This window comes from Pseudomonas sp. LBUM1641, assembly GCF_059716235.1.
In genome coordinates, this window is the sequence record NZ_CP166815.1 from 5,938,456 (window position 1) to 5,994,839 (window position 56,384).

The 56,384-nt window shown below is 60.6% G+C and carries 53 protein-coding genes, 1 other RNA gene, 1 pseudogene and 1 riboswitch (1 of these 56 running past the window's edge); of the genes and pseudogenes, 23 read left to right on the top strand and 32 right to left on the bottom strand.

What is annotated here, in order from left to right; all coding sequences use genetic code 11:
- From ACA046_RS27290 to ACA046_RS27300, 3 genes are all read left to right on the top strand, one after another.
- Positions 1-842, top strand: partial view of an OprD family porin gene (locus ACA046_RS27290; protein WP_459023709.1) — the 3' portion only. Its footprint begins 481 nt before the window's first position; only the last 842 of its 1,323 coding nucleotides appear in the window; the start codon falls outside the window, past its left edge; its stop codon occupies positions 840-842.
- Positions 843-928: 86 nt separating this feature from the next.
- Complete coding sequence (locus ACA046_RS27295; protein ID WP_497675335.1) at positions 929-2,422, top strand: sensor domain-containing diguanylate cyclase; 1,494 nt, start codon at positions 929-931, stop codon at positions 2,420-2,422.
- Positions 2,423-2,473: 51 nt separating this feature from the next.
- Positions 2,474-3,976 (top strand): GGDEF domain-containing protein, encoded by a 1,503-nt coding sequence (locus tag ACA046_RS27300; RefSeq protein ID WP_497675336.1) that lies wholly within the window; start codon positions 2,474-2,476, stop codon positions 3,974-3,976.
- Between the two features lie 53 nt (positions 3,977-4,029).
- Here ACA046_RS27300 and lpxC read toward each other — a convergent pair whose 3' ends face one another.
- The 18 genes from lpxC to rsmI form a co-directional block, all read right to left on the bottom strand.
- Positions 4,030-4,941, bottom strand: a complete 912-nt coding sequence (gene lpxC, locus ACA046_RS27305) for a UDP-3-O-acyl-N-acetylglucosamine deacetylase (RefSeq protein WP_003171886.1) — start codon at positions 4,939-4,941, stop codon at positions 4,030-4,032.
- A gap of 112 nt (positions 4,942-5,053) precedes the next feature.
- Positions 5,054-6,250 (bottom strand): cell division protein FtsZ, encoded by a 1,197-nt coding sequence (gene ftsZ, locus ACA046_RS27310; RefSeq protein ID WP_003216225.1) that lies wholly within the window; start codon positions 6,248-6,250, stop codon positions 5,054-5,056.
- Positions 6,251-6,329: 79 nt separating this feature from the next.
- Complete coding sequence (gene ftsA / locus ACA046_RS27315) at positions 6,330-7,592, bottom strand: cell division protein FtsA (RefSeq protein WP_003216224.1); 1,263 nt, start codon at positions 7,590-7,592, stop codon at positions 6,330-6,332.
- 15 nt (positions 7,593-7,607) lie between these two features.
- A complete protein-coding gene (locus ACA046_RS27320) occupies positions 7,608-8,474 on the bottom strand; it encodes a cell division protein FtsQ/DivIB (protein WP_029615882.1) in 867 nt (288 codons plus the stop codon).
- Positions 8,475-8,478: 4 nt separating this feature from the next.
- Positions 8,479-9,435 (bottom strand): D-alanine--D-alanine ligase, encoded by a 957-nt coding sequence (locus ACA046_RS27325; protein WP_076014383.1) that lies wholly within the window; start codon positions 9,433-9,435, stop codon positions 8,479-8,481.
- Entirely contained in the window at positions 9,432-10,877 is a 1,446-nt protein-coding gene (gene murC, locus ACA046_RS27330; protein ID WP_003216219.1) for a UDP-N-acetylmuramate--L-alanine ligase, read from the bottom strand. Before murC ends, ACA046_RS27325 begins: the two co-directional genes overlap by 4 nt.
- Positions 10,870-11,940 (bottom strand): undecaprenyldiphospho-muramoylpentapeptide beta-N-acetylglucosaminyltransferase, encoded by a 1,071-nt coding sequence (murG, locus tag ACA046_RS27335; protein WP_497675337.1) that lies wholly within the window; start codon positions 11,938-11,940, stop codon positions 10,870-10,872. The genes murC and murG overlap by 8 nt, the downstream gene beginning before the upstream one ends.
- Entirely contained in the window at positions 11,930-13,153 is a 1,224-nt protein-coding gene (ftsW, locus tag ACA046_RS27340) for a putative lipid II flippase FtsW (RefSeq protein ID WP_459023719.1), read from the bottom strand. The genes murG and ftsW overlap by 11 nt, the downstream gene beginning before the upstream one ends.
- Positions 13,150-14,496 (bottom strand): UDP-N-acetylmuramoyl-L-alanine--D-glutamate ligase, encoded by a 1,347-nt coding sequence (gene murD, locus ACA046_RS27345; protein WP_497675338.1) that lies wholly within the window; start codon positions 14,494-14,496, stop codon positions 13,150-13,152. The genes ftsW and murD overlap by 4 nt, the downstream gene beginning before the upstream one ends.
- Before the next feature lie 6 nt (positions 14,497-14,502).
- Positions 14,503-15,585 carry a phospho-N-acetylmuramoyl-pentapeptide-transferase gene (gene mraY / locus ACA046_RS27350; RefSeq protein WP_017477688.1) on the bottom strand — a complete coding sequence of 361 codons (1,083 nt, stop codon included), beginning with the start codon at positions 15,583-15,585 and terminating at the stop codon, positions 14,503-14,505.
- Entirely contained in the window at positions 15,585-16,955 is a 1,371-nt protein-coding gene (locus ACA046_RS27355; protein ID WP_497675339.1) for a UDP-N-acetylmuramoyl-tripeptide--D-alanyl-D-alanine ligase, read from the bottom strand. The genes mraY and ACA046_RS27355 overlap by 1 nt, the downstream gene beginning before the upstream one ends.
- On the bottom strand, positions 16,948-18,411 hold the full coding sequence (locus ACA046_RS27360) for a UDP-N-acetylmuramoyl-L-alanyl-D-glutamate--2,6-diaminopimelate ligase (protein WP_258347888.1): 1,464 nt from the start codon (positions 18,409-18,411) through the stop codon (positions 16,948-16,950). Before ACA046_RS27360 ends, ACA046_RS27355 begins: the two co-directional genes overlap by 8 nt.
- Positions 18,411-20,153 (bottom strand): peptidoglycan D,D-transpeptidase FtsI family protein, encoded by a 1,743-nt coding sequence (locus tag ACA046_RS27365; RefSeq protein ID WP_459029425.1) that lies wholly within the window; start codon positions 20,151-20,153, stop codon positions 18,411-18,413. The genes ACA046_RS27360 and ACA046_RS27365 overlap by 1 nt, the downstream gene beginning before the upstream one ends.
- Positions 20,153-20,446, bottom strand: coding sequence for a cell division protein FtsL (gene ftsL, locus ACA046_RS27370; RefSeq protein ID WP_003216203.1), 294 nt, complete (start codon positions 20,444-20,446; stop codon positions 20,153-20,155). The genes ACA046_RS27365 and ftsL overlap by 1 nt, the downstream gene beginning before the upstream one ends.
- Entirely contained in the window at positions 20,443-21,390 is a 948-nt protein-coding gene (gene rsmH, locus ACA046_RS27375; protein ID WP_167662882.1) for a 16S rRNA (cytosine(1402)-N(4))-methyltransferase RsmH, read from the bottom strand. The genes ftsL and rsmH overlap by 4 nt, the downstream gene beginning before the upstream one ends.
- Positions 21,387-21,842 carry a division/cell wall cluster transcriptional repressor MraZ gene (mraZ, locus tag ACA046_RS27380; protein ID WP_003171868.1) on the bottom strand — a complete coding sequence of 152 codons (456 nt, stop codon included), beginning with the start codon at positions 21,840-21,842 and terminating at the stop codon, positions 21,387-21,389. The genes rsmH and mraZ overlap by 4 nt, the downstream gene beginning before the upstream one ends.
- Positions 21,843-22,197: 355 nt before the next feature.
- An RNA gene (gene rnpB / locus ACA046_RS27385) (RNase P RNA component class A) lies at positions 22,198-22,551 on the bottom strand.
- Positions 22,552-22,646: 95 nt separating this feature from the next.
- Positions 22,647-23,552, bottom strand: coding sequence for a 16S rRNA (cytidine(1402)-2'-O)-methyltransferase (gene rsmI / locus ACA046_RS27390; RefSeq protein WP_459023728.1), 906 nt, complete (start codon positions 23,550-23,552; stop codon positions 22,647-22,649).
- A gap of 176 nt (positions 23,553-23,728) precedes the next feature.
- On the opposite strand from rsmI, the gene ACA046_RS27395 reads away from it, so the two are divergent.
- The 4 genes from ACA046_RS27395 (at position 23,729) to ACA046_RS27410 (ending at position 27,175) form a co-directional block, all read left to right on the top strand.
- Positions 23,729-25,540: a penicillin-binding protein activator gene (locus ACA046_RS27395; RefSeq protein WP_497675340.1), complete on the top strand. Its 1,812-nt coding sequence runs from the start codon at positions 23,729-23,731 to the stop codon at positions 25,538-25,540.
- On the top strand, positions 25,540-25,911 hold the full coding sequence (locus ACA046_RS27400; protein ID WP_076014393.1) for a YraN family protein: 372 nt from the start codon (positions 25,540-25,542) through the stop codon (positions 25,909-25,911). Before ACA046_RS27395 ends, ACA046_RS27400 begins: the two co-directional genes overlap by 1 nt.
- A 92-nt stretch (positions 25,912-26,003) precedes the next feature.
- Complete coding sequence (locus ACA046_RS27405) at positions 26,004-26,597, top strand: phosphoheptose isomerase (protein WP_003216190.1); 594 nt, start codon at positions 26,004-26,006, stop codon at positions 26,595-26,597.
- On the top strand, positions 26,594-27,175 hold the full coding sequence (locus ACA046_RS27410; RefSeq protein ID WP_076014394.1) for a BON domain-containing protein: 582 nt from the start codon (positions 26,594-26,596) through the stop codon (positions 27,173-27,175). Before ACA046_RS27405 ends, ACA046_RS27410 begins: the two co-directional genes overlap by 4 nt.
- 68 nt (positions 27,176-27,243) lie before the next feature.
- Here the strand turns inward: ACA046_RS27410 and ACA046_RS27415 are convergent, their stop codons facing one another.
- Entirely contained in the window at positions 27,244-28,020 is a 777-nt protein-coding gene (locus tag ACA046_RS27415; RefSeq protein ID WP_497675341.1) for a YiaD family glycine zipper/OmpA-like lipoprotein, read from the bottom strand.
- A gap of 218 nt (positions 28,021-28,238) precedes the next feature.
- Complete coding sequence (locus ACA046_RS27420; RefSeq protein WP_076014396.1) at positions 28,239-28,883, bottom strand: MBL fold metallo-hydrolase; 645 nt, start codon at positions 28,881-28,883, stop codon at positions 28,239-28,241.
- A gap of 164 nt (positions 28,884-29,047) precedes the next feature.
- Here ACA046_RS27420 and ACA046_RS27425 point away from each other — a divergent pair, with 164 nt between their 5' ends.
- Genes ACA046_RS27425 through ACA046_RS27445 form a run of 5 tightly spaced genes read left to right on the top strand, consistent with a single transcriptional unit; the run spans position 29,048 to position 32,860 of the window.
- Entirely contained in the window at positions 29,048-29,644 is a 597-nt protein-coding gene (locus tag ACA046_RS27425; RefSeq protein WP_459023736.1) for a paraquat-inducible protein A, read from the top strand.
- The gene (locus tag ACA046_RS27430; protein WP_497675342.1) at positions 29,641-30,285 is read left to right on the top strand and encodes a paraquat-inducible protein A; all 645 of its coding nucleotides are present in this window, start codon (positions 29,641-29,643) and stop codon (positions 30,283-30,285) included. Before ACA046_RS27425 ends, ACA046_RS27430 begins: the two co-directional genes overlap by 4 nt.
- A complete protein-coding gene (locus ACA046_RS27435) occupies positions 30,266-31,921 on the top strand; it encodes a PqiB family protein (protein ID WP_497675343.1) in 1,656 nt (551 codons plus the stop codon). Before ACA046_RS27430 ends, ACA046_RS27435 begins: the two co-directional genes overlap by 20 nt.
- Before the next feature lie 17 nt (positions 31,922-31,938).
- On the top strand, positions 31,939-32,493 hold the full coding sequence (locus tag ACA046_RS27440; protein ID WP_459023742.1) for a PqiC family protein: 555 nt from the start codon (positions 31,939-31,941) through the stop codon (positions 32,491-32,493).
- A gap of 22 nt (positions 32,494-32,515) precedes the next feature.
- The gene (locus ACA046_RS27445) at positions 32,516-32,860 is read left to right on the top strand and encodes a hypothetical protein (protein ID WP_076014401.1); all 345 of its coding nucleotides are present in this window, start codon (positions 32,516-32,518) and stop codon (positions 32,858-32,860) included.
- Positions 32,861-32,869: 9 nt separating this feature from the next.
- On the opposite strand, the gene ACA046_RS27450 is transcribed toward ACA046_RS27445, so the two are convergent.
- The 4 genes from ACA046_RS27450 to ACA046_RS27465 form a co-directional block, all read right to left on the bottom strand.
- Positions 32,870-35,599, bottom strand: coding sequence for a winged helix-turn-helix domain-containing protein (locus ACA046_RS27450; RefSeq protein WP_459029427.1), 2,730 nt, complete (start codon positions 35,597-35,599; stop codon positions 32,870-32,872).
- A 249-nt stretch (positions 35,600-35,848) separates the two neighbouring features.
- Complete coding sequence (locus ACA046_RS27455; protein WP_008434250.1) at positions 35,849-37,213, bottom strand: DUF1329 domain-containing protein; 1,365 nt, start codon at positions 37,211-37,213, stop codon at positions 35,849-35,851.
- A gap of 43 nt (positions 37,214-37,256) precedes the next feature.
- The gene (locus tag ACA046_RS27460) at positions 37,257-39,116 is read right to left on the bottom strand and encodes a DUF1302 domain-containing protein (protein WP_497675344.1); all 1,860 of its coding nucleotides are present in this window, start codon (positions 39,114-39,116) and stop codon (positions 37,257-37,259) included.
- Positions 39,117-39,447: 331 nt separating this feature from the next.
- Complete coding sequence (locus ACA046_RS27465) at positions 39,448-41,130, bottom strand: fatty acid--CoA ligase (RefSeq protein WP_459023745.1); 1,683 nt, start codon at positions 41,128-41,130, stop codon at positions 39,448-39,450.
- 370 nt (positions 41,131-41,500) lie between these two features.
- Between ACA046_RS27465 and tli1a (ACA046_RS27470) the strand changes: the two genes are divergently transcribed.
- The 3 genes from tli1a (ACA046_RS27470) (at position 41,501) to tli1a (ACA046_RS27480) (ending at position 44,839) form a co-directional block, all read left to right on the top strand.
- On the top strand, positions 41,501-41,986 hold the full coding sequence (gene tli1a, locus ACA046_RS27470) for a Tli1a family immunity protein (protein ID WP_459029429.1): 486 nt from the start codon (positions 41,501-41,503) through the stop codon (positions 41,984-41,986).
- Positions 41,974-44,280: a T6SS phospholipase effector Tle1-like catalytic domain-containing protein gene (locus tag ACA046_RS27475; RefSeq protein ID WP_497675345.1), complete on the top strand. Its 2,307-nt coding sequence runs from the start codon at positions 41,974-41,976 to the stop codon at positions 44,278-44,280. Before tli1a (ACA046_RS27470) ends, ACA046_RS27475 begins: the two co-directional genes overlap by 13 nt.
- Before the next feature lie 73 nt (positions 44,281-44,353).
- Positions 44,354-44,839 (top strand): Tli1a family immunity protein, encoded by a 486-nt coding sequence (tli1a, locus tag ACA046_RS27480; RefSeq protein ID WP_497677144.1) that lies wholly within the window; start codon positions 44,354-44,356, stop codon positions 44,837-44,839.
- Positions 44,840-44,853: 14 nt separating this feature from the next.
- Here tli1a (ACA046_RS27480) and ACA046_RS27485 read toward each other — a convergent pair whose 3' ends face one another.
- A complete protein-coding gene (locus tag ACA046_RS27485) occupies positions 44,854-45,486 on the bottom strand; it encodes a LysE family translocator (RefSeq protein ID WP_459023748.1) in 633 nt (210 codons plus the stop codon).
- 84 nt (positions 45,487-45,570) lie between these two features.
- Here ACA046_RS27485 and ACA046_RS27490 point away from each other — a divergent pair, with 84 nt between their 5' ends.
- From ACA046_RS27490 to ACA046_RS27500, 3 genes are all read left to right on the top strand, one after another.
- Positions 45,571-46,536 (top strand): 2-hydroxyacid dehydrogenase, encoded by a 966-nt coding sequence (locus tag ACA046_RS27490; RefSeq protein ID WP_497677145.1) that lies wholly within the window; start codon positions 45,571-45,573, stop codon positions 46,534-46,536.
- Between the two features lie 30 nt (positions 46,537-46,566).
- Positions 46,567-47,565 carry a methyltransferase gene (locus tag ACA046_RS27495; RefSeq protein WP_497675346.1) on the top strand — a complete coding sequence of 333 codons (999 nt, stop codon included), beginning with the start codon at positions 46,567-46,569 and terminating at the stop codon, positions 47,563-47,565.
- A gap of 50 nt (positions 47,566-47,615) precedes the next feature.
- A riboswitch (yybP-ykoY riboswitch) is annotated at positions 47,616-47,737 on the top strand.
- 87 nt (positions 47,738-47,824) lie between these two features.
- Complete coding sequence (locus ACA046_RS27500; RefSeq protein ID WP_003216166.1) at positions 47,825-48,409, top strand: TMEM165/GDT1 family protein; 585 nt, start codon at positions 47,825-47,827, stop codon at positions 48,407-48,409.
- A 43-nt stretch (positions 48,410-48,452) separates the two neighbouring features.
- On the opposite strand, the gene ACA046_RS27505 is transcribed toward ACA046_RS27500, so the two are convergent.
- Entirely contained in the window at positions 48,453-49,271 is an 819-nt protein-coding gene (locus ACA046_RS27505) for a M48 family metallopeptidase (RefSeq protein ID WP_076014407.1), read from the bottom strand.
- Positions 49,272-50,586: 1,315 nt separating this feature from the next.
- On the opposite strand from ACA046_RS27505, the pseudogene ACA046_RS27510 reads away from it, so the two are divergent.
- Positions 50,587-50,781, top strand: a pseudogene (locus ACA046_RS27510) (HAMP domain-containing protein); the annotation flags it as partial.
- A 114-nt stretch (positions 50,782-50,895) separates the two neighbouring features.
- Positions 50,896-51,639, top strand: a complete 744-nt coding sequence (locus tag ACA046_RS27515) for a methyl-accepting chemotaxis protein (RefSeq protein WP_375378945.1) — start codon at positions 50,896-50,898, stop codon at positions 51,637-51,639.
- Between the two features lie 131 nt (positions 51,640-51,770).
- Here ACA046_RS27515 and ACA046_RS27520 read toward each other — a convergent pair whose 3' ends face one another.
- Genes ACA046_RS27520 through ACA046_RS27530 form a run of 3 tightly spaced genes read right to left on the bottom strand, consistent with a single transcriptional unit; the run spans position 51,771 to position 52,883 of the window.
- Positions 51,771-52,391 (bottom strand): SOS response-associated peptidase, encoded by a 621-nt coding sequence (locus ACA046_RS27520; protein ID WP_076014408.1) that lies wholly within the window; start codon positions 52,389-52,391, stop codon positions 51,771-51,773.
- A 36-nt stretch (positions 52,392-52,427) separates the two neighbouring features.
- On the bottom strand, positions 52,428-52,688 hold the full coding sequence (locus ACA046_RS27525; RefSeq protein ID WP_076014409.1) for a putative signal transducing protein: 261 nt from the start codon (positions 52,686-52,688) through the stop codon (positions 52,428-52,430).
- A 15-nt stretch (positions 52,689-52,703) separates the two neighbouring features.
- On the bottom strand, positions 52,704-52,883 hold the full coding sequence (locus ACA046_RS27530) for a CPXCG motif-containing cysteine-rich protein (protein WP_003216161.1): 180 nt from the start codon (positions 52,881-52,883) through the stop codon (positions 52,704-52,706).
- 144 nt (positions 52,884-53,027) lie between these two features.
- Between ACA046_RS27530 and ACA046_RS27535 the strand changes: the two genes are divergently transcribed.
- Positions 53,028-54,191: a 1-acyl-sn-glycerol-3-phosphate acyltransferase gene (locus ACA046_RS27535; RefSeq protein WP_459023756.1), complete on the top strand. Its 1,164-nt coding sequence runs from the start codon at positions 53,028-53,030 to the stop codon at positions 54,189-54,191.
- A gap of 135 nt (positions 54,192-54,326) precedes the next feature.
- Here the strand turns inward: ACA046_RS27535 and ACA046_RS27540 are convergent, their stop codons facing one another.
- On the bottom strand, positions 54,327-54,584 hold the full coding sequence (locus ACA046_RS27540) for a hypothetical protein (RefSeq protein ID WP_076014411.1): 258 nt from the start codon (positions 54,582-54,584) through the stop codon (positions 54,327-54,329).
- 181 nt (positions 54,585-54,765) lie between these two features.
- Here ACA046_RS27540 and ACA046_RS27545 point away from each other — a divergent pair, with 181 nt between their 5' ends.
- Positions 54,766-54,975, top strand: a complete 210-nt coding sequence (locus ACA046_RS27545) for a hypothetical protein (protein WP_076014412.1) — start codon at positions 54,766-54,768, stop codon at positions 54,973-54,975.
- 57 nt (positions 54,976-55,032) lie between these two features.
- On the opposite strand, the gene ACA046_RS27550 is transcribed toward ACA046_RS27545, so the two are convergent.
- Complete coding sequence (locus ACA046_RS27550; protein ID WP_003216157.1) at positions 55,033-55,617, bottom strand: YajG family lipoprotein; 585 nt, start codon at positions 55,615-55,617, stop codon at positions 55,033-55,035.
- 183 nt (positions 55,618-55,800) lie between these two features.
- On the opposite strand from ACA046_RS27550, the gene ACA046_RS27555 reads away from it, so the two are divergent.
- A complete protein-coding gene (locus ACA046_RS27555) occupies positions 55,801-56,034 on the top strand; it encodes a hypothetical protein (protein WP_076014413.1) in 234 nt (77 codons plus the stop codon).
- Between the two features lie 8 nt (positions 56,035-56,042).
- Here the strand turns inward: ACA046_RS27555 and ACA046_RS27560 are convergent, their stop codons facing one another.
- The gene (locus ACA046_RS27560) at positions 56,043-56,363 is read right to left on the bottom strand and encodes a hypothetical protein (protein ID WP_143503552.1); all 321 of its coding nucleotides are present in this window, start codon (positions 56,361-56,363) and stop codon (positions 56,043-56,045) included.
- Positions 56,364-56,384 lie beyond the last annotated feature (21 nt).

Consider the following 56,384-nt stretch of genomic DNA (forward strand, 5'->3'; position numbering starts at 1 on the left):
GCGTGAGCCTGACCAACCACAGCCTGGACGGCTGGATGTTCGAAGGCGGCCAGGCCAGCTTCACCAAGCTCTACAACCAGAGTGGCCACCGGCGCATCGGCACCAGCTACGGCGCCTTGCCCAACGGTGAAGACAGCCAGCACATGGACTGGGCCGGCGTGTCCTTCAGTGGCCTGCCGGGGCTGACCAGCAACCTGTACGCGTCCGAACTCAAGGACATCTGGAACCAGTACTACTACGACCTGGACTACACCTGGCAACTGAACGAGCTGGTCAGCCTCAACCCAGGCCTGCACTACTACCACACCCAGGACACCGGCAAAGCCCTGCTGGGTACCATCGACAACAACACCTACAGCCTGCATTTCACAGTCGGCGTCGGCAATCACACCGTGACCGCCGCCTACCAGCGGGTCAACGGCAACACCCCGTTCGACTACATCAGCCAGGGCGACAGTGTTTACCTGGACAACTCCCAGCAATACTCCGACTTCAACGGCCCCAACGAACGCTCGTGGAAGCTCAAGTACGCCTATGACTTCGTCGGGCTGGGCTTGCCGGGCCTGACCTCGGCGGTGTCGTACATCAGCGGCAAGACCGACCTGACCACCGTCGACCCGGACAGCCGTGGTTACTCATCCTGGTACAGCGCCGACGGCAAGAACGCCAAGCATTGGGAACGGGACATCGACCTCAAGTACGTGGTGCAAGGCGGCAAGGCCAAGGACCTGGCCGTACGCCTGCAGTGGGCAACCAATCGCGGCGGCAATGGCTACGCGGCAGTGGACCGGGACGTGGATGAATACCGCGTGATCGTCGACTACCCGATTGACGTTTTTTAACCTTCAAGTTTTCTTTTAGCGGCGACGACTTATTTTTCACAGCATGGAACTAAACTGCCAGCATCTTGAGTGCCGAAGCCAGTCCCATGAGTGAACGCCACGCCTTTACCCAGCCTGCACGCCCGGAGCTTTTGCTGATTCTGGGCAGTGGCCTTACCGTCATCCTGATCGTGATCATCGTTGCCGTATTGCTGACTCGCGAACACGCCAGCGCCCTGCAGGCGGCCAAGCGCTCCACCAGCAACATCACCCAACTGATCAACGCCGATGTACTGCGTAACGTCGAGCTCTACGACCTGGCCCTGAACGGCCTGATCACTGCAACCACCCGCCATGACTTGCCGCAGGTTTCCGCCGAAGTGCTGCATATGGTGCAGTTCGACCAGTCCACCGCTGCGCCTTTCAAAGGTGAAGTCCTGCTGCTGGACAAGGCCGGCGCGGTCACCGCCGACTCCTCGACGCTGACCCCCACGTCGCGCAACTTCGCCAACCGCGACTATTTCCAGGTCCACCAGCAGAACCCCGATGCGGGTCTGTTCATCAGCCGGCCCTTCAAGATCCATTGCGACTGCGATCAAGTCTGGCGCATCGCATTCAGCCGCCGGGTGCCCGGGCCCAACGGCGAATTCGCCGGTGTGGCCGTGGCTACCATGCGCCTGGCGTATTTCGACCAGTTGTTCAATAGCCTCACCATCGGCAGCGGCAGCAGCATCAACCTGGTGAACAACGACGGCATTCTGCTTGCCCAGCAACCCCTGCTCGAAAGAGACATGATCAACAAGGACCTGAGCGCGCGGCCTAACTTCAAAAGAATGCTGCGTGAAGGCAGCGGCAGTTTCAGCGCCATCTCCACCGTCAGTGGCACGCAACGGCTGTACACCTTCACCAGCGTCGGCGCGCTGCCGCTGATTGTGGTGGTGGCGCTGTCCAGCGATGACGTGTTTGCCGCCTGGAGACGTGCCGCCGTACTGATCAGTGGCGCCACCGGTGTGCTCTGCATTGGTCTGCTGTGGCTGACCTGGATGCTGCGCCGGGAACTGCGCCGCCGTTATCGCGCCGAGAAGGTGTTGTCGGAACTGGCGGCCACCGACGCCCTCACCGGCTTGGCCAACCGCCGCACCCTCGACCAGCGCCTGCGCCTGGAATGGGAGCGCGCGCAACGCTCGGGCGAACCACTGGCGTTGCTGATGATCGACGTCGACCACTTCAAGGCCTTCAACGACCGCCACGGCCATCAAGGCGGTGACGAGGCGTTGCGCAACGTCGCCCGGGTCATCGGCAGCAATATTCGTCGCCCCGCCGACCTTGCGGCCCGTTACGGCGGCGAAGAGTTCGCGGTGATCCTGCCGGATACCGACGACGAAGGCGCGAGCATCATCGCCGAGCATATCCGCAGCGCGGTGGAGCACATGCCACCGGCGGACGGGGACGCGCTGTCCGTCACCGTCAGCATCGGCCTCAGTACCTGGGACAAACGCAGCCGTGGCTCACTCGAAGAGCTGATGCTGAGCGCCGACCGGGCGCTGTATGACGCCAAGCACTCCGGGCGCAACCGCACCGTTCACAGCCAGACCACATGAGCCGTTATCAGCAACTACGCTAAAGGCATCCTCGAAGCAGAAGTACGCCCGATGAGCCCAAGCACCACCCGTCCTCCCCGTCCTACCCACCGCCCGGAACTGCTGCTGATCATCGGCAGTTGTGTCACGGTGCTGCTGATCATGCTGGTGGTCGCGGTGTTGCTGACCCGCGAACACGCCAACAGCTTGCAGGCGGCCCAGCGCAGCGCCAATAACATCACCCAACTGATCGACGCCGACGTGCTGCGCAACGTCGAGCTGTACGACTTATCGATCAAGGGCCTGATCGCAGCAACCGAACGCAGTGATTTGGCGGGTGTATCGGCGAGCATCCGTCACCTGGTGCTGTTCGATCGTTCGGAAGCGGCGCCGTACAAGGGCGACATCCTGCTGCTGGACAAGACCGGCGAGGTGATTGCCGATTCCTCGTTGCTGACGCCTGAAGCCGCCAACTTCGCCGACCGTGATTACTTTCAGGCTCACCGACAGAACCCCGACCTGGGCCTGTTTATCAGCCGGCCCTTCATGGCGCGCTGCGTGTGTGAAGACCAATGGCGCATCGCATTCAGCCGCCGGGTTTCCGGGCCCGACGGACGATTCCTCGGGGTTGCCGTGGCGTCCATGCGCCTGTCGTATTTCCAGCAACTGTTCCGCAGCCTGAATATCGGCAACGACAGCACCATCAACCTGATCAACCAGCAGGGCATCCTGCTGGCCCAACAGCCGTTGCTGGAACGGGACATGATCGACAAGGACCTCAGTCAGCGTCCCAACGTCGCGCGCATCCTGCAAGAGCGCGACGGCAACTTTCGTGGCACCTCAAGTGTGGATGAGGAAAAACGCCTCTACACCTTCTCGACTGTGGGGGATTTACCGCTGATCGTCGTCGTAGGCTTGTCGACAGAGGAAATATTCGCATCCTGGAAGCGTGCGGCGCTGTTGATCAGCGGGGCCACGGGGGTTTTGTGCATTGGCCTCTTATGGTTGACCTGGATGCTCTGCATGGAGTTGCGCAGGCGCCATCGCGCCGAGCAGGTGCTGTCAGAACTGGCAGCCACCGATGCGCTCACCGGCCTGGCCAACCGCCGCCCCCTGGACCAGCGCCTGCGCCTGGAATGGGACCGCGCCCAGCGTTCAGGCGAGCCATTGACGGTGCTGATGATCGATGTGGACCACTTCAAGGCCTTTAACGACCGACATGGCCATCAAGGTGGCGACGAGGCATTGCGCACGGTGGCGCAGGTGATCGACGGCAATATCCGCCGCCCTGCTGACCTCGCGGCTCGCTATGGTGGCGAAGAATTTGCGGTGGTGCTGCCGCACACCGACAGCCAGGGCGCGTTGTTGATTGCTGAACATATCCGCAGCAGCGTCGAGCACCTGCCGCGGGTGGGCGGGGATACTGTGCCGATTACCGTCAGCATTGGCCTGAGTACCTGGACCAAAAACAGCCGTATCACACTGGAGGAGTTACTGCTGAGCGCCGACCAGGCGCTGTATGAAGCCAAGCACACCGGGCGTAATCGCGTTGTTGATGCAAACACCCTGGCATAAAAAAAGGCCACCCGAAGGCAGCCTTTAAAAACAAAAGGAAAGAGAGTTGTTACTTACACCGCCGCGACGGGACGCATGTAAGAGATCGGTGCGGTGCTGGCATCTTCGAAGGTCACGACTTCCCAAGCATCTGTCTGCTCAATCAACTTGCGCAGCAGCTGGTTGTTAAGGGCGTGGCCCGACTTGAAGCCTTTGAACTCGCCTATCAGGCTATTGCCCAGCAGGTAGAGGTCACCGATTGCATCGAGGATCTTGTGCTTCACGAATTCGTCTTCATAGCGAAGGCCGTCTTCGTTCAGTACACCATCCGCGTCGACCACAATGGCGTTTTCAACGCTGCCGCCGAGTGCGAGGTTGTGCTTGCGCAGGTACTCGATGTCACTCATGAAACCAAAGGTACGGGCGCGGCTGACTTCTTTTACGAACGAAGTGCTGGAAAAATCCACGCTTGCACTTTGGGTGCGGTCACGGAATACCGGGTGATCGAAATCGATCTCAAAGCTCACTTTAAAGCCTTCGAACGGGACGAAGGTGGCGCGCTTGTCGCCGTCTTCTACTGTCACTTCCCGCAGAATGCGAATGAACTTCTTGGCTGCGTCCTGTTCTTCCAGGCCGGCAGATTGAATCAAGAATACGAAGGGTCCGGCGCTGCCATCCATGATTGGGACTTCGGACGCGGAGAGCTCGACGTAGGCGTTATCGATGCCCAGACCGGCCATGGCCGAGAGCAAGTGCTCCACCGTGTCCACTTTGACGTCACCGTTGACCAACGTGGTCGACATCGTGGTTTCGCCAACATTTTCCGCGCGAGCAGGAATCTGCACCACAGGGTCCAGGTCGGCACGAACAAACACGATGCCGGTGTCGACAGGTGCGGGCTTGAGGGTCAGGTATACCTTCTCCCCGGAGTGCAGACCTACACCTGTGGCACGGATAATATTCTTCAGGGTGCGTTGTTTAATCATGGCTTGGACCGCTTCAGCGCAAATTGCGAACTGGTATCAACAAAGGCTGGCGATAATAGCAGACCAGACCTTTGCTGAACACCAATCACCTTCATAGCCCTGATACATTCCATTAATCGGCCTGACGACGCAGGAAAGCCGGGATGTCCAGGTAGTCCAGGTCATCTTGCGGATTCGGGCTACGGGACGCAGCAGCACCGGCCTGAGCCTGGTTGCGCATCACGGTCGGACGATCCAGGTCACGATAGTTCACAGACGGCAGTTCCTGGCGCGAAGGCGCTGGAGCGGCAGCTTGCTGGCTGGCGTGGCTGGTATGGACGGTATTGTCGATCACCTTTACAGGCTTCTCGATTTTTGCACCCAGGCCGGTAGCAACAACGGTCACGTGCAGTTCGTCGCGCATGTCCGGATCGATAACAGTACCGACCTTGACCATGGCGTGCTCGGAAGCGAAGGCTTCGATGATGCTACCCACGTCGGAGTACTCACCCAGTGACAGGTCAGGACCGGCGGTGATGTTCACCAGGATGCCGCGTGCGCCTTGCAGGTTCACGTCTTCCAGCAACGGGTTGCGGATGGCCGCTTCAGTGGCTTCACGTGCACGGTTCGGACCGCTGGCGCAGCCAGTACCCATCATCGCCATGCCCATTTCGCTCATCACGGTACGTACGTCGGCAAAGTCGACGTTGATCATGCCCGGACGCTTGATGATGTCGGAGATACCGCGAACGGCACCGGCCAGTACATCGTCAGCCTTGGCGAAAGCCGACAGCAAGCTGGCGTCCTTACCGAGGATGGTCAGCAGCTTCTCGTTGGGAATGGTGATCAACGAGTCGACGCTTTCGGACAGCAGACGGATGCCTTCATCGGCGATCTGCATGCGCTTGCGACCTTCGAACGGGAACGGACGAGTCACGACGGCAACCGTCAGGATCCCCATTTCCTTGGCCACTTCGGCAATGATCGGCGCAGCACCGGTACCGGTACCACCGCCCATGCCCGTGGTGATGAACACCATGTTGGTGCCTTGCAGCACTTCAGCAATGCGCTCGCGGTCTTCCAGAGCGGCTTGACGGCCGACTTCCGGATTCGCGCCGGCACCCAGGCCCTTGGTCACGGCTGTGCCCAATTGCAGGATGGTGCGTGCACCGATGCTTTTGAGGGCCTGGGCGTCAGTGTTGGCGCAGATGAATTCAACGCCTTCAATGTTGCTCTTGACCATATGGTTGACAGCGTTGCCGCCGCCACCGCCGACGCCGATCACTTTGATGACCGGGCTTGCGGGGATGTTGTCTACGAGTTCGAACATTTTCCCTCTCCTTTCATTTCTCTAGTTTTTTCGCCTACTACGTGCATCTACAACAGTGAAACGGTGTTGCGGTAAATCTTTAGAAATTGCCTTTAACCCAAGCCTGCAACCGCTCGAACAACGGCGCTTTCGCTTCGTCGTCGCTTCTGTAACTGTCGCGGTTGCTCGGGCCCGACAGGGAAATGCCGTCGGTCTGCTTTTGCAGCCCGTACAACAGCAAGCCCACACCGGTGGAATAAATCGGGTTGCGCACTACGTCGCCCAGGCCTTTCACGCCATGGGGCACGCCCAGGCGGACCGGCATGTGGAAGATTTCCTCGGCCAACTCGACCGCGCCTTCCATCTTCGAGGTGCCACCGGTCAGCACGATGCCGGCCGGGATCAAATCTTCGTAGCCGCTGCGGCGCAGTTCAGCCTGGATCAAGGTGAACAGTTCGTCGTAGCGCGGTTCAACCACTTCGGCCAACGCCTGGCGCGACAGTTCGCGCGGTGGACGGTCGCCCACGCTCGGCACCTTGATGGTTTCACCGGCACCGGCCAGCTTGGCCAGGGCGCAGGCGTAACGGATCTTGATTTCTTCGGCGTACTGGGTCGGTGTGCGCAATGCCATGGCGATGTCGTTGGTCACCTGGTCACCGGCAATCGGGATCACGGCGGTGTGACGGATCGCACCCTCGGTGAAGATCGCGATGTCTGTGGTGCCGCCGCCGATGTCCACCAGGCACACGCCCAGTTCTTTTTCGTCGTCGGTCAGTACCGAGTAAGCCGAAGCCAACTGCTCGAGAATGATGTCGTCGATTTCCAGGCCGCAGCGGCGCACGCATTTTTCAATGTTCTGTGCAGCGTTGACGGCGCAGGTCACTACGTGAACCTTGGCTTCCAGACGAACGCCCGACATGCCCAGGGGCTCGCGAACGCCTTCCTGGTTGTCGATCACATAGTCCTGCGGCAGCGTGTGCAGCACGCGCTGGTCAGCCGGGATCGCCACGGCTTGCGCTGCGTCGAGTACCCGCTCCAGGTCAGCCGAGCTGACTTCACGGTCGCGAATCGCCACGATGCCGTGGGAATTCAGGCTGCGGATGTGGTTGCCGGCAACACCGACAAATGCCGAGTGAATCCGGCAACCGGCCATCAGCTGCGCTTCTTCGATGGCGCGCTGGATCGATTGCACGGTGGATTCAATATTCACCACCACGCCCTTCTTCAGGCCCCGGGACGGATGCGTGCCGATTCCGACGATTTCCAGCGTGCCGTCGTCCGCGACCTCGCCTACCAGCGCCACCACCTTGGAGGTGCCGATATCCAGACCGACGATCATTTTGCCGCTTTGCACGTTTGCCATGGGTCCTGCCTCTTCTTAATTCTTCGCGACAGCAGGTTGCGCTGCCGTGGGCGCCGCAGGGGCCCGCCAGCCGACGGCAAGGCCGTTGGCGTAACGCAGGTCGATGCTCGCAATGTTCGTAATCTGTTCTTTCAAGGTCTTTTCATAGATGGCGATAAAACGGCGCATCTTTTCCACCAGGTTGCCGCGTCCCAGCAACAACTCGATGCCCGGGCCGGAACTGCCTGCGCCCGTGGTCAAAAACCAGCTGCCCCGCTCGCGCAATTCCAGTCGCGCAATCGAGAAACCCAACGGCCGCAGCATCTGGCTCAACGCCTGGTACTGCTGCATCACTTGCTGTTGCGCCCGCTGCGGCCCGAACAACTGCGGCAGGTGCTCGTAATTCGCCACTTCGCGAGGCGCAAATGCCTGGCCCTGGTTGTTCAACAACTGCCCATCGCCCCAACGGGCCACGGGCAGTTGTTCTTCCAGGCGGATCGTTACCTGATCCGGCCACACGCGACGAACTTCGGCGTGGGCAATCCATGGCATCTGTTCCAGCTCGGAACGCATGCCTGCCAGGTCGATGGTGAAGAAGCTCGACGCCACAAACGGGGCGATTCGCTGCTGCACGGCTTGCTGGCTGATGTAACTCAAGTCGCCCTGCACGCTGATCTTGGTGATCGGCCGGTCGGCATACGGCAGCAGACGCTGGGCGCCTTCATACGTACCAAACCCCAACGCCACCAGAATCACCGGCCAGAACAGCGCCTTCAGAAAACCAAAATTGGCTTTCGGCATGCGCGCCGACATCGGCTCTTTAGCCACCATTCGGCTGGCACCACGCGGCACCGGCTTGCGGCCGGGAGCGGGTTGCTGATGACGAAGCGATGCGCCGTTCATGGTCTTAGCCTCGGGGCTCAATGCTTGCGGCCAGGATCGCCAGCACCAACTGCTGGAAATCCAAACCGGCTGCACGAGCGGCCATAGGTACCAGGCTGTGATCGGTCATCCCGGGTGCGGTGTTGACTTCAAGGAACCAGAAATTTCCTTGGTCATCCTGCATCACGTCTGCCCGCGCCCAACCGGCGATACCCAGCGCCTCACAGGCTTTCGCCGTGAGGTCCATCAATTCCTGTTCCTTGGTTGCGTCGAGGCCACACGGGATCCGGTACTGAGTATCGGAAGCCACGTACTTGGCGTCGTAGTCATAAAAGGTGTGGGGCGTGCCCAATGCGATAGGCGGCAATACCTGGCCACGCAGAGTAGCGATGGTGAACTCGGGACCTTGAATCCACTGTTCCACCAACACTTGCGAATCGTAGGTACTGGCCGCTTTCCATGCGTCAATCAATTCGGCGGCTGAGTTCACTTTAGCCATGCCGATACTGGAGCCTTCATGGGCTGGTTTGACGATCAAAGGCAGGCCCAGTTCCTTGGCTGCAGAAATACAATCGTCTTCGCTGCACAGCACGCTGTGACGCGGAGTCGGAATCCCCAGGCTGTGCCACACCTGTTTGGTGCGCAACTTGTCCATGGCCAGCGCCGAAGCGAGGATACCGCTGCCGGTGTAGGGAATGCCCAGGCATTCCAGCAGGCCTTGCATGCTGCCGTCTTCACCGCCACGGCCGTGAAGAATGACGAAGGCGCGGTCGATCTTCTCGGCCTGCAGGCGCGACAGGAAGTCATCACCCACGTCGATGCCGAACGCATTCACACCGGCACTTTGCAGCGCTTCCAGTACGGCGTTGCCGGACTTCAGCGACACTTCACGCTCAGCACTCTTGCCGCCGAACAGCACCGCGACGCGGCCGAAGTCGGCAGGTTGGATGGTGGAGAACAGCGAGCCGTAGTCAGTGGTCATTTCGACTTCCCCTGCGCGGCGGCAAACAGCGGGCTTGCCAGCAATTTAGGGGCGAGGCCGCCGATGTCACCGGCACCCTGGCAGAGCAGGATGTCGCCGGCACGCAGCAGCGGCTTGACGATTGGCGCGAGGTCTACTCCGCGTTCGATATAAATCGGGTCCAGTTGGCCGCGTTGACGGATGCTGTTGCACAGCTTGCGGCTGTCGGCGCCCGGGATCGGCTCTTCACCGGCCGGGTAGACTTCCATCAGCAGCAACACGTTGGCATCCGCCAGTACATTGACGAAATCGTCGTACAGGTCGCGGGTACGGCTGTAACGGTGCGGCTGGTACACCATCACCAGGCGGCGTTCCGGCCAGCCACCGCGTACGGCCTTGATCACCGCCGCGACTTCGGTCGGGTGGTGACCGTAGTCGTCCACCAGCATCACGTTGCCGCCGTCCACCGGCAGTTCGCCGTAGACCTGGAAGCGACGGCCTACGCCGGCAAAACCCGACAGGCCTTCGACGATGGCTTCATCGCTGACGCCTTCGTCGGAGGCGATGCAGATGGTCGCCAGGGAGTTGAGTACGTTGTGGTTGCCCGGCATGTTCACCGAGACATCCAGCGGCTCGCGGTCAGGGCGCAGCACGGTGAAGAAGGTCTGCATGCCCTGCTGGCGCACGTTGATTGCGCGCACGTCGCAGTCTTCGCTGAAGCCGTAGGTCACGGTCGGACGCTTGACCAGCGGCAGGATTTCACGCACCACCGGATCGTCCAGGCACACCACGGCCAGACCGTAGAACGGCAGGTTGTGCAGGAACTCGACAAAGGTTTTCTTCAGTTTGTTGAAGTCACCGTCGTAGGTCGCCATGTGGTCGGCGTCGATGTTGGTCACCACGGCCACCAGCGGTTGCAGGTGCAGGAAGCTGGCGTCGCTTTCATCGGCTTCGGCGATCAGGTAGCGGCTGGTACCGAGTTGTGCATTGGTGCCGGCTGCATTCAGGCGGCCACCGATCACGAACGTCGGGTCCAGGCCACCGGCGGCGAACACGGAGGCGATCAGGCTGGTGGTGGTGGTCTTGCCGTGGGTACCGGCGACGGCAATGCCGTGGCGGTAGCGCATCAGCTCGGCCAGCATCTCGGCGCGCGGCACGACGGGAATGCGGCGTTCAAGCGCAGTCGCCACTTCCGGGTTGGAGGTGTTCACAGCGCTGGAGACCACCAGCACATCGGCTTCGGCAGCGTTCTCGGCGCGGTGGCCGATAAAGATTTTCGCGCCAAACGATTCCAGGCGCTCGGTGACCGGCGACATTTTCAGGTCGGAGCCGGACACCTGGTAACCCAGGTTCAGCAACACTTCGGCGATCCCGCACATGCCCACGCCGCCGATACCGACGAAGTGGATGCGACGGATGCGGCGCATTTCCGGCTGTGGCATGGCTTTCTGATTCTCAACCATGGGCCACCTCCAGGCAGATATCGACCACGGTGCGGGTTGCGTCAGGTTTGGCCAGGCGGCTTGCGGTGCTCGCCATGCTGTTCAGTCGTTCCGGTTGCATCAAAACCTCGGTCAGGCGTGCGGCCAAATCGGCGGCGCCAGTCGTTCTTTGCGGCAGCAGGAAGGCAGCGCCCTCCCCGGCCAAATATTCGGCGTTGCGGGTCTGGTGATCGTCGATCGCGTGGGGCAAAGGCACCAGCAAGGACGGCAGACCGGCGGCAGCCAGTTCACTGACGGTCAACGCACCTGCGCGACAGACCACCAGGTCGGCCCAGCCATAGGCTTGGGCCATGTCTTTGATGAAGGGCTGCACATTCGCCTCCACACCCGCTTCGCGATAACGCGTGGCGGTCACTTCATCGTGATTCTTGCCGGCCTGATGAAAGATCTCGGGGCGCAATGTTTCAGGGAGTTGCGACACCGCTTCAGGCAGCAATTTGTTCAAGGGTTCGGCGCCCAGGCTTCCGCCCAGGATCAACAGGTGCGCCTTGCGACCGACCAACGGCTGGCGGGCAATGTCCATGAACAGCTCGGTACGCACCGGGTTGCCGGTGGTGCGCAGCTTGTCCGCAGCACCAAAGGTCTTCGGGAAGGCCTCGCACACCCGGGCAGCCAAAGGCACCAGCAGGCGGTTGGCGGTGCCGGCCACGGCGTTCTGCTCGTGGACGATTACCGGCACACCGGCGAGTTTTGCCGCGACACCACCAGGGCCGGTGACGTAACCACCAAAGCCCAGCACGCACACCGGCTTCACTTCACGGATCACCTTGCGCGCCTGCCACACCGCTTTGAGCAACACGAACGGCGCCTTCAGCAGGGACAATTTGCCCTTGCCACGCAGGCCGGTGACGTTGATCAAATGCAGCGGCAAGCCGGCATTCGGTACCAGATCGTTTTCGATGCCACGGGGCGTACCGAGCCAATGCACGGTGTAGCCGCGGTTCTGGAACTCACGGGCACAGGCCAGCGCCGGGAACACGTGGCCACCGGTGCCGCCCGCCATGATCAGCACGTTAGCGCCCATGGTTCGGCTCCTCGGCGAAGTCGCTTTCGCTGAACTCCATCTCTTCGCTGCCCAGGTGGGTTCGACTCTCCCACTCGATGCGCAGCAGTAACCCGAGACAGGCGCAGCAAATCACCAACGAACTGCCGCCGTAACTGAGGAACGGCAAGGTCAGGCCCTTGGTCGGCAGCAAGCCGACGTTCACCCCGATGTTGATCAGGAACTGGCCGATCCACAGGAACGACAAGCCGTACGCCACGTAAGCGGCAAAATATTGCTTGGCCTTTTCGGCCCACAAGCCGATGTACATGCCGCGTACACATACGAATACGAACAGCGCGACGGTGCACAACGAACCGACCACGCCCAGCTCTTCGGCGAGTACCGAGAACACGAAGTCGGTGTGGGCTTCCGGCAGGTAGAACTGCTTCTGCACGCTGTTGCCCAGGCCCACGCCCAGCCACTCGCCGCGACCGAAGGCGATCAACGCCTGGGTCAGCTGGTAGCCGGAACCGAATTGATCGGACCATGGGTCGGTAAAGGTAATCAGACGCGCCATCCGGTAGGGCTGCGCCTGCACCAGAATGGTCACGGCGGCCACCGCCAGCACCACCATCAAGGTGAAGCGGAACAGGCCCACGCCACCGAGGAACAGCATCGCCGCCGCCGCCCCCATCATTACGACGGTGGCACCGAAGTCCGGCTCCATCAGCAACAGGCCGGCCATGGGCAGCAGCACGATGAACGGCTTGAAGAAACCCATCCAGCTTTCGCGTACTTCTTTCTGGCGCCGCACCAGGTAACCGGCGAGGTAGATCACCACGAACACCTTGGCGATTTCCGACGGCTGCACGTTGAACGCACCGAAGCCGATCCAGCGCATAGAACCGTTCACCTCACGTCCGATGCCGGGCAGGATCACCATCACCAACAGGCCGAACGCGCCCACCAGCATCAGCCAACCCAGGCGCTGCCAGGTGGCGATCGGGATCATCATGGTGACGATGCACGCACCGAGGCCGATGACCAGGTACACCAGGTGGCGGATCATCATGTACAGGGTGTTGCCCGATTGCACGGCGGCCACTTCCGAGGACGCCGAAGTGATCATCACCAGGCCCAGGCCCAGCAGCGCAAGGCAACCGGCGAGCATCGGGAAATCCAGATCGATACCGCGCCCGGTAATGAGCGGCGACGGGTACGGCTTGATGATGTTCCGCAAATTGATACTCATGCCAAGGCCTCCACGGCGCGGGCGAACAGCTGGCCGCGCTCTTCGTAGTTCTTGAACATGTCGAAACTCGCGCAGGCAGGCGACAGCAGCACCACGTCACCCGGCTGGGCCAGGGCTTTGGATTGGGCGATGGCGTCATCCAGGGATTGCGCGCGCACCTGGGGTACGGCGTCGCCAAGGGCATCGGCGATCAAGCCGGAATCACGGCCCATCAGCACCACGGCGCGGCAGTTGGCGGCGACCGGGCCTTTAAGGTCCTTGAAGTCAGCACCCTTGCCGTCGCCACCGGCGATCAGCACGACCTTGCCTTGAATATCGGCACCCAAACCTTCGATGGCAGCCAGTGCCGCACCGACGTTGGTGGCCTTGGAATCGTTGTAATAGCCTACGCCATCCAGCTCGCGAACCCACTGGCAGCGGTGCTCAAGGCCGGCAAAGCTGCGCAAGGCCGACAGCATGGCGTCGAACGGCAAACCGACCGCGTGACCGAGTGCCAGCGCAGCCAGGGCATTGGCCTGGTTGTGGGCACCACGGATTTTCAGTTCGCGCACCGGCATCAGGTTCTGGAATTCGAAGGCCAGGTATTTATCGCCGTTCTCTTCCCGAAGGCCGAAAGCCTTGAAATCGGGCTTGTTCAGGCCGAAGGTCCAGCACGGCAGGCCTTCGCCGATCAGCGGACGGCTCAGGGCGTCCTGACGGTTCACCACCACTTGCCGCGCGCCACGGAAGATCCGGTGCTTGGCCAGGTGATAGGCCGGCAGGCCGCTGTAGCGGTCCATGTGGTCTTCGCTGACGTTGAGCACGGTGGCCACTTCGGCGTTGAGCTGGTCGGTGGTTTCCAGCTGGAAGCTCGACAGCTCCATCACGTACAGCTCGACGTCGTCGTTGAGCAGGTCCAGCGCCGGAGTACCGAGGTTGCCGCCCACTGCCACGCGCTTGCCGGCCGCAGCCGCCATCTCGCCCACCAGGGTGGTGACGGTGCTTTTTGCATTGGAGCCGCTGATGGCCACGATCGGCGCCTTCGCGTTACGCGCGAACAGCTCGATGTCGCCGGACAACTTCACGCCACGGGCCGCCGCCGCTTGCAGGGCCGGTGTCGCCAGGGCCAGGCCGGGGCTCACGTAGAGCTCATCGGCACGGCACAGAAACTCGACATCCAGCTCGCCACAACGCACTTCCACGTGCGGGTAGTCACGGCGCAGCGTGACCAGCTCCGGTGGATTTTCCCGCGTATCGGCCACGGCAAACGACGTGCCCCGGTTCGCCAGGAAGCGAACCAGGGACATGCCGCTCTTGCCGAGGCCGACAACGATGCGGAAGTGGTCTGAAGCGATCAGGGACACTCGTTTCTACCTCAGTTTCAGGGTGGCAAGGCCGAACAGAACCAGAATCACGGTGATAATCCAGAAACGGACAATCACCCGCGGCTCAGGCCAGCCCTTGAGTTCAAAGTGGTGGTGAATCGGCGCCATGCGGAACACGCGGCGCCCGGTCAATTTGAAGGAGGCAACCTGGATCACCACCGACAGGGTTTCCATCACGAACACACCGCCCATGATGAACAGGACGATTTCCTGGCGGACGATCACCGCAATGGTGCCCAGGGCCGCGCCCAGCGCCAGTGCGCCGACGTCGCCCATGAAGACTTGTGCCGGGTAGGTGTTGAACCACAGGAACCCAAGGCCCGCACCGATCAACGCGCCGCAGAACACAATCAGTTCGCCCGCGCCCGGTACATACGGGATCAGCAGGTATTCAGCGAATTTCACGTTACCCGACAGGTAGCAGAAGATGCCGAGCGCGCCGCCCACCATCACCGTCGGCATGATCGCCAAGCCGTCGAGGCCGTCAGTCAGGTTGACCGCGTTGCTGGAGCCGACGATCACGAAGTAAGTCAGTACCACGAAGCCAACACCCAGCGGGATGCTGGCGTCCTTGAGCATCGGGATGATCAGGGTGGTCTCGACCGCGCTTGGCGCAGTCGTATAGAGGAAGATTGCCGCCGCCAGGCCGAACACCGACTGCCAGAAATACTTCCAGCGGCTTGGCAGCCCCTTGGAGTTCTTCTCGATCACCTTGCGGTAGTCATCCACCCAGCCGATGGCGCCGAACAGCAAGGTCACCAGCAGCACGGTCCAGACGTAGCGGTTATGCAGGTCAGCCCACAGCAGCGTACTGATGCCGATGGACGACAGGATCAACGCGCCGCCCATGGTCGGGGTGCCGGACTTGGACAGGTGCGACTGCGGGCCGTCGTTGCGCACGGACTGGCCAATCTGCAGGTTTTGCAGGGTACGGATCATCCATGGCCCGAGGAACAGCGACAACGACAGCGCGGTCAGCACACCCAGAATCCCGCGCAGGGTCAGGTACTGAAAGACCGCGAAGCCTTTGTGGAACTGTTGCAGATACTCAGCCAGCAGCAGCAGCATTAATGTTTCTCCGTACTTGAGGCACACAAGGCCGCGACGACGTTTTCCATCACCGCGCTGCGCGATCCCTTGATCAAAATAGTGGTGTGTTTGTCTTGTTCAGCCGCACTCAGTCCCTGGATCAGTTCGGCCTGGCTGGCGAAATGCCTGGCGCCCGGCCCGAAGGTGTCCACGGCGTGAAGCATGTTCGGTCCAACGGCGTACAGGGCGTCGGCCTTGCCGGCGGCATACGCGCCGACTTCACGGTGAGACTGTTCGGCCCACTCGCCCAGTTCGGCGATGTCCCCCAGTACCAGCACCTTGCGACCGTCGAAACTGGTCAGCAGGTCGATGGCGGCACAGATCGAGGACTGGTTGGCGTTGTAGGTGTCATCAATCACGCGCATGCCGTTGCTGGCCAGTTGCGCGACGGTGCGACCCTTGACCGGTTGCACTGCGCCAAGGCCGGTGGCGATGCCAAACAACGCCACGCCCAGCACATGGGCAGCAGCAGCGGCGGCCAGGGCGTTCGCGACGTTATGGTTGCCCAGCAGGTTCAGCTGTACGTGCTCGTCACCTTGCGGGGTATGCAGGGTGAAAGACGGGCAGCCACGAGCGTCGGCTTTGATAGTCGAGGCATGGAAATCGGCAGCGGCGTTGTGCACCGCGAAGCTCAAGACCTTGCGACCGGCGGCACGTACACGCCAGGTTTCGAAGGCTTTGTCGTCGAGGTTCAGCACGGCGGTGCCGGACGCGTCGAGGCCTTCGATGATTTCGCCCTTGGCTTCAACGATCTTTTCAGGGCCGCCAAACTCGCCGACGTGGGCGGTGCCGGCGTTGCTGATCACCGCGACGTGAGGCTTGGTCATGGCCACGGTGTAGGCGATTTCGCCGATGCGCGAAGCACCCAGTTCGATCACCGCCGCCGTGTGTTCCGGGGCCAGTTCGAGCAGGGTCAGCGGAGCGCCGAAATCATTGTTCAGGTTACCGCGAGTCGCCAGGACCGGCCCGCGCGTGCGCAGGATACCGGCCAGCAATTCCTTGACCGTGGTTTTGCCGCTGGAGCCGGTGATTGCCGCAACAGGATTGGTGAAAGCGGCACGGTTCAGCGCACCCAGTTGGCCGAGGGCCAGGCGGGTGTCAGCTACCAGCAATTGCGGCAGTGTCGAGTCGGCAACTTCGCGCTGCACCAGAGCGCCGACAGCGCCTTTGGCAGCGACGTCATTCAGGTAGTCGTGGCCATCAAAACTTGGGCCGGCCAAGGCGACAAACAGTTGCCCGGGCTTGATCGTCCGGCTGTCGATGCTGACGCCATCAAAGCTGCAATCAACCGACAGCATGCGGGCCGACAAGGCCTGGGTCAGCTCGCTGAATGTGAGCGCCTTAAGCATGGGCCACCTCCCACGCGGTCAAGGCATGATCGGCCTCGACCAGATCGGAGAAAGCGTGACGTTCGCCGTTGATTTCCTGATAGTCCTCGTGGCCTTTACCGGCCAGCACCACCACGTCGTCAGCACTCGCGCTGGCGATCAATTGGGCGATGGCTGCACCGCGACCGGCAACGAAGGTAGCTTTGGACGCATCTTTAAAGCCGACACGAATGTCATCGAAAATCTGGCGTGGGTCTTCGCTGCGCGGGTTGTCGTCCGTAACCAGAACACCATCAGCCAGGCGCTCGACGATTTCAGCCATCAGCGGGCGCTTGCCGCGATCGCGGTCACCGCCACAGCCGAACAGGCACAGCAACTTGCCCTTGGCGTGGGGACGCAGGGCTTGCAGGATTTTTTCCAGGGCGTCAGGGGTGTGGGCGTAATCGACCACTACCAGCGGCTGGGTACCGCCGCCAAGACGCTGCATGCGACCGGCCGGGCCTTCCAGCTTCGGCAGCACTCGCAGGATTTCGTCGAGGGCGTAATCCAGGCCGAGCAAGGCGCCGACGGCGGCCAATACGTTGCTCAGGTTGAAACGCCCGAGCAAGGTGCTGCGCAAATGGTGCTCGCCCTGCGGCGTCACCAGGGTGGCGCGCACGCCTTCGTCATCAAAGGTGGCTTCACGGCAATACAGGTAGGCGCTGGAATCTTCCAGGCTGTAGCTGATCAAGCGACCGTCACCTTTGGCGGCGGCCAGCTGGCGACCGAATTCGTCGTCCAGGTTGACCACTCGGCACTTCAGGTCATTCCAGGCAAACAGACGGGCCTTGGTGGCGGCGTATGCCTCCATGGTGCCGTGATAATCCAGGTGATCGCGGGACAGGTTGGTCATCACCGCCACGTCGAACGCCAGGGCAGTCACGCGGCCCTGGTCCAGACCGTGGGACGAGACTTCCATGGCAACCGCCTTGGCACCGGCCTTTTTCAGGTCGGCCAGGGTCGCCTGTACGGCAATCGGGTTAGGCGTGGTGTGCAGGCCGCTTTGCAGCGCGCCGTAGAAACCGGTGCCCAGGGTACCGACGATGCCGCAATGCTGGCCCAGCAGGTCAAGCGCCTGGGCAACCAATTGGGTCACGCTGGTCTTGCCGTTGGTGCCGGTCACGCCCACCAGGTTCAGGGTACGGCTCGGGTCGCCATAAAAGCGCCCGGCGATGTCCGACAGCTGCGCCGCCAGGCCCTTGACCGGAATCAATGGCACGTCGGTGATCGGCAGCACAGTGGCGCCTTCCACTTCATAGGCCACCGCTGCCGCACCGCGTTTCAGCGCGTCGGCAATATGGTCACGGCCATCGAACTTGCCGCCCGGTACAGCCAGGAACAGGTCACCGGCGCGCACGTTACGGCTGTCCAGCGTCAACTCGCGAATCAGCAGATCGCGGCCAGCGTGGGCAAAAATCTTGTTCAGGCTAAGAGACATCAGCCGCGCCCTCCATTGGCTTTTACAGCAGCGACCGGCGGTCCGGCGTTCGCTTGTTGGGTAGCCGGCAGGTTGTCCGGCGTGATGTTCATCAGGCGCAACGTCCCGGACATCACTTTGCTGAACACCGGCGCCGAGACCAGGCCACCGAAGTAACCGGCTTTGCTCGGTTCATCGATCACCACAACGATGGCGTAACGCGGATCGCTCATCGGGCCGAAGCCTGCGAACAGCGAGCGGTAGGAGTTCTCGGCGTAGCCCTTGGTGCCCACTGCGGTTTTACGCGCAGTACCGGACTTGCCTGCCACGTGATACGCCGGCACCTGGGCACGGAATACGCCGCGCGGTGCTTCGATCACTTGTTGCAGCATGCCTTGTATGGTCTTGGCGACGTTTTCCGGGATGACCTGGGTCGCCGGCGGTGCCTCGTCGAGGTGAATCAAGCTCAGCGGCACCATGCGGCCATTGTTGGCCAGCACCGAGAAAGCGTGGGCCAGCTGGATCGCGGTGACCGACAGGCCATAACCGTAGGAAAGCGTTGCGGTCTCGGCCTTTTTCCAGTCGCGGTAGTTCGGCAGGTTGCCTACACGCTCGCCCGGGAAGTCCAGGCCAGTGGGTTGCCCCAGGCCGACTTTTTGCGCGAGGTGGTAGATGGCTTCGCCGCCGATATCGAAGGCGACTTTACTCATGCCCACGTTACTGGAGTTGATCAGGATGCCTGTCAAATCCAACACCGGGCCTTCGCTACGGGACACGTCACGAATGGTGTATTTGCCCAACTGCAGGGTGCCCGGGTAGACCTCGACCTTGTCGGAGGGTTTCCAGCGCCCGGTTTCCAGGGCGGCACTCATGGAGATGGCTTTCATGGTCGAACCTGGCTCGAACACGTCGATCATGGCGCGGTTGCGCATCATCGCCGGCTGCAGGTTGCGACGGTTATTCGGGTTGTAGGTCGGCTGGTTGACCATGGCGAGAATCTCGCCGGTCTTCACGTCCATGATCACCAGGCTGCCGGCTTTCGCACCGTTCTCGATGATCGCGTTACGCAGCTCGCGGTTGGCCAGGTATTGCAGGCGCAGGTCAATCGACAACGCCAAGGGCTTACCGGCCTTGGCGTTTTTGGTGACCTGGACATCCTTGATCAGTCTGCCGCGCCGATCCTTGATGACCTGCCGTTTGCCGGGAACCCCGGCCAGCCATTCGTCGTAGGCGAGTTCCACGCCTTCGCGACCGTGATCATCAATGTCGGTGAAACCCACCATATGGGCAGTGGTTTCGCCGGCCGGGTAGAAACGCCGAAATTCCTCGATGCCGTAGACACCGGGGACTTTAAGGTCGAGTACTTGCTGGCCTTGTTCAGGGGTAAGCCCGCGAACCAGGTAGATGAATTCTTTATTGGCCTGGGCTTCGAGGCGTTCGCTCAGGGCTTTCGGGTCCTGGCCCAAGGCGGCAGCGAGTTCCGGCCACTTGTCCTTGGCGGTCTGCATTTCCTTGGCGTTGGCCCACAGGGTGGTCACCGGAGTACTGACGGCCAGAGGCTCGCCATTACGGTCGGTGATCAGGCCGCGGTGCGCAGGAATCGGGATATGCCGCAGGCTACGGGCATCGCCCTGGCCGATCAGGAAGTCACGGTCCACCACTTGCAGGTCGATAATCCGCCAGGCAATCGCGCCCACCATCAGTGCCAGCAACCCCAGCACCAAACGGAAACGCCATGGGTAGAGTGCGCCCTCAAGTTTCATCATGGCGCCACCATGCGAACTTCTGCAGCGCCAGGGATGTGCATCTTGAGCTGTTCAGTCGCCAGCACTTCGATGCGGCTGTGGGCTGTCCAGGTACTTTGCTCCAGGATCAACCGGCCCCACTCTGCCTGCGCTTTGTCGCGCACACTCAGTTCCCCGTACAGGGTATTGAGCAGTTGACGGTTGTAGTGGGCGCTGTAGGACACCGCAATCGCGGACACCAGCACGCCAACAAACAACAGCAACATAAAGAAGCTGCCGCCCGGGAGGGGCTTGGCGAAAAGCTTGCTCACCGCAACTTCTCCGCAACGCGCATGACAGCGCTACGGGCACGTGGGTTGGCCTTGAGTTCGGCTTCGGAAGCGAACTGCGCTTTGCCATGGATTTTGATTTTCGGCACAAAGGCTTCGTAACGTACCGGCAGGTTGCGCGGCAGGTTGTCGGATTCGCCCTTGACCAGACGACGCATGAACAATTTGACGATGCGGTCTTCCAGGGAGTGGAAGCTGATCACCACCAGGCGACCGCCCACTTCCAGCGCTTCCAGAGCGGCTTCAAGGCCGGCTTCCAGATCGCCCAATTCGTTGTTGACGTGAATGCGCAGGCCCTGGAACGCACGGGTAGCCGGGTTCTTGCCCTTTTCCCATGCAGGGTTGGCGACTTTCAGCACTTCAGCCAGGTCAGCGGTACGCTCGAACGGCTGGATTTCCCGGCGCTCGACCACGGCACGCGCCATGCGGCCAGCGAAGCGCTCTTCGCCGTATTCCTTGAATACACGGGTGATTTCTTCGTGGGGTGCGGTGGCGATGAACTGCGCGGCGCTGACGCCACGGCTTGGGTCCATGCGCATGTCCAGCGGGCCGTCGTTCATGAAACTGAAGCCCCGCTCAGGGTCGTCCAGCTGTGGCGAAGACACGCCCAGGTCCAGCAGAACCCCGGCCACCTTGCCCGCCATGCCACGTTCGGCCACTTCTGCGCCGAGCTCGGCAAAGCTACGCTGCACAACGACAAAGCGGCCGTCTTCGGCCGCTAGCGCTTGCCCGGTGGCAATCGCTTGAGGGTCTTTGTCGAACCCGAGGAGCTTACCGTCCGGACCAAGCTGGCTGAGAATCAGCCGACTGTGCCCGCCCCTGCCGAAGGTGCCATCCAAATAGCAGCCATCCGCGCGTACGGCGAGAGCCTCAACGGCTTCGTCAAGCAGTACGGTGATGTGGTTAAAGCCGCTATCAATAGTCACAGGATCAAATCACGCAGTTCATCAGGCATGGCGCCCGGTTGTTGAATAGCAGCCAGGTCAGCTGCAGAAACAGCATCCCAGGCATCTTCGTCCCACAATTGGAACTTGTTCAGTTGGCCTACCAGCATCGCGCGCTTGTCCAACTTGGCGTATTCGCGCAGACGCGGTGGAACCAGGAAACGACCACTGCCATCGAGTTCGAGATCGACGGCATTACCAATCAGCAAACGTTGCAGGCGACGGTTCTCTTCACGCAGTGAAGGCAGCGCACGCAACTTGGTTTCAATCAGCTCCCACTCATCGAGCGGGTAAACACATAAACAAGGGTCAACGGCATCAATGGTGATGATTAACTGTCCGGAACTTCGCGAAATGAGCTCGTCACGATACCGGCTCGGCATGGCGAGACGGCCTTTTGCATCGAGACTGATAGCGTTAGCTCCGCGAAACACAGATGCGTTTCTCCAAATTTTAGCGTTTTACGTTCAAAAAACCCACTTTGTGCCACTTTCCGCCACTTGCGCACACTATAGGAATGCGCCCACCACACCGTCAAGGCGCGGATTCAAGGAAAAGCCTTACAGAACGGAGATTTAGGAAGGTAAAAGGAGGAGAAACGAGAGTTTGACGGCAATTTTGACTCAACAACGCCAAATAGCTCAAAGAGCTAGGGCTTAAAGTTAAAGTAATTTATTAAGAGTAAGATTTTTTCGGTATTACGAAGACGCATCTGCTGATGATTCAGCAGGGAGGGATTCTCGCGTTACTACCAGGCTCCTGCCCGAGATTCGGACAGGAGGGAAAAAGGTGGAGAGTCGATCTATAAGCCGGGTTCTGTCTTGAACAGTCATTCGTCTACGATGGCCATCACTGGACATCTTTAGCAACCTACCCGGTCCCAGCGCGGGCCACGCCTTGGGACCCTATTTGGTCTTGCTCCAAGTGGGGTTTACCTAGCCACGAACTGTTGCCAGTCGTGCGGTGCGCTCTTACCGCACCTTTTCACCCTTACCGGTACCGAAGTACTTAGGCGGTTATTTTCTGTGGCACTTTCCGTAGGCTCACGCCTCCCAGGCATTACCTGGCACTTCGCCCTATGGAGCCCGGACTTTCCTCCCCCCTCTAATTTTCATAGAAGGCAGCGACTGTCCAATCGACTCTCCGCCGCGCAGGTTAACGGCACGGCGGCGTTAGAACAAGTATTAAAAGACACTAATGCCATCATGTTCAGACGGAGTGCAGGCTGGAGCCCGGAACTATTCGCCCTTTTGTTTATCAAGCGCGACTTGATACAACACGTTCTTGCGCACACCGGTAATTTCCGCAGCCAGGGCCGCCGCGCGCTTCAATGGCATCTCTTTGAGCAGCAGATCCAGAATGCGCATTGCCTCACTGCCGACCGCATCTTCACTTTCCGGCGCCGACCAGCCCGCTACCAGTACCACGCACTCGCCGCGCTGCTGATTGCTGTCGCCCTCAACAAACGCACGCAGCGCTTCCAGCGGCAGCCCCTTGAGGGTTTCGAAGGTCTTGGTGATTTCCCGCGCCAGCAAGGCCAGGCGATCGCCGCCGAATACCAGCTCCATATCCTGCAGGCATTCAAGGATGCGGTGCGGGGCTTCGTAGAAGATCAGCGTGCGCGGCTCTTCTTTCACCAGTTCCAGACGCGCCCGACGACCAACAGCCTTGGCCGGCAGGAAGCCTTCAAAGATAAACCGGTCCGACGGCAAGCCGGCTGCAGACAATGCAGCAATCAGCGCGCACGCTCCCGGAACAGGCACTACATTGATACCAGCGGCCCGCGCCTGGCGAACCAGATGGTAGCCAGGGTCGGAAATCAGCGGTGTCCCCGCATCGGAGATCAATGCCACATCATCGCCCGCCAACAACCGCGTGATAAAACGACTGCCTTCTTCACGCTCGTTATGTTCATGGCACGCGGCCAAGGGTGTTGGAATGCCAAAATGCTGCATCAACCGCTGGGAGTGCCGAGTGTCTTCGGCGGCGATCAGCTTAACGTCACGCAGCACTTTCAGTGCGCGCGCACTGATGTCGTCCAGGTTGCCAATGGGCGTCGCCACGACAAAAAGCGAGCCAGCAGTGGAATTCAAAGGACCTGGAGCAGTCAAAGCGCACACCTCTATGATTGGCAAAAGCCACATTGTAGCGCGTAGACGCCTTGAATATATGCCCTCGGGGCAAGCTACATTTCAGCCATCTGTAGGCTCTTGCAACATTTACACGACCTAAATAGACGGTTTCACGCCAGTAACATCGCGCCCCGGCCAGTGCTTGGGTACAATTCCACGCTAATTTGATCGGTATCAGGAACACTTACATGATCGCTTGCCTGCGGCTGTTCTCTGCCCTCTGCCTCGCTGCCCTGTTGGCGGCTTGCGCCAGCTCGCCCTCGTCCAGCCTTGGCGACCTCCCCCGGACCCCGGATGCCAGCATCGAGCAACTGCTCGAACAGGCGACTTCGGCCAAGACTCCGGAAAAAGCCGCGCTGTTGCGCTTGAGTGCGGCTGACCTGGCGTTCCACCAAAACAACCCGGGACGCTCGGCGCAGATTCTTGCCCAAGTGCCACTGGACGTCCTGAAACCGGCGGCGCAGGTATTTGCCAGCACCCTGTCGGCTGAACTGGCGATGGCCCGCAACCAGCCCAAGGCCGCATTGACGGCGTTGAACCACCCAAGCCTGCAAAACCTGAAGGAACTGCCGCCTGAACAGCAGATCCGTACCGGTACCGTGCATGCTCGTGCTTATGAAGCCGACGGCCAGACCCTGGCCGCCGCTCGCGAGCGTGTCGCCATGGCTCCACTGCTGACGGGCGACGCCTACAACAGCAACCACGAAGCCATCTGGGTATTGATTGCAGCCTTGCCTGCCGATCAGTTGCAAGCCAGCGGCAACCCGACGCTGGACGGCTGGATCAGTCTGGCCCAGGCGGTCAAGAGCGCCGGCACCCTGGAACAACAGCAAACGGCCATCGACACCTGGCGCGCCCAGAACCCGGGCCACCCGGCGGCCTCGCAATTGCCACAGCCGCTGACCAAGCTCAAGGAACTGGCCAGCCAGCCGTTGAACAAGATCGCCCTGTTGCTGCCACAGGAAGGCCCGCTGGCCGGCGTTGCCAAGGCGCTGCGCGAAGGTTTCATGGCCGCGCACTACCAGGCTGAACAAGCCGGGCAGAAGCCGCCGGTGATCGAGTTCTACGACAGTTCGCGCCTGACCTCCATCGATGACTTCTACGCCAAGGCACAAGCTGCCGGCGTGCAACTGGTGGTCGGCCCGCTGGAGAAACCGCTGGTCAAGCAACTCAGCGCTCGCCCGCAATTGCCAATCACCACCCTCGCCCTGAACTACAGCGAAGCCGACCAGAACCCGGCGCAACTGTTCCAGTTCGGCCTGGCCGCTGAAGACGAAGCCCGTGAAGTGTCCCGTCGCGCCCGCGCCGATGGCCTGCACCGCGCCGCTGCCATGGTGCCGAGAGGCGAATGGGGCGAACGCGTCTACAAAGCCTTCCGTCAGGACTGGGAAGCCAATGGCGGCACCGTGGTAGGCGTCGAGTACGTTGACCAGCCGGTAGCCCTGGCCCAGCAGATCGCCGACCTGTTCCAGTTGCGCAAAAGTGAAGGCCGCGCCAAGAGCCTGCAAAGCACTGTAGGTTCGGATGTATCCGCCCAGCCGTCGCGCCGCCAGGACATCGAGTTCATCTTCCTGGCCGTCACGCCGCAACTGGCCCAGCAGATCAAGCCGACCCTGAACTTCCAATACGCTGGCGACGTGCCGGTGTATGCGACGTCCCACGTGTTCAGCGCCAGTGGCGACAAGAACCAGTACCTGGACATGACCAACGTGATGTTCTGCGAGACGCCTTGGCTCCTGAACACCACCGACCCGCTGCGCAACCAGGTCGCCGCCCAATGGCCACAGGCCAGCGGCAGCCTCGGCCGTCTGTACGCGATGGGTGTGGATGCCTACCGCCTGGCGCCGCGCCTGGGGCAACTCAAGGCACTGCCGGACACTCGTGTTGATGGCCTGTCGGGTAACCTGGGCGTCAGCGCCAACCAGCGCGTTGACCGCCAGATGCCATGGGCCAAGTTCGTCGGTGGCGAGATCCAGCGCCTGCCTGATACCCCGCGCTGATGCCTGAGCGGTCAAGCGCACAAAGCGGCAAGGACGCCGAACTTCAAGCCCTCGAGTACCTGCAGCAACAAGGTCTGCGCCTTCTGGCGCAGAACTGGTTATGCAAGCGCGGCGAGCTTGATCTGGTCATGCTTGACGGCGATACAGTAGTATTTGTCGAAGTCCGCTACAGAAAACACGCACAATGGGGTGGTGCGCTCGCCAGTATCGACGGGCGCAAGCGCCAGAAGCTGATACTCGCCGCGCAGTTTTTCCTGCTCAAAGAGCGTCGCTGGGCCGATCATCCCTGCCGTTTCGATGTGGTTGCCATAGAAAGCACTCCCCGGGGAACAGCCGATCTGAACTGGCTGCAAGATGCCTTTGACAGCTGATTCGCCGGACATCTACACCGCACACTTTTGCTCTTTGCTTTGCGGGCTGCACATTCCTGTGCCAAACAGCCGCGCTACTTAAGGTCACACAGATGGACATGCAATCCCGAATTCGCCAGCTTTTCCAGGCCAGTATCGATACCAAGCAACAGGCGATGGACGTACTTGCACCGCACATCGAGCAAGCCAGTCAGGTCATGGTCAACGCCTTGCTCAACGAAGGCAAAATGCTTTCGTGCGGCAACGGCGGTTCGGCCGGCGATGCCCAGCATTTCTCCTCCGAGCTGCTCAACCGCTTCGAGCGCGAGCGCCCGAGCCTGCCGGCCATCGCCTTGACCACCGACACCTCGACGATCACCTCGATCGCCAACGACTACAGCTACAACGAAATTTTCTCCAAACAGATTCGCGCCCTTGGCCAGCCGGGTGACGTACTGCTGGCGATCTCCACCAGCGGTAACTCGGCGAACATTATTCAAGCGATCCAGGCCGCACATGATCGTGAAATGATTGTCGTAGCATTGACCGGACGCGACGGCGGCGGCATGGCTTCGCTGCTGCTGCCCGAAGACGTGGAAATTCGCGTCCCGGCCAATGTCACCGCACGTATTCAGGAAGTCCATCTGCTGGCGATCCACTGCCTGTGCGATCTGATCGACAGCCAACTGTTCGGGAGTGAAGAATGACCGTTAAACGCCTTAGCCTATTGGCAATCACGCTGTGCCTAGGCATCAGCGGCTGCAGTTCGGTAATCGAAGCAAGCCGCGACACGCCCATCCAGGACGATAAAGGCACCCGTACTTTCGGCAGCAAAATCGATGACTCGCTGATCGAAACCAAAGTATCCGTCAACGTTTCCAAGGCCGCTCCGGACCTGGGCAACGGTGCGTCGCGCATCGTGGTCGTCAGCTTCAACGGCGTGGTACTGCTCACCGGGCAAACCCCGCGTGCCGACCTGAAGGCCCAGGCTGAACAAGCCGCCTCCGCCGTACAACGGGTCAAGAAAGTCCACAATGAATTGCAGGTGATGGAGCCGATCACCCTGCTGGCAATCAGCAACGATGCGCTGCTGACCACCAAGATCAAGACCCAGATGCTGACCGACAGCGCGATCCCCGGCTCACGGATCAAGATCGTCACTGATAACGGCATCGTCTACATGATGGGCCTGCTGACCCAGGCAGAAGCCACCCGCTCTGCCAACCTGGTACAAGGTGTGTCGGGCGTACAGAAGATTGTGAAGGTGTTCGAATACATCGACTGATGTCATCAACGACCACAAAAAAGGGCGCCGTGCATTGATTGCACGGCGCCCTTTTTATTGGCTGGCGGTTACTGGTACTGCTGGTACGGGTTGCCTTGGAACTGGTTGTTCTGTTGCGGCGCCTGTTGCTGCTGGCCGGCCGGCTGACCGTATTGCTGGCCAGGAATCGGACCCAGGTTAACCTCCACGCGACGGTTCTGGGCACGGCCATTGACGTCGGCGTTGCTGGCAATCGGGTTATCCGGGCCGGCACCGCGGGCACTCAGGTTGGTCGGGCTGACACCTTGGGACGTCAGGTAATTAGCCACGCTCTGCGCACGACGCTGGGACAGGTCCATGTTGAGCTGGCGGCTGCCGGTGCTGTCGGTGTACCCAACGATCTGGATGGTGTTCTGGTTGAACTGCTTGAGGGAGTTCGCCAGGTTGTTCAGCGGCGTGTAGAAGCTGCTGGAGATCGCGTCCGAGTTGGTGGCGAAGGTGATGTTACCCGGCATGATCAGCTTGATCTGATCGCCCTGGCGCTGCACTTCAACCCCGGTATTTGCCATGCTGGCGCGCAGTTTCTTTTCCTGCTGGTCGGCGTAGTAGCCGTAACCCGCACCACCGATGCCGGCGACGGCAGCGCCGATCAGTGCACCTTTGCCGCGGTTGTTGTGGTCGATGGCGGCACCTGCCAGCGCACCGGCCAGGGCCCCCAGGCCACCGTATTTGGCGGTTTTGCTGATGCCGCCCTCTGAACCATTACTCGCCTGTCCCTGGCTGCCGTCATAAGGATTAGGTGAAGCGCAGCCGGACAACAAGGCTACGGCGGTAGCGACAACAAGCAGACGACGAGAAGTGAACATGAAGGAAGCTCCTACTTTTGCATTCTGTGATGCAGAGGACATTGGCAATGGACCTGTGCCGAGCTTGGAACACGACAAACGGCAAAAATTCCATGTCCGGTCACCGGTGTGCACAGTCAAACCCTAGCAGAGACTTGCTGAACGGTAATTGTCATTTTTTCTATAAGTTTCGTCCGATAGTCGCCATTTGGTATCCGAAAAACTACCCCGGTTTCCCTTCACGCCCGCACGAACGGATTCTCACGCATTTCATCTCCCAGGCGCGTGTCCGGACCATGCCCCGCCACCACAACCGCCGTCTCATCCAGGGTGTAGAGCCGTTGCTTGATCGAACGCACGATGGTCGCCTGGTCTCCGCCCCACAAATCCGTACGCCCGACGCCACGCCGAAACAGGGTGTCGCCGGCAATCAGCAACTTCGCATCGGCGAACCAGAAACTCATTGAGCCCGGTGTGTGTCCAGGTGTGTGCAAGGCGACCCCACAACCGCAGGCCAGCTCCTCTTCATCCTCCAGCCAGCGATCCGGCGGCGGCACGGGTGTGTACGGCACGCGGAACATCTGGCACTGCATTTCCAGGTTGTCCCACAGAAACTGGTCCTCCTTGTGCAGGTGCAACGTGGCGCCGGTCTTTTCCTTCAATTGCCCGGAAGCCAGGAAGTGATCCAGATGGGCGTGGGTGTGAATAATGCTGACGACCTTCAGGCCCAGCGCATCCAGGCGCGCCAGGATCAACTCGTGATTGCCGCCCGGATCGACCACGATGGCTTTCTTGGTGACAGGGTCGCCGATGATCGTGCAGTTACACTGCAACGGGCCAACCGGGAAGGTTTCGCGGATCAGCGCGGGGGACTGAATATTCATGGCTATTCCTGCAAATTCAAAGACACACTCTTGGGCACAGTATGTTCGACGAGACGCCCGATCCGAAAGCACCCGCAAGTGCACGGGTATCAAACCAGCCAACTGCTAAGCTACTCTGGCGCCAGACGTACAACGCGCAACCTATAGCGCTTGGAGTGGGACTCGTGGCGACCCTCAGCCCATTGATCATCTGTGAACACTGCGATTGCGTGTACGAAAAAGTCGCGCTCGCCAAACATCAAAAAACCCTCTGCACCCGATGCGCTGGCGTGCTCCAGCGCTATAACGGGCTGTCGGTGGAGCAACGCCTGGCGCTGACCCTGACTGCCGCCATGCTGTGGGTTTTCGCCAACTTCTACCCGGTAATGAGCATCAGCCTGCAAGGCCTGAAAAGCAGCGCCACCTTATGGGACTCCGTGGTCGCACTGGCCCAGGGCCCGATTACCTTTATCGCGCTGGTGGCGGCGATCTCCATCATCATCGCGCCAGTCTTCCAGTTGCTGCTGCTGATGTGGGTGCTGGGCTTTGCGATGAAGGGCAGGCGCTCACCGGCGTTCAAAGTCTGCATGCGCTGGCTCGAAGCCCTCCGGCCCTGGAGCATGCTGGAAGTTTGCCTGCTGGGCGCGATGGTGGCGGTGTTCAAGCTCGCCGGGATGCTGGATGTATTGCCTGGCACCGGCCTGTTTGCCCTGGCGGCGCTCAGCCTGTTGCTGATCCGCATTGCCGGGCGTGATATTCGCGACCTGTGGGACACCTTATGAACCGGCCACCGACCGCCAGCGAGCTGAACCTGTGCCTGTGCCACAGCTGCGGCCAGGCCTGTGACACCCGCGCCAACCCCGATGCGTGCGAACGCTGTGATGCGCCCTTGCACCGGCGCAAGGTCCACTCATTGACCCGCACCTGGGCCTACATGCTGACGGCACTGGCGTTTTACGTCCCCGCCAACCTGCTGCCGGTGATGAACACCTCGATGCTCGGCTCCGGCGCTGACAGCACCATCATGAGTGGCGTGCTGGAGTTCTGGCAGCACGGCGCCTGGGACATTGCCCTGATCATTTTCATCGCCAGCATCGCGGTGCCGGGCATCAAGTTCGTCGCGCTGACCCTGCTGCTGGTCACCGTGCAACGCAATAACCAGTGGGCACGCCAGCAGCGCTCGAAGCTGTTTCGCTTCGTCGAGGTGATTGGCTACTGGTCGATGCTGGATGTCATCGTAGTTGCACTGGTGGCGGCCCTGGTGCGGTTCCAGGCCCTGGGCACCATCGAGCCACGTTTGGGTATTCTGTTCTTTGGCCTGGTGGTGGTGTTCACCATGCTCTCGGCAATGAGTTTCGATCCCCGCCTGATCTGGGAAACCCCCCACAACGAGGAGATGCCGGATGGCGTCGCAAACCACTGACAAACCGCTTCCCCCCGGCCAGCCCGCGATCAAGACGCGGCGCTTCAGCGTTTCGCTGGTGTGGATCGTGCCGATTGTCGCGGTGCTGGTGGGCATTTCGCTGGTGGTGCACAGCATCCTTCAGCAAGGGCCGAGCATCACCATTACCTTTAAGACCGGCAGCGGCCTGACCGCCAACAAGACCGACGTCAAATACCGCAATGTGGTGATCGGCCAGGTGACTGACGTGGAGTTGAGCGACGACCAGAAAAACGTCAACGCCACGATCAAACTGTCCAAGCAGGCGGAAAGCTTCACCCGGGAAGACTCGCAATTCTGGGTGGTGCGCCCGCGTATTGGCGCGGGCGGCGTATCCGGCATCGACACGCTGCTCTCCGGGGATTACATCGGCGCCGACATCGGCCAGTCCGATACCCGCGCCAACCGCTTCACAGGCCTGGAAAACCCGCCGCCCATCACCTATGGCGAGCCTGGCAAGCGCTTCACCTTGCACACCCAGGATTTGGGCTCGCTGGACATCGGCTCCCCGGTCTATTACCGCAAAATCCCCGTCGGCCAGGTGGTGGCCTATGCCTTGGACGCCGACGGCAAAGGCGTGAACATCGACGTGTTCGTGCATGCACCAAATGACGCCTACGTCACCGAGAACACCCGGTTCTGGAACGCCAGCGGGATTGACGTGAGTGTTGGTGCCAACGGGTTTGCGCTGAAAACCGAATCCTTGTCCTCGATGCTGGTGGGCGGCATCGCTTTCCTGGCTCCGCCGTATAGCCCCAACGACAAGCCGGCGGGTGAGGAGCACTCCTATGAACTGTTCGCCGACCAGCAAACCGCGCTGGCCCCGCCCAATGGCAAGGGGCAATACCTGAACCTGCGTTTCGATCAAGCCTTGCGCGGGCTCACGGTAGGTGCACCAGTGGAGTTCCTGGGCATCGAGTTTGGCAAAGTGGTGTCGATCAACCTGGATTTCGACGAGAAAAAACGTAGCTTCCCGGTGAACGTCGGCATCGTGATTTACCCGCAACGCCTCGGCGAAGCCAACACCAAAATGCTCTCAGTCCTGAAGCATGACCCTAACGATGAAGCCGGCGGCGTGCGCCTGATGGGCAGCTTCATTGAACACGGCCTGCGGGCCCAGGCTCGCAGCGGCAACCTGCTCACCGGCCAGTTGTACATCGCCCTGGACTTCTTCCCCAAGGCCGACAAAGTCGTGTTCGACCCGAACGCGCGCCCCATCAGTATTCCGACCATCCCCGGCAACCTGGAACAACTGCAGGAAAAACTCGAAGGCATCGTCAACAAGATCAACCAACTGCCGATCGAGCGGATTGCCGGCAACCTCGACGGTAGCCTGGTCGAATTGCGCAAAAGCCTCGGTCAGGTCAACGCCAAGACACTCCCGCGCGTGCAGAACACTCTGGCCGACGTGAGTAAAACCTTGCAGTCAGCCAGTTCGACCCTGGCCGAGGATTCGCCGCAACGGGAGCAGTTGACCCAGACGCTGGATGAACTGAGCCGCATGTCGCGCTCCCTGCGAGAGCTTTCGGATTACCTGGCACGCCATCCCGAATCCCTGATTCGTGGTCGCCCCGACAACGCTGCGCCATCGGACCTGCAAGGGCCACCGCGCAAATGACCACAGGAGCAACCACCATGGCCTTCCCGCTGAAGATCACCCTGCTCACCGGGTTGCTGCTGCTTGCGGCGTGCCGCAGCGAGCCGATTCAATTTCACACCCTGACGCCGGTGCATCGCAGCAATGCGTCCCTGACCGCGGGGGGTGAGATCCGCATTGAAAGCATCACGGTACCGCCGCAGGTCGACCGACCGCAGATTGTCATCCGCCAGGGCGACAGCGGCGTGGCGATTCTTGAGACGCAATGGTGGGCCGCCAGCCTGGTGGATGAGCTGCGCAGCGCGCTGGTGGACCAACTCGCCAGCAACCGGAAAAACCTGGCGGTGCGTATTGAAGTACAGCGCTTTGACTCGATTCCCGGGCAGTACGCCCTGCTCGACGTCAAATGGCGACTTCGCCAGACGGGCACAGACGAACGCACGCCGCTAACGTGTCGCACGGTGGTGCAGTCGCCATCCGGCCCAACCATTGATGACCTGGTGATCGCTCAACAAAACAACGTCAAACGGTTTGCCGCACTGCTCAGCCAGGCCGCCGACAAGTTACCGAGTGAATGCCCTGCCGCGCAGTAAACATCGAGCCAAGGATTGAGCCATGCGCACATTCTGGAAATGGTATTTGCAACTGCTGGAAAATGATTTCAGCACCCAGGTCTTCGACAATGTGAAGAACCTGCTGGTATGCGCGCTGCTGTTTGCCGCGGGTACCAATGCGCTGTCCGGAAAGCATGAGCTGTTCCTCGGCGTCCTGGCGTCAAGCGTGGCCGGGTGGGGCTTGATCGTGGTTTCCACCTTGCTGATGGTGCTGAATGTCAGCGACGGAATCCGCAGGCTGGCCAAGCTTCGTTATCACTTGGTGCTTCAGCTACTGCTGATCCTGGTCTATGTGCTGGTAGCAGAGCGCGTGGTGGAAATCGTTTGGGGCTTCCGGTCTCATTGATCGAGGTGCCTACCCCAACAACCCCATCTCCTGCGCCCGCGCTACCGCCTGCGTGCGCCGCTCCACACCGAGCTTGCTGTTGATATGGCTGGCGTGGGTTTTCACGGTGTGCAGGGAGATAAACAGCTGATTGCTGATCTCCTGGTTCGAGCAACCCTGGGCGATCAGGTGCAGCACCGCCAGTTCGCGGGAGCTTAGGGTTTCAAGGGTGTGTGGGGTTTCAACCACCGCAACATCCGGCAAGCGTGCCAGCAGGCTCTGGTTCATCTGACCATGGGGATCCCGCAAAAGCTGCTCCCGCGTCCAGTCGGGATAGCGCTCCAGCAAGCGCTGAAAGGGTTGCATCGCGCCACCGGCAGCCGCTGCAAGCGCGCGGGCAAACACGGGGCGGGCCAGCGCTTCCTGACCACCGTCCAACAGCAACTGCGCCTGCTGGGTCAGCGCCATCAGGCTGATCATCTGCCGGCCGCTGTTATGGGCCTGGTGCGCCAGTTCGTCGAGCCGTTGCAGGGAGGCCGCCGGCTGATGCCGGATGGCGTCGAGCGCTGCCTGTTGCAGCTCGATATGTTGCGGCAGGTGCGGATGAAACTCCGGCGCGGCCGCGGCCTGTTCACCGTTGTACGTTTGCCCCAGCCTTGTCAGCCAGGCGTCGGCCAGGTCGGTGCGACCCTGGGCCAGCCAGAGTTCGCATTTGACCAGGGTGATCATCGCCAGGTAGAAAATCGGCGGCACGTCCCAGATGTGCATCAAGCGCTCGGCCTCGGCCAGTTCGGCAAAGGCCATGGGAAAGTCGCCACGGCGACCTTCGAAGCTGGCGATCACGCAATGGCCGATCAGCACGCTGATATCCCGGCAGGCCCGCGCCTCGGCCAGACCGGCACGCAGGCGAGCCAGCCCGGCTTCAGGCTGGCAACGCACCAGCAGCAGGTAGCCTTCGTACAGTGCCAAGCGAGCACGCACCGCATACAGCCGTTGCGGCGCGAGGCCCTGCAAGCGTTGCAGGCCCTGACGCACTTCATCCAGGGAACGCAGGATCTCGCCACGGGCTTGTAGCACCCGCGCCCGGTCGTAATGGGCCAATGCCTCGAACAACGGATTGCCGACGCGCTGCGCCAGCTCCAGGGACTCTCGGTTCAAGCCACGGGCGCGCCACAGGTCGGCGTCGACGATGGCCAGGTTGGACAGGGTCGACAGGCACATCAACCGCTGGCCATAGCGTTTGTGCGGCAGGCTTTCCAGGGCCTCGCTGCAATACAACTGGGTCAACTCGCGATCGCCACGCCCCCGGGCAATGATCCCGCTGAGGGCCAGCCATTGGGCCAACATCGACTTTTGCGCGGTGGCTGACGGCGCCGGCAGAAAGCGGCTGAGATGGCTGGCCAACTCTTGCGCCGCGTCCAGTTGGCAGGCCAACCCCAACGCCCAGCTGTAGAGCACGATCAGACGGGGCGTGCTCATCAACAGACTGTCGGGCAAGTCCATTTTCCAGCGCAGCAACATGCCGACGTTTTGCTCCGCCAGCAGTTGCTCTTCGGAGAGGTTCTGCACCAGGTTTGCCGCCACATCCAGGTGACCGGCCCGCAACGCCTGCTCCACCGCCTCATCGATCAAGCCCTGGGCATTGAACCAGCGACAGGCCCGCAGGTGCAGGCTGGCAGCCGGCAACACGGCATTACTCGCGCGCCGGGTGCGCAGCAGGTCGGAAAACAGATGGTGATAACGGTACCAGTGGCCTTGTTCGTCCAGCGGCACCAGGAATACCTGGTGGGCTTGCAGGTAGCGCAGGATTTCGGTGCTGTCGTGGGCTTCGCGCACGGCGTCGCACAGTTCGCTGCAAAACCGCTCCTGGGACGCGGTGTCGTAGAGGAACGCCTGGACTTCCGCTGGCAGGCAGTCGATGACTTCTTCAAGCAGGTAATCGCGGATCAGCCCTTCCCCGCCGTGCAGGCCTTGGGGCAAGGCGCCTTCGCTGCCAGCTTCGGAGGCCGCCAGCAGCCAGAAACGCAGGCCGGCCACCCAGCCTTCACTGCGTCGGATCAGGCTATCCAGGGCTTCGCCGCGCAATGAACTGCTGTGGCGATCCAGCAGGGCCAGGGATTCGGCGTGAGTCAGGCGCAGGTCCTGCTCGTTCAGCTCCAGCAAATGCCGGGACAGGCGCAAGCGCGCCAGGTGCCAGTCGGGGCGCTGACGGCTGGTGACCAGCACCAACAGGCCGTCGGGCAGATGGTTGAGGAAAAATTGCAGGCAGCGGTCGAGTACCGGGCCCTGGGCCAAATGGTAGTCATCCAGCACCAGCAACAGCGGCGCCTGGGTCGACAGGTGCACCGTCAGTTCATCCAGCAGGCCGTCGAGCCACTCTTCAAACGCAAAGGGTTGATGGCGCTGGCGCATTTTCAGCAATCCCAGGGACTGGGCGCCCAACTGAGGGAAGTATTGCTGCAGGCCATCGAGCAGACGTTCAAGGAAACGCCCCGGGTCGTTATCTCGGGGGCTGAGCCCCAACCACAGGCTTTGCCAGTGGGCTGGCAAGCTCTGGCAGAACTCCACCGCCAGCGAACTCTTGCCGAAGCCGGCCGGTGCGCTGACCAGCAACAGACGCCCGGCCAAACCTTCACTCAGCCGTTCGCACAGGCGCGGTCGCAACACGTAGCCGTCAGGCAGTGGGGGTCGATAGAAGCGCCCTTCCAGGGTCGGAATGACCGCGCTGGCAGGCCCTTGAATTCGGGACAGATCAGTCATCGCCGGGCTCTTGTAGAAGGCGGTTGTCGGCATTGCAGATGTCCGCAGACTAGCGGTAAAAGCGGCAGCTTTGTAGATCTTTGCAACAATTGTCTGAAAAAGACTACAACAAAAAATATCCGGACTTTTTCTGAAACCACCGACACTCTGTGGCGAGGGAGCTTGCTCCCTCGCCACAGTGGTCCCGCAAAAAAAAGGCCCCGAACCAGTCGGGGCGTCTTTCGAGGATGCGGCCTCTGTTACAGCAGGTTAGCGAACACCATCCTGGCGCAGGGCCGCCGGGGTGAAGTCGCTGGTGGTGGCGGTGAAACCGAAGTCATAGGCCTGCTTCTCTTCGTTCTTCATGCCCAGTGCCAGGTAGCGGCCGGACTGCAGGTCGTAGAGGGTTTCGAGGGCGTACCACGGCACTTGCTTGTCGTAGTAGTTCTCGGCATGGGCTTCAGCCACGCGCCACAGTTGGCCACGACCGTCGTAGTGGTCGATCACCGCAGCTTGCCAGGTGTCTTCGTCGATGAAGAAGTCACGCTTGGCGTAGATGTGGCGCTGGCCTTCCTTCAGGGTTGCAACCACATGCCACACACGACGCAGCTCGTAGCGCGCCAGGTCCTGGTTGATGTGGCCGGCCTTGATGATGTCCACATACTTGAGCTTCGGATCGTCGAGTTTGTAGCTGTTTTCGGCGATGTAGAGCTCTTTCTTGCCTTCCAGTTTCCAGTCGTAGCGGTCTGGCGCACCGTTGAACATGTCGAGGTTGTCGGAAGTACGCAGGCCGTCGGCGGCGGTACCCGGACCGTCATACGACACTTGCGGTGCCCGGCGCACACGGCGCTGGCCGGCGTTGTAGACCCACGCCGAACGCGGTTCCTTCACCTGGTCGAGGGTTTCGTGCACCAGCAGCACACCACCGGCCAGACGTGCCGGCGCGGTCACTTGCTGCTTGAAGTAGAACAGGATGTTGCCCGGGTTTTTCGGGTCGTAGTCCTTCATCTTGTCGCGGAACACGAACTGGTCGCGGAAGTACACCAGGCTGAACGAGCCGTTGGTTTGCGGCGTAGCCTGGGTCACCAGGCGGGTCACGCTGCCACCACGATAGCGGGTGATGTGGTTCCAGATGACTTCCACGCCGCTTTTCGGAATCGGGAACGGTACGGCGGTTTCGAAGTTTTCCAGGCCGTTGCCGCCAGACACCAGGTTGGTGCTGGTGGCGTTTTTCTTGATGGCGGCGAACACATCAGCCGGCACCGTGGCGCCGCGATGGGTCGGGTAGACCGGCATCTTGAAGGTGTCCGGGTAGCGCTTGAACATCGCGTACTGCCCCGGCGCCAGCTTGTCCTTGTACTGCTCGACGTTCTGCGCGGTGATGGTGAATTGCGGTTGTTCGCTGGCGTACGGGTTGGCCAGGAAGCCACGGGCATCCACGGCGCCGGCATTGGTTGGCAGTGGCGACCATTTAGGGATGGTGCCGGCCGCGTTGCCGGCCATTTCAGCACCCATCGGGGTCAGGGTCGTGCCGAGCTTGGCGGCTTCATCGGCCGAGACAGCGGCCATGACGCTACCCGCCATGATCGACAGCCCCAGCACACCCACCTGCAACAGATTTTTAGTTATTTTCATGTTCTGGTTCTTCCTGAAAACATACTGCTTAAAGAGAGTGTGCTTAGAAGTTCACGCCAGCGCTCAAGGCGATGAAGTCACGGTCATCCACCGTGGTGAATTTGCCGCCAAAGAAGTTGGTGTAGTTGATGCTGACGGTGTAGGTGTTCTGGTACTCGGCATCGACACCCAGGCTGACGGCCTTGCGACCCTCTTCGAAGTTGCCGCCAGGACCTGGCGAGTAGCCTTTGACGTCATGGGACCACGCCACGTTGGGCTTGAGGTTCACACCGGCGAAGACATCCGGGTATTCCCAGATAGCACGGGCGCGGTAGCCCCAGGAGGTGGCCGTGGTGTAGCCATCGTTGTTGCAGTTGGTGTTCAGGCCAGCGGCATTCGGCAGACCGGCGCCGTTGGCCGTCGAGTTGTTAAGGGCGTTACAGAAGCCGCCTGGCAGCGTGCCAGGACCGAACACCGGATCACGGCCATAACGCGCCTCGGATTTGCTTTCCAGGCCACCGACGTGGGTCACGCCAATTTCACCGACCGTGGTCAAACGGCTGGCGCCCATGACCTGGTCAAAGAAGTGCGTAAAGGTGGTCTGGAACTGCGTAACTTCCTTGCGGTTATAGCCATGCAAGTCCTGACCGGGGCTGCCCTTGAGCACCGAGGCATTCCCGAAGCCCGGGATCGGCGTGACACCCGCATAGAGAATGTCGGTGGTGCTGAGCTGGACCGGCGCGTTTGGACGATAGCTCAACTCACCGCTCCAGGCGGTACCGGTAGGCAGCGTGGTAGAGAAGCTCAAGCCGTACAGGCGGATGTCTTCAGGGTACTCGATGAAGTAGTTGGAACTGCCCGCAACAATCAGCGGCCGCAGCGCACCCAGTGGCCCCAGAGGCCGGGTATAGGCCGATGCTGGCGCACCTTGGGCGCTGAAGATCGGCGCACGGCTGTGGTAGTTCATGAAGTAGGCGCCGAACTCGGTATCCAGCGGCTCGAAGTTGTAGTGCATCGCCACGCCGAACTGGCCGCTGTCGCGGGCGTCACGGTCCGGCCCACGGCGCACCAGCACACCTTCGTTGTTCACATCCACGCCCAGGGCGTTGAGGGTAGGCAGTGCGGCGCCTGGAATGGTCGAGCGTTTGTTCAGCACCCGCAGGTTGTTGCTGCAACCGTCGGAAACCACATCCGGCTGCGAGAAGAACGTGCCACAGTTGTCGGTCACCGTCTGGTCCCATTCCAACTGATAGAACGCTTCTGCCGACAAGTTATCGGTCAGCGTCTGCGACACATAGAACATGTTGACCGGGATCAGGCCTTCCTTGATCTCGGCCCCGGGACGCCGGAACGCGGACACGTCGATCGGGTTGATGGAGTTGATGCCCCCACCGATGAACGTACTTTCACCCCAGCTCACCACCTGCTTGCCGAACCGCACGTTACCTGGCAGATCGGCAATGGTGTAGTTGTGATAGATGAACGCATCGAGAATCTGCCCGCCAGAAGACTTGGCGCCCTCTTTGCGGTTGTTGTTGCTGACATTCTTGAAGTCCAAGTCTTCGTTTTGCAGCGCGAAGTCATACCAGTACTTGCCCCGGACAAACACGCCGGTGTCGCCGTATTTCAACTCAAGGTCATGGATACCCTTGAAGATCTTCGAGAAGGAATCACCTTTGTCGAAGTTCAGGTGACCGTCATCAGAGGTTTGCGACAACCCCCTGCCGCCGTTGTTGGCACCGATCAGGTCTTTGTTGCGACCCGCCGTCGACCAACTGGCCCCGACCGAAAGGGACGAATCAAAGCTGCCTTCGATTTCACCGATGTTGAAACTGACGCCGAATGCAGGCCCGGCGAGCGTAGAGGCGAGGCTGACGGCCAAAGGCAGTTTTGCCCGGCGCCAGAACTGGTTTGCTGAGATCATCGACGCTACTCCATGTGCATTATTGTTATGGCAGTGAGTCGTTTCCAAGAGCTTGTAACGGCCGGAATACAACGATTCCAATGCCGGGCGAACACATGAACCCGCCGGGCTCACAGCACCGCACCTTGAAAAACTCTGGGATGAACTATAGCCAGCAGGGGGTACCGCTTGATCCCTCTAAAGTGTGATTTGCATCACCAACCCGTCTGCCACAGTCCTTTTCGCCATGCTGACGAAGGTCAGCGAGGGAAGGATGGCTGAAAATTGGCAAATCACAAGTGAAGGCTCGGAATAGAGCGCCGCCGTGCCCGCGAGGGCACGGCAAGCAGCGTCAGAGGGTAGAGAGGAAGGTGCTGTTGTTGGCTTGCCATTCGATGATGTCGATACGGATACGTTTTTTGTCGAGCTTGCCGACGCTGGTCTTGGGAATTTCCGTAACAACGGCGATCTGGCTTGGAATCGCCCACTTGCTCAAGTGGCCCAATTCCACAAATGGCTTGAGATGTTCCTTGAGCTCCTTGGCCCCTATCACATGGCCATCACGCACCACCAGCAACGCAAACGGGCGCTCGCCCCACTGCGGGTCGGCAATCCCCACCACCGCTACTTCGCGTACCGCCGGGTGACGACTGACCAGGTCTTCCAGCGCCAGGGACGAGATCCACTCGCCGCCGGTCTTGATCACATCCTTGATGCGGTCGCGAATATCGATCACGCCAAACGCGTCGAGGGTGGCCACATCACCGGTGTGCATCCAACCGCCGGCCCAAAGCTCCGCGCCCTTTTCCGGCTCGTTGAAGTAGCCTTCGCTGAGCCACGGCGCGCGCAGTACCAATTCGCCTTGGGATTCGCCGTCGGCGGGCAGGAAGTTGCCGTCGCCATCGATGATCGCCGCTTCCACCAAAGGCCCGGGCACGCCGGCCTTGATGCGATAGGTGGTGCGTTCGTCTTCGGTGCCGGCCATCAATTCTTCATTGAGGTGGGCGCAGGACACCAGCGGCCCGGTCTCGGACATGCCGTACGCCGCTGTCAGTTGGATCCCGCGGACCTTGGACGCTTCATACAGCGAACGATTGAGGGCGCTGCCGCCGATGACGATTTTCCACCCGCCGAAATCCACGCCCTGGCCAGCCTTGGCGTTGAGCACCATTTGCAGGATGGTCGGCACGCAATGGGAGAACGTGACCTTCTCTTTGCGCCACAGCTCCACCAGGTATTCGGGGTCGTAGCGGCCAGGATAAACCTGCTTCAGGCCGAGCATGGTCGCCACATAGGGCAAGCCCCAGGCGTGCACATGGAACATCGGCGTGATCGGCATGTAGACATCGTTGGTGCCCAGCAGGCGCACGCTGTCGACGCTGCCCATGATGGTCGCCACACCCATGGTGTGCAGCACCAGTTGGCGGTGGGTGAAATACACGCCTTTGGGATTGCCCGTGGTGCCGGTGGTGTAGAAGGTGGTGGCGACGGAGTTTTCGTCGAAATCCTGGAAGTCGTACCGCGGGCTGGCGGCCGCCAGCAATGTTTCGTACTCACCTACCAGGTTCGGCAGCTCGGCGGTTTTGTCCGCGCCGTCGGTGAGCAGCAGGGTTTTGTCGACGGTGGTGAGGTGCCCGGCGATGGCCTGGTAGAGCCCCACGAACTCGCTGTTGACCAGCACAAAGCGGTCCTCGGCGTGGTTCATGGTGTACAGAATCTGTTCCGGCGACAGGCGCACGTTGATGGTGTGGATGACTGCGCCAATCATCGGAATGGCAAACATGCATTCCAGGTAGCGGTGGCTGTCCCAGTCCATCACGGCCACGGTGTCACCGGCCTTGACCCCGGCCTCGGTCAGCACATTGGCCAGGCGGGCGACGCGCTCGATCAGGGTCGGATAGGTATAACGCAACTGGTCGCGGTAGACGATTTCCCGGGTCTTCTCGTAGCGTGTCCCGGACATCAACAGGCGTTTGATCAACAGCGGGTATTGGTAGGCGCCTTCGGCGGGCGGGATAACACGAGTCTGCAACATACGAATCCCTTATCTGACTGCACGGTCTTGGCTGAAACATCTGCACTGTAGAGCGCTTATGTTTCAGCCAAATCAGCCAAAGGAATGATTTGCAGAGGCCAATGAATGCTAGCTTTGCGCCAGCATTCGCTGGTAGCCCGAGCAATTAAGAACAAGAAACTGCCCTCGCTTAAAGGCGAACCTTCTGACATTCGGCGTGGATATCAACTCTTTACTCTCTGGGCTTTCGCAAAGTCAGGGATAAAAAGGTATGCCCCTCAATCCTTCATCGTTCCCTTTCATCAACCTGATAGGGCACCACATCAGCAAGAGTCGCATCTATCCAGCCATGAGCCAGGTGTTTGCGCTTCCGGAACTCCCCGTAGTCGCCATGCTCTTCGGTTTGGTGGGTGCCTTGGTTGCTCCAAGTGCCCATGCAGGCACGATCGAAGGTATCAATCATACCCATTGGGCGATCAACCATTTCAGTGTGGATGGGCGTTCCGGTATCGACATTATCGGGCCTAATCAGGGGGGCGGCGGAGGGTGTTGTTATGCCGCGCCTTCGAGGTGGAAGCCTGGAATGACGGTGAGGGTTGATTGGGAAACTGGTTCTGCTTACTCCGAGGGCTTTCCAGGTTTTGCTGATCGAGAAAAATACTATGCCTGGGTTGCCAAGGTTGAGACCCAAAAGCGCCAACACTCAAAGGTAGTCGGCATACCGGATTACGCCGGTCAAAAAGTCTGTGGTATCACCGTGCACTTTTTGCCCTGCGACGAGCTTCAGGTCACCACTTCCTGCTACGCCTACGGCAGCCCCGAATACCCAATCAAAACGCCTCTGCACTTGCCGGAGCCTCAGTCATGCCCGAAGTGAATCAAGCCTCTTTCTGTTACCCGCCGCAGTTTCCGGAGCAGGGGCGCTTGCCCTCTCGAGCGGGCCAGGTTCATCAAAATATCCGGCGTCAGTCTCAGCAAGAGCGGGATTATCACGACTCCCTGTGTGTGGCTGCTGGCCGGCGCGTCCTGGCGCCCTGCAGCAAGACGTTGCATATCAGCCTGTTCTTCGACGGTACGGGCAATAACCTGAATAACGACCTGTATTTATCCGACCCCAAACACCCTACGAATATCGCTCGATTGTTTCGCGCGAGCATCGGCGAAGGGCACGCCGGCGGTACTGCCCATAACAGCCAGGCGCAGCGTTTGACGGACGCTAAAGGTGCTGGCTTCGGTCAGTACTTCAAATACTACATGCCAGGTGTGGGCACACCGTTTCCTGAAGTCGGCGACCTGAACTACAGCGAACTCGGCCTGGCTACCGCCGCGTTCGGCGAAGAACGGATCAATTGGGGCCTGATGATGATCATCGACGCCTTGCGCCGAACGTTGGCGTTGCCCCGGCTGGATAACGCGAGTTTGCGGGCGGCGGTCGAGGCCATGGGCGCCCCGGCAGGGTTTGAAGGTTCAATTGGCGCCAGCTTCCGTCGTCATCAGTATGAGAAACAGTTGGGCGCATTGGCCAAACCATTGCGTATCGCCCTGACGCAACCGTCGCCCGGCTGGCCCAAGTTGCTGGGGGTCAGGCTATATGTGTACGGCTTTTCCCGCGGTGCGGCGGCGGCACGGGCGTTTGTCAGTTGGTTGAACGAGCTGTCATCGCCTACTGAGTCGCAACCGGCATTGTCACTGGGGGACTTGAAGCTTCCGATCAGTATCGAGTACCTGGGGCTGCTGGATACCGTGGCATCGGTGGGCCTTGCCCATGCCGTGCCTGGAGCGGATGGGCACATGAGTTGGGCGGATGGCACTCAGGAGTTGCCCACCAGCAGCCTGGTCAAGCGGTGCCTGCATATCGTTTCGAGTCACGAGCAACGCTTGTGTTTCCCGCTGGATTCGATTCGGCGGGAGGATGGGGGTTATCCGGACAATAGCGTTGAAGTGTTGTATCCCGGTATGCACTCGGATCAGGGTGGGGGATATCCGCCGGGGGATCAGGGGAAGGCCGCTGGGCAAAACGATGGCCTGTTGCTTTCTCAGATAGCCCTGCACGATATGTATGCCGATGCCTTTGCTCATGGTGCCCCGTTAAAAGTGCCGAAGCGAACTTTGTCAGTCGAGTTAAGCAAAGAACTTTGGAGGGCGATGACTGATGATTTGGCGCAAGAATTTGAAGTGGCCCCTACTCTAGTCAATCGCTTCAACGCCTGGCGACAGGTGACCTTGGATTTGGCCCCGGCGCGATTGCCGCTGTCCCCCGAACAAATCGAACACTACCAGCCCATCCCAGCCACCGACACCCTGGAAAACGCGCTGGCCAGCCAAATGGCCTGGATCACCGCCTGGCGCATCGACCGCTATGCCTTTGCAACGTTGAAACAAACCGACTTCTACCGTCAGGCCAGTGATGCCGAGGCCGATAAAACCGCCCGCAACCTGGCCGAGGCCAACCGCAACAAAAAGCAGGCCGTCGTCGAAAAACGCCGCAAAGAGCAAAAAGCCCGTGAGCATTTCGGTTTTGACCCCAAGGAGCCGCTTGAACCCGGCATCAAGGACTTCGACGCCGACATGGCACAAACCCAGCTGCGTGAAGCGGCTGAAGAGTTTGGCCGAGGCTTTTCCGGCCAACACTTCGCTGACTCGATCCCTGTACGCGTAAGTCTTATGGCCGTTGTTCCCGGCGCGCATGTCCGCGAGATAGAGCTGGCCGAGCGCAAGCAGATGAAGGCGAGTGCTATGGCGAAGGTCAGCCAGCTATTTCCACCGCCTCTGCATGAGCGCAACTACGTTGACGAACGCACACGCCTGAACGTCGAGGAAAGCCGCAACGCCAGCAAACCCGAAGGGCTGTTACGCGCACTGTTCGATGATCATGTTCACGACTCCCGTGCCTGGTTTCTTTACGCGGCGGGACGTGAGCCCTTCGGCAGTTATTTCAAGCTGCGCATGGTGTTCTTCGGCGATGCACGCAGAAGAGATATCGCGCTGTATCGCGAAGAAGATGGGGTGATGGTTGCGGGCGCTGAGGCGCCGCTGTTCGTTGACGCTGGCGCTGTGGCGCAGCGCCCCGTGATGACTGCCGAACGCCTTGCCGACGCTCAAAAAGCCATTGATGAGATTTGGCAGGCCTATTACGACAAGGTCAGGGAGGCGAACGATGTGCCGGTTTGAATCTGTTTTCCACCTGCCTACACAAGACGCGAAATCCATGCCTAAGCCCCAGCCGTGGCGTTTACTGATCGGCATGATCTGTGGGTTGGCTGGGGTCATAGTTACTCCGAATGCACAGGCCAGCACGCTTGAGGCGATCAACCACACGCACTGGGCGATCAACCACTTCAGTGTTGATGGGCGCTCGGGTATCGACATTATTGGACCGTATCAGGGAGGCGGCGGAGGTTGTTGTTATGTCGCCCCCTCGAAGTGGAAGCCAGGAATGACGGTGCGGGTTGATTGGGAAACTGGCTCTGCCTATTCGGATGATTTTCCTGGCTTCGTTGATTGGCCCAAATATTTGGATTGGAAGGAAAAAGTGAATTCGCAGAAGCGTCAACACAGCAAAATGGTTCCAGTACCTGACTACAACGGCCAAAAAGCCTGCGGCATCACCGTCCACTTCCTACCTTGCGACGAACTTCAAGTCACCACATCCTGCTACGCCTACGGCAGCCCCGACTACCCAATCAAAACGCCGCTGCATTTGCAGGAACCTCAGTCATGCCCTAAATAAAATGCGCCGAGGGCTTATTTCATGCTGGTAAACGCCAGCTTCACACCAATCACAATAAGCACCGCGCCCATCGTCCGATCAAACCAATGCCCCATGCGTGCAAAGCCGGCACGCACACGCTGCTGGCTGAACAGCATGGCCACCAGGCAAAACCAGATCGCGGTGGCCACAGCCAGGTAAACCCCGTAACCGGCCTGGATCGCCAGCGGCGTGTGGGGGTTAATCACCACGGTGAACAGCGACAGGAAGAACAGCGTGGCCTTGGGGTTCAAGCCATTGGTGACGAAACCGGAGGTGAACGCACCACGGGCGGTGCGCTCGCCCACTTCAAGGTGCAGGTCTTCTTCACTGGCAGGCTTGGCCGGCTGGGCGCGCAGGGCCTTGAAGCCGATGTACAGCAGGTAGGCCGCCGCCGCCCATTTCAATGCGTTGAACAGCACAATGGACTGGGACACGATCAAGCCGATGCCCAGCAGCGAATACCCTACGTGCAGGAAAATCGCCGACCCGACGCCCAGCGCCGTCCAGGTTCCGGCACGCCGGCCATGGGTCACGCTTTCACGTACCACCACGGCGAAGTCCGGGCCAGGGCTGGCCACCGCCAACAGGTGAATCAGTGCCACGGTCAAGAACTCGGTGAGGTACATGCACACTCCAGGAAGTAACTGATTATTTCATCTGATAGGCTCGGCAGATTACGCCTTCGAACCTCGTCGCAAAAGGTACAGTTGATAATGAACAATCGCCGCGCCGTCTTCCTTGATCACCCTTCCCTGGACCTCGGGGACCTGGACCTCAGCGGGTTGCGGGCACTCTTCAGCGAGCTGAGCCTGCACCAGCAGACCACACCCGAAAACATTATCGAACGCCTGCAAGGCGCGCAGGTGGCCATCAGCAACAAGATCGCGCTGAATGCCGAGACCCTGGCGGCCTGCCCCGAGCTGAAGCTGATCCTGGTGACCGCCACCGGCACCAACAACGTCGACTTGGTCGCCGCCCGCGCCCACGGCGTTACCGTAAGCAATTGCCAGGGTTACGGCACGCCGTCGGTGGCGCAGCATACGATCATGCTGCTGCTCAATCTTGTGACGCGCCTGAACGACTATCAGCGGGATGTACAGGCGGGGCTCTGGCAGAAAGCCAAGCAGTTCTGCCTGCTGGACCATCCGATCGTCGAGCTGGAAGGCAAAACCCTCGGCCTGCTGGGCCATGGTGAGTTGGGCGGCGCCGTTGCGCGCCTGGCTGAAGCCTTTGGCATGCGCGTGATCCTGGGTGCGATTCCAGGCCGTCCGGCTCGTGCCGATCGCGTGCCGCTGGACGAACTGCTGGCGCAGGTCGACGCGCTGACCCTGCACTGCCCGCTCAACGAGCACACCCGTGACTTTATCGGTGCCCGCGAACTCGCCTTGCTCAAGCCTGGCGCCTTCATCGTCAACACCGCCCGCGGTGGCCTGATCAATGAACAAGCCTTGGCCGATGCCCTGCGCAGCGGTCATCTGGGCGGCGCGGCGACTGACGTGTTGAGTGTCGAACCCCCGGTCAACGGCAACCCGCTGCTGGCCGGCGACATCCCGCGCTTGATCGTCACCCCGCACAACGCCTGGGGCAGTCGAGAAGCCCGGCAGCGAATCGTCGGCCAATTGATCGAAAACACTCAGGGCTTTTTCAGCGGCGCCCCGCTGCGCGTCGTCAGTTGATAAACTGCGCCCCTTTTCAAGGAGCAGACCATGGATCCGCGCAGTGAAGTACTGCTTCGCCAGGCCGAACTTTTTCAAGGCGACGTGCTGCTGGTGGGCTTGCCCGCCGACGACCTGCTGGGCCGCCTGCCCAATGCCCATGGCTGGAGCTGGCATGCCGGCGACCAGGCCGCACTGGACGCGCGTTTTGCCGAGCGCAGCCAGTTCGGCGTGAACGTGCCCGAGCGTTCGTTCGACACGGCGGTGGTGTTCCTGCCCAAGTCCAAGGACCTCACCGATTACCTGCTCAATGCCGTAGCGGCGCGTTTGCCCGGCAAAGAGTTGTACCTGGTCGGGGAAAAGAAAGGCGGTATCGAAAGTGCGGCCAAGCAACTGAACCCGTTCGGCAAACCGCGCAAGCTCGACAATGCGCGGCACTGCCAACTGTGGCTGGTCACGGTGGCCAATGCCCCCGAGCCGGTTGAGCTGGAAAGCCTGGCACAGGTGTTCGAGGTGCCGCTGGCTGAAGGGCCGCTCAGGGTGGTGAGCCTGCCGGGCGTATTCAGTCACGGTCGCCTGGACCGCGGCACTGCGCTGTTGCTGGAACATCTGGACAAGTTGCCAAGCGGCCACTTGCTGGATTTCGGTTGTGGGGCTGGCGTGCTTGGGGCTGCAGTCAAACGTCGCTATCCGCATAACACGGTGACGATGCTCGACGTGGATGCCTTTGCTGCCGCCAGCAGTCGCCTCACCTTGGCAGCCAACGGCCTGGAAGCCGAGGTGTTGACCGGTGATGGCATCGACGCAGCACCGATGAATCTGAACACGATTTTGAGCAACCCGCCGTTCCATGTCGGGGTGCACACCGATTATTTCGCCACCGAGAACTTGCTGCGAAAAGCGGCCAAACATCTGGCAAAAGGCGGCGAACTTCGACTGGTAGCGAATAGCTTCCTGAAGTATCAGCCGCTGATCGAAGAGCATCTTGGGGTGTGCGCAATCAAGGCAGAAGGCCAGGGTTTTCGCATTTACCGTGCCAAGCGCGGCTGAAATCTTTTTCCAAAAGAAGGCTTGCCGAATGGATTTTGCCTAGGCAGAATCCGCTCCGTCCTAGGGGAGTAGTCTCCCACGAGCGCCACGCTCGTCCGGCATACGTCAACATACTTGGTCAACAGGCCATGGCGTATGCGACCCAGGAGTCCGCACAGACGGACCGGGGTTTGACAAGACCTATGACACGAACACCTTACCCGGGGCGGGAAGGCTGTACGTGTCATAGCCGTGTCGACCCGCCCCTGGAACTTACCTGATGCTGGATTCCCTGCTTGTCCCTACCGCAATCGTTGCCTTGGCCGAAATTGGCGACAAGACGCAACTGCTCGCGCTCATTCTCGCTGCACGCTTTCGCAAACCCTGGCCGATCATCGCCGGCATCGTCGCCGCGACCCTGGCCAACCATGCGGCCGCCGGTGCCGTGGGGGCCTGGTTCGGGAGTTTCTTCTCGGATGCGGTGTTGCACTGGATCCTCGCGGCGAGCTTCTGTGCCACCGCGCTCTGGACCCTGGTGCCCGACAAGCTCGACGATGATGAAGCCAGTACGTCCCGCAAGTTCGGGCCATTCCTGACCACGCTGATCGCGTTCTTCCTCGCGGAAATCGGCGACAAGACCCAGATCGCTACCGTGATGCTCGCGGCGCAATACCCGGAACTGTGGCTGGTGATTATCGGCACGACCCTGGGCATGTTGATTGCCAACGTACCGGTGGTGCTGGCGGGGAATTTCGCGGCGGACAAATTGCCGCTGACGCTGATTCGTCGACTGGCGGCTACGGCGTTTTTCATCCTGGCCATTGTTGCGGTGTACAAGGCCATGCAGAGCAGTGGCTGGATCTAGGTAAGTCAGGTCATTCCCACACACGGTGTGGGAATGATCATTCTCAGGATTTTTTGGCCTGCTGATACAACGGCATCACCTTCGGAATCGCCGCCTGCAACGAGGCGATCCGGCTGTCGGAGGCCGGGTGAGTGCTCATGAACTCAGGTGGCGAGCCTTCCGAGGCCTTGGCCATTTTGTTCCACAGGGTAATCGCCGCGTTCGGGTTGTAACCGGCACGCGCCGACAACTCCAGGCCAATCAGGTCCGCTTCGTTTTCATTGCTGCGGCTGTTGGGCAAGGTCATGCCGTAGTTGGCCACGGTATCGGCCAGCGCCAGGCTGTCCTGACCCAGGCCGAACAAAGCACCGGCTCCCTGCTTCGCCATTTCGATACCGTAAGCCTTGGACATGGCTTCGCGACCGTGCTCACGCAAGGCGTGGGCAATTTCATGGCCCATCACGGCGGCGAGTTCGTCGTCGGTCAGCTTGAGATTGTCGATCAACGCGCTGTAGACAAAGATCTTGCCGCCAGGCCCGCAGTTGGCGTTCATCTCGTCACTTTTGATCAGGTTCACTTCCCACTTCCACTGCGCCGCATCTGGGCGGAAAGTGGGCGCCTGGGCGATCAAGCGGTTGGCTATTGCCTGCACGCGCTTGGCGTTGGCACTGGTCTTGTCCACCAGCCCTTTGCCACTGGCTTCACCCAGGGTCTGCTGGTACGACTGCGCATACATCTGGTCGACTTCCTGGCTCGACAACATGCTGAACATGTACTGCTTGCGCTCAACCCCCACGGCGCCGCCGCTGGTGGTGTTGACCGACTGACAACCCGCGAGCAATACCGCCGCGCCCAACGCACATACCGCTACTGTCTTTTTCATCAACCTGCTCCCTGGAAACATGGCGCGTATCGTAGTCGGCCAATTGTATCGACGCCAGATACAACAGACGTGTAGCCACCTGATTTCAGACATATCCCACACTGACGCAAAACATTCATAACCGCTGGCGACCATTCAATTTGCGACATTCGCCGATACGGCACTCATGTCTCCCCCGCTCGTGGCCGATATAAACAAGCAGCCAATCAACCCTGCGCTCGGAGCCGTCATGAAGTTCAAGTCGATTCAATTTTCTGTCGCGGCACTGGCCGGGGCCATTGTGCTGAGCGTGGTAGCGGTGCTGGTGCTGTACGCCTTGTTCGCCGGCGCCCGCACCCAGGAGATGGTGCAGGAACGCACCCAAGGGCAATTCGAACAGATTATCGAACAGCGCCTGACCGCACTGGCGCGAACCCAGGCGACGCTGATCCAGCGTGAACTGGAAGCGCCGCTGGTGACCGCCAAGGGCCTGGCCACCACCAACGCCCTGATGGGCATGAAGGACGCCAGTGGCAGCCCACAACTGGCCATCTCCCGCGAGCAACTGATCAACCTGATCCACGAAACCGTGGTGCGCAACCCGAAGATCGTCGGCGCCTATATCGGCTGGGAAGCCAACTCCATCGACCACAACGACGCCGCCTACGTGAACAGCCCGGTGGTCGGCATCGAAACCAACGGCCGCTTCCTGCCCTGGTGGTTCCGCAATGAAGACGGCAGCCTGGGCCTGGATAAACTCGCCGACGTGGCCGACCAGAAAATCCTCTCTACCGGCGTGCGCGCCAGTGAGTACTACCTGTGCTCCAAGGAGAGCAAAAAGCCCTGCGCCATCGACCCGGCCCCTTATAAAGTGGGCAACGCGATGGTGATGCTCGCCTCGTTTATCGAACCAATCATGATCGACGGCACCTTCCAGGGCATTGTCGGCGCCGACCTGTCGGTGAACTTCATCCAGGACATGCTCACCAAGGCTGATCAGAATTTGTACAACGGCGCCGGTGAACTGGCGCTGATCTCCAGCAACGGTCGCCTGGTGGCCTACACCCAAGACGCCAGCAAACTCGGCGAAAAAGCCAGCGACCTGCTCGAAAGCAATGAACTGGCGAACCTCAGCCAGCTGAAAATCGGCGAAGTGCGCTACAACGTCGACAAGCAACACGGGCATATAGAGTTGTTCCTGCCGTTCAACATCGGCCAGACCGATGCCCGCTGGACCCTGATGCTGCAACTGCCCCTGAGCGCGGTGATGGCCGACTTGCAGGCCATGCAACATGACCTCGACGCCCAGCGCAAAACCGATATTTTCGGCATGGCCATGGCCGGGCTGCTGATCGCCGGCATCGGCTTGCTGGTGATCTGGCTGGTGGGCCACGGCATTGCCCGGCCGCTCAAGCAAATGGTGGCGATGCTCAATGACATCGCCCAAGGCGAAGGCGACCTGACCCGGCGCCTGACCAGTGATCGCGCCGACGAACTGGGCGCGATTGCCAGTGGCTTCAACACGTTCCTCGCCAAGTTGCAGGGGATGATCACCCAGGTGGTGAGTTCAGTGCAGAAGGTCAGCGACTCGTCGGAGCACACTGCCGACATCGCGATTCGCACCAACCAGGGTGTGCACAAGCAAATGGTCGAGATCGACCAAGTGGCCACCGCCGTGCACGAGATGACCGCGACGGCCCAGGACGTGGCCCGCAACGCCACCCAGGCCGCGCAAGCCGCGAGCCACGCTGACCAGGCGGCGAGCCAGGGCATGCAGATTGTGCGCGACACCTCCACCTCCATCGGCGCCCTCGCCGAGGAAATCGGTAAGGCGGTCGGTGTGGTGCAGGCATTGGCCAAGGACAGCGAAAACATCAACGCCATCCTTACGGCGATTCGCGGGATTGCCGAGCAGACCAACCTGCTGGCGCTCAACGCGGCAATCGAAGCAGCACGGGCCGGTGAGCAAGGGCGCGGGTTTGCGGTGGTGGCCGACGAGGTGCGCAACCTGGCGCAGAAGACCCAGAAGGCTACCGAAGAAATTCAGACCATGATCCAGCAACTGCAACAAGGCACCCGCGACGTGGTGCGGGTGATGGAAGACAGCCAGAACCGTACCGATGAAAGCGTGCAACACGCGGCCAAGGCGGCTCAGGCGCTGGAGACCATTACCCAGGCGGTGTCGGTGATCAACGACATGAACACCCAGATCGCCAGCGCCGCCGAGGAACAGAGCGCGGTGGCCGAGGACATTAACCGTAACGTGATCAATATAGGGCAGGTGGCCAATGAAGTGGCGGGTGGGGCGGATGAATCGAGTGCAGCCAGTGCGGACCTGACCAAGCTGGCGGAGCAGCAGCGGCGGTTGATCAATCAGTTCAAGGTTTAACCCGGCGGCGCCCTTCCGGACCTCTTCGCGAGCAAGCCCGCTCCCACATTCGACCGAATTCCACCGTTGGAATGCAATCAAATGTGGGAGCGGGCTTGCTCGCGAAGAGGCCAGCTAATTCAACCTATGACTCAACCCGGAGTCAGGCACTCCGGTCCATTCAGCTTCGGATCGTTGACCATATTGGCCAGTACCCGCTCGCGCAATGCGGTGGGCTCACTGGCCAACAAAGCCTGCAAGGTGTGCAAAGGTGTCTCGGGGTTCAACCAGGCGGCCTGCCCCGCCGCATCCAGAATCAGCGGCCGGCGCTGACTCTGCGCAGCCTGGGTCACCACCGCCGTACTCAGCCACACCTGTTCCTGCACCGGATACGCCTCCCAGATCGCCGCAAAAAACAGCGTGCTGCCCTCCCCCGGCGTCAGCCAGTACGGGCGCTTGCGCTGGGTGCCGCGCCATTCGTAGAAACCATTGGCCGGCAACAGGCAGCGGCGCTGGCGAAAGGCTTCGCGAAACATCGGTTGCTCTGCCAGGGTTTCCGCGCGGGCATGGGCAGGAGTGCGCGAGAGATCGGTCAGCCAGGGCGGCGTCAGGCCCCAGCGCGCCCGAGCCAGGGTGTGCTGGCCGTCGCTGAGGCGCTGGATCAGCACCGAATCATTCGGAGAAATGTTCCACTGGGCCTGCTGGTCGGCCGGAAAACCCGGCAAGGCAGCAAACGAGGGGTTCCAGCGAAACAAGGCATAACGTCCACACATGGGGCAACACGACTCTTGGAGAAACTGGCCGACAGCCTAACAGACCAACACGTCGGGAAAGCTGTCGGGTTCATCACCGGGCACCGGTTGCGCGCCGTTGTAGGCAGTGATCAGCTCTCGGGCGTAGGCCGCCTGGTCATTCTCCACTGCCAGGGCCAGCAGGCCATAGATCGGTAATTCGCCGGTGCCACCGAGCAAATCGCGCCCCACCAGGTGCGCGGTGACGCCCTCGCTTTCGAGCATGCCTTGCAGCAGCTCACCTTCCATCAGGTTTTCCGGCTCGTAGATTCGCTGCATGGGCGTACCTTTTATTTATTCGTTTTCGCTGCGTACGTTGAGCATCCATTCGCCGTCATGAACCTGCAGCTCGAAAACAATAGGCCGGCAGCACACCGGGCAGTCCTCTATATATTCCTGATCGCCTGCCGACAGGTCCAGTAGCGCGGTGACTACCTCTCCACAATAAGGACATTCGTACGACTCTTCTTCCATCGCGGTCTCCAAGGTGACTTGTGCGTATAATCGCCGGTCTATTTACAGGGCTATTTTTCGTCCCGGCCAATTGCCCGGACCACGCCCTGATATTTATTGTTCCAAACCTTTACTTACCCTAGCCGTTTCTAACAAGAGAGCATGATGGGCGAATTCGATACCATCCGACCTTACAACGACAGCGAAGTCCCGGCAGTGCTGGCCCGACTGTTCAGTGACAAGGCCTTTCTGGACATCCTGACCCACTTTCGCTTCCCGCGCTTTGCCGGCGCCTTCGGCTGGCTGCTCAAGCCGATGATCGCCCATAAACTGCGCCGTGAGTTCGCCGGCGTCACCACCGTGGCCACGCTACAGGACAAAGTCGAGTTTTACGTCGACCACACCATCGAGCGGGCGACCGACGGGGTGACCTACACCGGCGTCGAGCAGTTCAAGTCCGGCAGCGCCTACCTGTTCCTGGCCAACCACCGCGACATCGTGATGGACCCGGCCTTCGTCAACTACGCCGTGTACCACGCCGGCCTGCCCACGCCACGGATCGCCATCGGTGACAACCTGCTGCAAAAGCCGTTTGTCAGCGACTTGATGCGCCTGAACAAGAGTTTCATCGTGCACCGCTCGATCACCGGGCGCAAAGAGAAGATGGCGGCTTATCAGTTGCTGTCGGCGTACATCAACCATTCGATTCGCAATGACTGCCAGTCGATCTGGATCGCCCAGGCCGAAGGCCGCGCCAAGGATGGGGATGATCGCACCGAATCGGCGATCCTCAAGATGTTCCACATGAGCCGCAAGGACGAGCCGTTCGCCGAAGTCATCCAGTCACTGAACCTGACGCCGGTGTCCATCAGCTACGAATACGACCCGTGCGACGCAGCCAAGGCCCGCGAGCTGTACATCCGCGCCACCACCGGCACCTACAGCAAGGCGCCGGGGGAAGATGACGTGAGCATTGCGCTGGGCATCACCGGTTACAAGGGCCGGGTGCACGTCAACTTCGCGCCGCCGATCACCGAGGCGTTCGAAGACACCAAACTGCTGGCGATCGAGATGGACCGGCAGATTCTGGGCGGTTATCGGTTGTTCCCGGTGCACTACCTGGCGTACGCCCAATGGAGCGATGCCGACCCGCAATTGCAGGTGCCGACCGCAGCCGAGGTGTTCCCTGCGGATGAGTTGGCCAAGGCGAAAGCCGAGTGGGAACGGCGCTTGAATGCATGCCCGGTAGAGCATCGGCCGTATCTGGTGCTGCAATACGCGACGCCGGTGAGGAATCAGTACCGGGTCAAGGCCGGGATTGTCCTGTAACCCGGTACCAGCAACAGCGCAAACCTAATGTGGGAGCAGGCTTGCTCGCGAAGGCGGTGGATCAGCCAATCATGTATTGACTGACACCGCGCTTTCGCGAGCAAGCCCGCTCCCACATTTGTTTTCAGGGTGTTCTTACAATCGGGTACTGAGCAAGGAAACCAGCAACGCCAGCCCCAGACAGACAAAACCAAGCCGGTAGAACAGGCGATGGGTACGTTGCGTCAGCACATCAAGAAACAACATCGGTTGATCAATGGCCCGCAGTTCGCTTTGCGCGGCAAGCCTGGCCATCGCGCGCTGTTCGCGCAGGCGTGTGACAAACAGCAACCAAGCCGCCGGGCAGGCGAGCAACAGGGCAAGGGAATTGAGCAGTAATGCGGTCAGCGACATCGCAAACCTCGATGTATCAGTGTCCAGGTATCAATCCAGATACAAACCTGAATGATATGCGCCGCCTGCGCGTCATTACTCCTTCCCCATTGACGGCTAATGTATCCAGTAATTTACAGCGTCACCTGAACGTCACCTTAACAAGCCACTCTGTTGCCCTTCGAAAGCCCGGGAGCTTGTCATGTTGCACGCGCAGAACCAGGATCGGCTGTATCTGATTTCCCCAAGTGATGAGCAAGAGGCGCTGGTGGGCGGCCTCGCGTTCAATGTGCAGGACCGCCACTGGCTGGTGTACTGCGCCCTCGGCGGGCATCAGCATGCCGACCTGCCGGAGCTGGATTTGCTGACTGGCGTGAGTGTGCTGGACTTTTATGTCGAAACGGCTGCATGAAAACTGCAGGCGTAAAAAAACCGGGCTCATCGCTGAGCCCGGTTTTTTTATGCACGGTTATTGCGAGCTAAGCAGCGAACCGATGCTCGGGTCCTTGAACAGACGCGTCAGGGCATCGCTCAACACATCGCTGACCAGCTTGGTGTTGGTCTCCTGGTTCGGCGCCATGCCGAAGCGCTGGTCCAGGGATGCGCCGTAACGGCCGCTGTAGCGACGGGTGCCGGCGGTCACGTCGGACTTGAAGGTCGCGCCGATGGTGGCTTCAGTCACGTACAGGCCTTCCTTGGGCGACTGATACTTCAGCTCGGCCAGGGTGATGGTCAGTTGCGGAGCACCGGGCGAGTTGGACGGGGTGAAGCCCAGCAGGCGCACAGCCGCTTCGGCCTGGGCTTGCAACTTGGGCAGCACGTCGGCACCGGTCACCGTGATGGCGCTGGTTTCCGGGTACAGGCCGCCACGGGTGCCGAGGGTCGGCGACGGACGCCCATCAACCACACGCACCGACACCGGCTGGCCATGGCCCACAGGCGCCAGTTGGGTGGTGATTTTCGGTTGCGGGCTGAGTTGTTGCGGGCTGTGGGCGCAGCCAACCAGGGTCAAACTGGTCACAGTGATCAAACCGAACAACAGGCGTTGCAACATACTCATTTCTCCAGGACTAGATGCAAACAGGGCGCCAGTATAACGGTGAGCGCTCGCCACTCACCACAAATCCTGAACGGCGCCTGAACTGTCGGCGAAATTACAATTTTCACACAGAACCGTCACCACGTTGTCATGCCAGACTGCCAACCTTCGCAGCATGTAACGAACCGGGTACACACCATGCGCCTTCTCAAATCATTGTTCTTTTCCCACACCAGCCATCGTCACTTTGCCCTGCTCGATGCCCAAGGTTGCTGCCAGGCCTTCAAGCAGTGCAGCCTGCCGCCCGTCGGTGACGGCTGGGTCGAAGTCGAAGAGACTCGCCTGAGCTGGATGCACCGCCCGCTGCCGGCCAGCGCCCGGATCAACCCACGGGTTTCGCAGCCACAGCAACGGCATGTGTTGGCCTCCTGACCAGACTGCTAATAAAAGTCATTAAACACGCCCATTTGCGCGCATTTCTTCGCTACAATCTCCCCCCGATTATAAGGACGTCTCCTGATCGGGCCTCGCAGCATCGCTAATGCTCCTGTATTAGCTCCCCGCACCGCCCACAGAGAGCCGCCCACACAGATCGAGTGAAGCTGGCGAGCTTGCTGTTTTCTCTGCAAACCATCGTCTTTACCCGAATCTGCCAGAGCTGCCATGCGCTCGGCCACTTGAGTTGTTTGCCCGTTTTGCCGCTTGCCGGCAGTGATTTCGGGCCAGGTGCCAGGCTGGGGCAGCCCTTTTTTGAGGTTCACGTCTTCAAAAGAGCGTGAAAA

Excerpts from the sequence above, each read along its gene's own strand:
- ACA046_RS27295 (WP_497675335.1), top strand. The coding sequence starts at position 929 with ATGAGTGAACGCCACGCCTTTACCCAGCCTGCACGCCCGGAGCTTTTG.
- ACA046_RS27300 (WP_497675336.1), top strand. The coding sequence starts at position 2,474 with ATGAGCCCAAGCACCACCCGTCCTCCCCGTCCTACCCACCGCCCGGAA.
- lpxC (WP_003171886.1), bottom strand. The coding sequence starts at position 4,941 with ATGATTAAACAACGCACCCTGAAGAATATTATCCGTGCCACAGGTGTA.
- ftsZ (WP_003216225.1), bottom strand. The coding sequence starts at position 6,250 with ATGTTCGAACTCGTAGACAACATCCCCGCAAGCCCGGTCATCAAAGTG.
- ftsA (WP_003216224.1), bottom strand. The coding sequence starts at position 7,592 with ATGGCAAACGTGCAAAGCGGCAAAATGATCGTCGGTCTGGATATCGGC.
- ACA046_RS27320 (WP_029615882.1), bottom strand. The coding sequence starts at position 8,474 with ATGAACGGCGCATCGCTTCGTCATCAGCAACCCGCTCCCGGCCGCAAG.
- ACA046_RS27325 (WP_076014383.1), bottom strand. The coding sequence starts at position 9,435 with ATGACCACTGACTACGGCTCGCTGTTCTCCACCATCCAACCTGCCGAC.
- murC (WP_003216219.1), bottom strand. The coding sequence starts at position 10,877 with ATGGTTGAGAATCAGAAAGCCATGCCACAGCCGGAAATGCGCCGCATC.
- murG (WP_497675337.1), bottom strand. The coding sequence starts at position 11,940 with ATGGGCGCTAACGTGCTGATCATGGCGGGCGGCACCGGTGGCCACGTG.
- ftsW (WP_459023719.1), bottom strand. The coding sequence starts at position 13,153 with ATGAGTATCAATTTGCGGAACATCATCAAGCCGTACCCGTCGCCGCTC.
- mraY (WP_017477688.1), bottom strand. The coding sequence starts at position 15,585 with ATGCTGCTGCTGCTGGCTGAGTATCTGCAACAGTTCCACAAAGGCTTC.
- ACA046_RS27355 (WP_497675339.1), bottom strand. The coding sequence starts at position 16,955 with ATGCTTAAGGCGCTCACATTCAGCGAGCTGACCCAGGCCTTGTCGGCC.
- ACA046_RS27360 (WP_258347888.1), bottom strand. The coding sequence starts at position 18,411 with ATGTCTCTTAGCCTGAACAAGATTTTTGCCCACGCTGGCCGCGATCTG.
- ACA046_RS27365 (WP_459029425.1), bottom strand. The coding sequence starts at position 20,153 with ATGAAACTTGAGGGCGCACTCTACCCATGGCGTTTCCGTTTGGTGCTG.
- rsmI (WP_459023728.1), bottom strand. The coding sequence starts at position 23,552 with ATGTGGCTTTTGCCAATCATAGAGGTGTGCGCTTTGACTGCTCCAGGT.
- ACA046_RS27395 (WP_497675340.1), top strand. The coding sequence starts at position 23,729 with ATGATCGCTTGCCTGCGGCTGTTCTCTGCCCTCTGCCTCGCTGCCCTG.
- ACA046_RS27400 (WP_076014393.1), top strand. The coding sequence starts at position 25,540 with ATGCCTGAGCGGTCAAGCGCACAAAGCGGCAAGGACGCCGAACTTCAA.
- ACA046_RS27405 (WP_003216190.1), top strand. The coding sequence starts at position 26,004 with ATGGACATGCAATCCCGAATTCGCCAGCTTTTCCAGGCCAGTATCGAT.
- ACA046_RS27410 (WP_076014394.1), top strand. The coding sequence starts at position 26,594 with ATGACCGTTAAACGCCTTAGCCTATTGGCAATCACGCTGTGCCTAGGC.
- ACA046_RS27415 (WP_497675341.1), bottom strand. The coding sequence starts at position 28,020 with ATGTTCACTTCTCGTCGTCTGCTTGTTGTCGCTACCGCCGTAGCCTTG.
- ACA046_RS27420 (WP_076014396.1), bottom strand. The coding sequence starts at position 28,883 with ATGAATATTCAGTCCCCCGCGCTGATCCGCGAAACCTTCCCGGTTGGC.
- ACA046_RS27430 (WP_497675342.1), top strand. The coding sequence starts at position 29,641 with ATGAACCGGCCACCGACCGCCAGCGAGCTGAACCTGTGCCTGTGCCAC.
- ACA046_RS27435 (WP_497675343.1), top strand. The coding sequence starts at position 30,266 with ATGGCGTCGCAAACCACTGACAAACCGCTTCCCCCCGGCCAGCCCGCG.
- ACA046_RS27440 (WP_459023742.1), top strand. The coding sequence starts at position 31,939 with ATGGCCTTCCCGCTGAAGATCACCCTGCTCACCGGGTTGCTGCTGCTT.
- ACA046_RS27445 (WP_076014401.1), top strand. The coding sequence starts at position 32,516 with ATGCGCACATTCTGGAAATGGTATTTGCAACTGCTGGAAAATGATTTC.
- ACA046_RS27450 (WP_459029427.1), bottom strand. The coding sequence starts at position 35,599 with ATGACTGATCTGTCCCGAATTCAAGGGCCTGCCAGCGCGGTCATTCCG.
- ACA046_RS27455 (WP_008434250.1), bottom strand. The coding sequence starts at position 37,213 with ATGAAAATAACTAAAAATCTGTTGCAGGTGGGTGTGCTGGGGCTGTCG.
- ACA046_RS27460 (WP_497675344.1), bottom strand. The coding sequence starts at position 39,116 with ATGATCTCAGCAAACCAGTTCTGGCGCCGGGCAAAACTGCCTTTGGCC.
- ACA046_RS27465 (WP_459023745.1), bottom strand. The coding sequence starts at position 41,130 with ATGTTGCAGACTCGTGTTATCCCGCCCGCCGAAGGCGCCTACCAATAC.
- tli1a (WP_459029429.1), top strand. The coding sequence starts at position 41,501 with ATGCTCTTCGGTTTGGTGGGTGCCTTGGTTGCTCCAAGTGCCCATGCA.
- ACA046_RS27475 (WP_497675345.1), top strand. The coding sequence starts at position 41,974 with ATGCCCGAAGTGAATCAAGCCTCTTTCTGTTACCCGCCGCAGTTTCCG.
- tli1a (WP_497677144.1), top strand. The coding sequence starts at position 44,354 with ATGATCTGTGGGTTGGCTGGGGTCATAGTTACTCCGAATGCACAGGCC.
- ACA046_RS27485 (WP_459023748.1), bottom strand. The coding sequence starts at position 45,486 with ATGTACCTCACCGAGTTCTTGACCGTGGCACTGATTCACCTGTTGGCG.
- ACA046_RS27495 (WP_497675346.1), top strand. The coding sequence starts at position 46,567 with ATGGATCCGCGCAGTGAAGTACTGCTTCGCCAGGCCGAACTTTTTCAA.
- ACA046_RS27500 (WP_003216166.1), top strand. The coding sequence starts at position 47,825 with ATGCTGGATTCCCTGCTTGTCCCTACCGCAATCGTTGCCTTGGCCGAA.
- ACA046_RS27505 (WP_076014407.1), bottom strand. The coding sequence starts at position 49,271 with ATGAAAAAGACAGTAGCGGTATGTGCGTTGGGCGCGGCGGTATTGCTC.
- ACA046_RS27515 (WP_375378945.1), top strand. The coding sequence starts at position 50,896 with ATGGTCGAGATCGACCAAGTGGCCACCGCCGTGCACGAGATGACCGCG.
- ACA046_RS27520 (WP_076014408.1), bottom strand. The coding sequence starts at position 52,391 with ATGTGTGGACGTTATGCCTTGTTTCGCTGGAACCCCTCGTTTGCTGCC.
- ACA046_RS27525 (WP_076014409.1), bottom strand. The coding sequence starts at position 52,688 with ATGCAGCGAATCTACGAGCCGGAAAACCTGATGGAAGGTGAGCTGCTG.
- ACA046_RS27530 (WP_003216161.1), bottom strand. The coding sequence starts at position 52,883 with ATGGAAGAAGAGTCGTACGAATGTCCTTATTGTGGAGAGGTAGTCACC.
- ACA046_RS27535 (WP_459023756.1), top strand. The coding sequence starts at position 53,028 with ATGGGCGAATTCGATACCATCCGACCTTACAACGACAGCGAAGTCCCG.
- ACA046_RS27540 (WP_076014411.1), bottom strand. The coding sequence starts at position 54,584 with ATGTCGCTGACCGCATTACTGCTCAATTCCCTTGCCCTGTTGCTCGCC.
- ACA046_RS27545 (WP_076014412.1), top strand. The coding sequence starts at position 54,766 with ATGTTGCACGCGCAGAACCAGGATCGGCTGTATCTGATTTCCCCAAGT.
- ACA046_RS27550 (WP_003216157.1), bottom strand. The coding sequence starts at position 55,617 with ATGTTGCAACGCCTGTTGTTCGGTTTGATCACTGTGACCAGTTTGACC.
- ACA046_RS27555 (WP_076014413.1), top strand. The coding sequence starts at position 55,801 with ATGCGCCTTCTCAAATCATTGTTCTTTTCCCACACCAGCCATCGTCAC.